The sequence below is a fragment of the Trichocoleus sp. DQ-U1 genome (genome assembly GCF_039961925.1).
Taxonomy (GTDB): domain Bacteria; phylum Cyanobacteriota; class Cyanobacteriia; order Cyanobacteriales; family FACHB-T130; genus FACHB-T130.
In genome coordinates, this window is record NZ_JAMPKB010000035.1 from 1 (window position 1) to 57,671 (window position 57,671).

Here is a 57,671-nt window from a genome sequence, read left to right on the forward strand (position 1 = left end):
TTGATGATGTCTACTTTCTTTATAAATTCTTTTGAGAATCCTTTGAGTTTCTCGGCTTAAATCTCTAATAAATCTCATAAGTCTCTTGTTTTCTTGACTTTTGTTTTAGCTTATTCTACTTTTTATTATGTGTAATTTATTTTACATAAGCACTTAAATTAATTTTATTAGAATTAAAAAAAAGTTGTTGATTATAAAGATTAGCTAGACTGATCTTGAAGAATACGGCGTCTTTGAATAAGCCCAGTCATTTTGGCAGCAAGAGCCTCTATTTGGTAATAAACAGGATGGGGTAAGAAGCAGAGCAAATAGGCAGCTGCTAAGGTCATCAGCGTGCGGCGGGGCTGCTCCAAAAGGATGCGCCAGTGAGCAGCCAAGGCTCGGTGCATTAGCTGCACAGCCATTGAGCCTGCTTTTAAACGGACTGCACTTCTCGCTAAATATCGCAGTTGATATGCTTTAGTGGGGTTTTCCCATTCAGCAATTAATTCTGGAGCGTAGGAGCGTGTTTTTTCAATTACCCTTTCGAGAGCTTCTAATTGCTTCAGCAAACTAGCTGAAAGACCCCCTGCGTTTACCCGATACAGTGTCAGCGCTTCAGGAATGCCCTCAATTTGCCAGTTGGTTTGAAGGAGGATGCGAAGCCAGCATTCTATATCCTCTGCCTGACGAAAGTTATCATCAAAATAAAAATCTTCAACAGTCCCGTAAAGATTATCTTGAAATTTAATCGCTTCAAATACCTCTCGCCGAACTACGGGAGCAGAACCATTTCCGACTGGATTGTCGCGAAGTAAATCGGGTGGTGTAATGTCCTTGAACTTGGGCATCAGATAGGTACCCAAGGAATTTCCCGTTTCATCAACAAAAGCAGAGCGACTAAAACTAATCCCTACCGTTGAGGAATTATCTAAATGTTCGAGATGTTTCTCTAATTTTTCCGGTAGCCAAAGGTCATCGCCATCTAAAAAAGCTAAATAGTCGCCATGAGCATGGCGGATTCCGGTGTTTCTTGCTCCAGCGAGTCCTCTATTTTTCTGGCTAACGATTTTAATTCTAGGGTCTATATACTGCTGGCAAATTTCTACAGTTCTATCGGGAGAGCCGTCATCAACTACAATAATTTCAAAATTTTTGTATGTTTGAGCTAGAACCGATTCAATTGCAGCACCTATATACTTTTCTACTCCGTAGGCTGGAATAATAACCGAAAATTTTTTCATGAAAAGTACCATTTTCTTTAAGTTGCTTGAAAAATTCTTTCGTCAAGCATATCTAATACTTTGCTGTCCCGGTTCATGTCAAATTTTCTAGCAAAGTAATATTTATCTTTAATTAAATTTGGAAAATCTTCAGATGTGAGGATGCGGGGATGACCGTGTCGGCTGTTCTCCCAATCAATATAGCGCATATTGCGGGGATAAAAATTAAACAAACCACTATTTAATAAGATGGTTTGCATAAAAGATTCATCGGGAAGGCGAACTTTCTTGTAGTAGTTCACCAAATCAGGATTGGCAGAGCAAAAATCATGAATGTATTGAATGCATTGTCTAGAAATTGTTTTAAAGTAAGAGCCTCCATAGCATACAAATTTGTCATTAAATGGAGCTGAAGCGGCCCGTTGCCCGATGATGAGTCCATAGGAAGAATCAATCCGCACAAAAGGCTGAACATTATTAATAAGAACTCGAAAAGGTTTGAATAAGGCTCTTTGCCACTTGGCTAATTCTATACCTGACCACCAGTATTGATAGAAGTAGCGATCGCGCCCATCTTTAGCTCCCCAAGTACACTTATCAGAAAGCACATTAAAATAATCAAAAAATCCATCGTACTCGGTTGCAGCCAGAAAATTCTCAAATTTTGAGAGCGATTGAGTCGGATAGTCTTGACCTGTAAGATTAGCTAGCCAATCAAATTGAATATTCTGGGTTAAAATCCAGTCAATAACATCCAAATAAGCTTGGGTTATCGAGAAATCGCCTCTTCCAACTTTCTTAGCTCTTAGTACTTTAACATTCGGTAAACTCTCGAAGAGTTCTACATCTATTTGACTAGCATTAAAGTTATGACTCATCACTATATAAGAGTCATTACTGGACTTTTTAATAACTTTAACCAGCCGATAAATTTGCTCCGGATTGGTATGGGTTTGGATCAGGTAGACAACCCTCATATTCTGCAACCTATTTTGATGGCGAGCGGGTGTTTATAAAAAAGGTTCTATCATTATGCCAATTGACGGGAACGATCTTGAAGAATGCGTCGTTTTTGGGCGGCTCCTGTCATTTTTAAGGCAAAACTTTCTATCTGGCGGTAGAGAGGACGTGGCAGTAGCCACAGCGAATAGGCAGCTCCCAACGTCAAAAGTGTCCGCCGGGGTTCGTCAAGAATCATGCGCCAGTGGGTAGATAAGGCGCGGTGAGCCATGTCTACAGCGGTTGGGGCAGCTTTCAGCCGGACTGCCCACCGGGCTAATTTCCGCAACTCGTAGGCTTTAGCTGGGTTTCCATACTGAGCAATCAAATCTGGAGCATAGGAGCGGGTTTTTTCCAGCACCTTTTCCAAGTCTTCTAACTGCTTGAGCAGATTTGCTGAAGCCCCTCCGGAATTAACTCGGTACAGCGTCAAAGCTTCAGGAATGCCTTCGATTTGCCAATTAGTCTTTAAGGAAATGCGAAGCCAGCATTCGACATCTTCAAAATGTCGCAATCTTTCATCGAAATAACAATCTTTTGCAGTACCCTGAGGAGCATCTTGAAACTTAATAGCTTCAAAAACCTCTCGCCGAATCACCGGAACTGAGCCATTTCCAATCGGGTTACGGCAGAGGATCAAGGGTGGAGCAATATCCTTGAGTTTAGGCATTTGATAGATACCTAATGGCTGCCCCGCTTCGTCAATAAAAGCAGAGCGGCTAAAGCTAAGCCCGACAGTTGGTGAATTTTCTAGATGCTCAATATGTTTTTCCAGCTTTTCTGGCAGCCACAAATCGTCTCCATCTAAAAAAGCCAGATATGCTCCTTGAGACTGGCGAATTCCTGTATTTCGAGCGGCGCAAACCCCGCTATTATGCTGGCGAATAATCTGAATTCGAGGATCTGTGAATTGCTGACAAATTTCTACACTTTGATCGGGAGAACCATCATCAATAATTAGAAGTTCAAAATGTTTATAGGTTTGGTCTAAAACTGATTGCACTGTAGCAGCTATATATTTTTCGACTCCATAAACCGGAATTATGACAGAAATTTTTTTCATTTTGATTTTTAAAAATTGTGAAAAATTAATATTTGCTACAGCCAGCACTTCCTTGTGATTAACTGCCCCCTTACTCTGACTGACTTATAGTAGGAACATCCTTTGTCATGGACGTACTGGGACGCAAATTACCAAATTTACGGGCTATGGCAGAAACTAAACGACGCGGTTTATGAATCAACAAATTATAAAAGGTGAGTGACAGCCGCTTCTGGTAGGACTTTGGTGCAAGACGAAACGAAACATCTTGAGCGTTTGTGTTACAAAGTTCCCTAGGTATTTCAGCGGAGGCAGTTTCTTTAAATGCTTCTGTTAGTTGAGTAGCTAAATTAGGAAAACCTAACTTTTCTGCCATTTCTACGATCAGATGACCGTCATAATTAATGTATTGTTGATGTTTGAAATCTCCACAATAAACAATGCCAAAATCTAAGTATTCCTCTAGCTCATTGGCTAAGCGCACCAAAAGAATATCGCGATCAAGCGGATCGAGCGTATCAATGCGGTGAAAAATATCGGGAATCGTCTTTTTATTCCAGGACAGCGTTGCATATCTAGCAAGATACTCCTCAATCTCTTTGCCAACAACACGTTTTACCTGTTCGCGTTTGGCATTAGAAATGCCTTTTTTCCCGTTTCCAAAGTCACCATGAGTATAGGTAGCATGAAGCAGACCTGTTGCTACTATCTTTGCAGGTACATGAAGAGAAACCAGGATACTAGCAGTGCTGACTAGATGGGCAATAAACGTCTTACCTGAGGCTCGAAAAGCACCTGTGAACAGCTGCATTGTCAGCTGATAAGCATCACGGATGCGGTTAATATCGTTGCTTGAGTAGCCTTCTGCACGTAGCTGGTTGAAGAGTTGAATGTTTGTTTGAGCAAAAGAGTGCATAATTTTGCTTTTGATTGGAATGCTTCATTTTTGTTGCACTTGGCTTAGGCGAAGTCCATTGATTTTGTCTAAGTCAAGTGCATTTAAAAAAATTAACAATCATTGAACGGCTTAGGCAAAACGTCTCTCTGAAGAAGGAAAACCCAAACAACATTTCAATTTCAACAGGAGCGTTCCTGAAAAAGCGGGGAATCGCTTAACACAGAACAAGTTTAGTAATAGCATCCACTTTTCCAAGGTAGGAGTACGACTAAAAAAGTCTGTGGATTGCTTTCGAGTTCCCCACTTGTTTTCTGGATGAAGACTTAGGTTTTGGCTGTGCAAGGGTATTTATCGTCGAAGCGATCGCACCTTCTTTTGGCACCTTCGTTTCGTCGTTCTACACCCTTACACGCCAACCTAACGGGACGATGCCGTCACTGTAGGCTTCTTCTCCGGTATTGCAGGCATCTGAGGTTGTAGCCCTTTCGCTTGCAGGCGAGCCTGACGATTCGTGAGATAACGGTTAAACACCTTATCTAGAGGACGCAACACTTTTGCCACCCCGCCCCCAGCAAGACCTAAAGTCAGGCGGCTACCAATTGGGTTCAGGATTGTCACGTATCGCCGCCATCCCAAGCGCTTGTAGCGATATTTGAAGTACCCGTCCTCGTCCAAATTCCATTTATCGCGCAAGCGATGCAAGCTATTGAGTTCCCAAGCGTCGCTCCAACGCAGCATATAGAAGAGCATATCTGACGGCTTCAGGGGCGGGCCTGGAACATAAGTGACAAGACACGCAGGCTCAAAGTAAACGCTACCACCCGCCTCAACGACTGTCATGCAGAAATCGAGGTGTTCTTTAGTATTGAACATTTGTTCATCGAGCAAGCCGACTTTCTCAAAGATTTCAGTGCGAACCAGTACGCAATGGAATTCTGCTAGTTCGGTTTGTTGACGTTTGAGCTTGGGTCGCACCTCCGCTACTTTCTGACCTTGCTTGTACATTTTCTCGCGGAGACGCCGTCTGGGGTTTTCGCCGACTTTTTCCAGCCAAATGTGGGCTTCTCCACCGGCAAAATGGACAATTTCGTGTACCGGAGTGCCTTGGCAGGTCAGGGGACCCACTACGGTAGCGTTTGTCTCTTCAGCGCACTGAACTAAGCTTTCCAACCAGTCTGGGCTGACGATCACATCGTTATCGATAAAGACGAGATACTTGGTTGTAACCTGACTCAGACCGAGGTTTCTGGCGCGGTTTGGAGTGAGGTAGTGATCGGTGCGAATGATTTGAAATCCTTTTTCACTCGCTTGCTGTTGCAAATAACGCTGAATGTGAGCGGGTGAACCCCCATCTACGTAAACTAACTTGAATGGGACTGATGTATGTTCGTAAATGCTTTCCAGCGACTCGCGGGCGCAGCTGAAACGTTCGCGGGGTGAAACAACAATCGTAACTTGGGGATCTAACATCAGGAACTCCTCGCTAAAGACTAAACAATTTATCGGCTGTTTTGTTTGCTATGCATCAACTCAGCTAGATAGGGAAAAAACTTGTTTGTGTTTAAAGTCTGTACTGTGTAGTTGCCCGGTGTCGCTTGGGCAGGTCTGTTTTACACAGGCAAAGACTGGAGATTGTGGTAAGACCAGTAAGCTCCCTGCTGGGCAAGCAACTCGTCATGCCCTCCCTGTTCGATAATTCGACCTTTCTCCATTACCACAATTTTGTCGGCATTCCGGACAGTAGCCAAACGGTGGGCAATCACAATTACAGTCCGGTTTGTTCGCAAACGTTCCAGTGCTTCTTGCACTAACTGTTCTGACTGCGAATCTAAGGCGCTGGTGGCTTCATCGAGAATCATGATTTCCGGGTCGCGCAGCATTGCCCTAGCAATTGAAATGCGTTGTCGTTGTCCTCCGGAAAGCCTAACGCCCCTATCTCCTACCACTGTGTCGTATTGGTTGGGCAACTGACAGATAAATTCGTGGGCATTGGCAAGGCGGGCTGCCTCAATCACCTTTTCTCTGTCCATTCCCTCTAAACCGTAGGCAATGTTATCCAGAAGTGAGGCATTAAAGATGTAGGTGTCTTGGCTAACGACTCCGATGTGCTGGCGTAGCGAGACAACATCGTAGTTTCGGATATCTTGACCGTCGATCTCGATTACACCGTCGGTCACTTCGTAGAAACGGGTAACGAGAGATGCCACAGTGGATTTCCCGGCTCCAGAAGCGCCAACCAGCGCCACAGTTTTGCCACGAGGAATTTCTAGATCCAAACCGTTGAGGACGTAAGATCTGCCGCTGTAGGCAAATTTTACATTTTGGAAAAGAATGCGATCGCGCAACCCTGTAAATTTCTGGTTTCCATTAGGAAGCGGATATTTCTCTGGTAACGAGAGCGCCTCCGTGACTTTCGTTAACGCTGGCAGAGACTCTTGGACAGAACCCCTCGCTGCATTCACCTTTTTCAGTACCGGAACAATTCTAATCAGAACCAGCATGAATATCAGCAGCTCTGCGGTCGTCAGCAGACCCTTGGAGATAAACAAAGTGTAGCTACCGACTAGAACTACCATCGCCGCCGCCAAAGTCGCTAACTCTGTCAGCGGGTCGATGATGTTTAGCTTCTTAGCTAGCCCGATGTTCGCCTCCATATAATTGCTACTGATCTTATTGAAGCGGTTCAGTTCAAAATCCTCCGCACCATAAGATTTAACGATGCGAACACCGCCTAACGTATCTAAAGCCATCGCGTTCAGAGTGCGTTTAGCAGTGACAACTAAACCCCCCGATGTCTTAATCTTTTTCAAGAAATAACTGAGCCATAAAGCAACGCCTGTAATCAAAAATGTCGTTAGAACCGTCATTTTCCACGACACGATCACCAACGTTCCCAGATAGGCGATTAAAATCAGCAGGTTGGTCAAGCCATAAAAGAAGTTAGTCAACAGCTTGTTTGTTTCCATCACCTCTGTATGTAAGGTGCTGGTTACTTTACCCATCTGCACATTATCAAAAAATTCAATGGGCGAATATAAATAGGTTTGATACAGCCGTTTCCTCAAGCGTTTGATGACGGCTTCCCGATAAATGGAAGTCAAGACTTGGGAAATGTAGTAGAAATACCCTTTTAAAATTAAAGAACCCATGAGGACTAAGGCAAACAAGCTAATGAGCGTTCCTTTACCTTGCTGCGCTAGCCAACTATTCAACCCTTCCGTTAAAGCCATTTGAGGAAGAAGCGTTCCACCTCCTTCATTCAAAATTACTTTTAGGAAAGGAATCATCAATCCGATTCCTACACTATCTAGAATAGAAGACAAAATCATTGTCACTAAACCTAGATAGAGAGTTTTCTTCTGCACCTCCAAAATCAGAGAGGTCAGTTTATCGAATTTTCCAATTCGCTTCATTAAGCCCAATTTTAATTTTGCTTTAGCCTCACGCAACCTTGTTTCTCGTCCGAGTGTCTGACTTCGACTCATAGTGTCTACCGCTACTGAACCTTTGAACAGCCAATCGTTGATTGCTAATTCCAGGCTAAATTTTCTTGCCGGAGCGCTTTTTCCTGATGTTTCACTGTGCTTACGCTTGCTCTTAAATTATTTTGCTCGTAGGAAACACAGTGTTAGCTTTGTTCACTTTCTCTAGTAAATGTTACCAGACTTTTTGCTATAAAAGCATCGAAAAAACACGATTTCCCCTATTTTTAATGTGAAGTTTTAGTGAAGTTGCAATTAATATAAAATCCTTACTTGAAGTTTTTATTTTTTAACTCATTCAATCAGAAAATTATTCGGTTTATATCATGTTTTTTCTAGAAAAATATACTTCTAATGGCAGATTTTAACCTGCCAAATGCAATTTTAACGGTTGAACTCTATCTAATGGTAGATTTCTACTAACCGCTCGTTCAACTTGTTAAAGTCGTAATGCGCTTCTACGTAGGCGCGACCGGAGCGACCCATTTCAGGCCAAACTTCCGGATGTTCAAATAAATAGCCCAACTTTTCAGCCAGAGTATCGGCATCTCGTTCGGGAACCAAAAAACCAGAAATCCCATCTTCAATCAGTTCTGGAATGCCACCGTGTTGCGTTCCTATCACGGGTAAACCCATTGCCATTGCTTCTTTTAATACGTTTACGGGGGCATCTTGATCGCCGTTCTTCGCTGTCACGCAGGGGGCGATAAATATATGGGAGTTGTCAAGAATTTCAATGAGTTCCTGCTGCTGCTTGTGACCCAGCAATTTTACTTTGTCACTAACGTCCAGCTCATCAATGAGTTGCTGCAAACTTTCCTTTAATGGCCCATCCCCAACGATGTTGTACTCGATGTTGGGGTATGCCTTAGCCAACTTGGCAATGGCACGAATTCCATACTCAATCCCTTTTTTTTCGACAAGGCGACCTGTGGTGACAATTCCAATGCGACCATCAGCGGGTAGATGACGTGTGGTAAACACAAACTTGCTACAATCGATGCCCGAACGAAGGACGATGATTTTCTTCTCATCGCAACCTAGCTTAATCAGGCGACGTTTGAAATAATCGCAGTTAGAAAGAAAAAGGTCTCCTGTGGCGAATAAGGGATTATAAACGTCTTCACCGAATTCCTGAATATGCTGGCTAATATCGAAACCGCGAAATGAGGTAATTAATTTTCCGTGGGGCGCACCAATCAGCCGAAATGACATCCCGATGAATCCTAAAGGGCCAAATTGACAATGGATGATGTCGTATTCTTTTTTGCCCAATAATGAGACTGCTGCATATAGTAACCTCAATGAAGCAGCTTCTTTGCCATACTTAAAAACATTAAGCGATCGCAGTAATAGGGCTGGGTCTTTGTAGCTGTTCGCGAATAGCAACCCCAAGCCTTTTAGCCCGCGAATCGCAATATTAGATGGCATTTGGATATAGTAGGTACGATTCAGGAGTTGGTACTTTTCTACTGCTGGATGCACCTTGGAAGTATCTCCGAGTTGGTCAGAATAGATATCAACTTCGTGACCCCGATCGATTAAACCAGCGATTTGGTTTAAGATAAAGGTTTCTGACAAAACCGGAAATCGACCAACAATCATCGCGACTTTCACAACAATTTTACCCCTATAACTTGACTTTTCTATTTACTAAATACCCTATCAGGTAATTAGCAGTTTCTCGTATATTTCAGCTAAATAGTCGTTTAGCTGCCCAATTTCATAGTGCTTTTCCACGTATGCACGACCAGCCGCACCCATTTCGGGCCAGACCTCTGGGTGGGCGATTAGGTAGCCTAATTTTTCTGTCAAAGCATCGACATCTCGTTCTGTAACTAGGAACCCTGAAACCCCATCTTCGACTAGCTCAGGGATACCACTATGGTAAGTGCTGGCAACTGGCAAACCCATTGCCATTGCTTCTTTTAAAACATTAGGAATTCCTTCTTGATTATTATCCTTACTGGTTACGCAGGGAGCCACAAAAATGTGGGAATCGTTGAGAATTTGCACGACTTCGTGCTGTTGTTTCCAACCCAAGAGATTTACTATATTTCCAACATCTAGCTCTTGAATCAGTTGCTGCAAGTCTGGCTTTAAAGAGCCATCACCAATGATATTGTATTCAAGATCGAGGTTCATTTTTGTCAAGTTAGCAATAGCGCGAATACCATATTCAATCCCTTTTTTTTCAATTAGGCGACCTGTTGAAACAATCCGCACTTTACCATCGGGATGCGGATAGCGTGTCTTAAAGGAAAACCGATTACAATCGATTCCTGAGCGGAGTACAATAATTTTTTTTTCATTGCAGCCCAGACTAATCAATTTATTTTTAAAATGGTTACAAATGGGCAGGAAACAGTCTCCTTTTTCAAATAGCTTTTTATAGATATCGTCACCATATTGACTGAGATACATAGTGAGGTCAGAACCTCGAAATGAGATAATTACTTTAGCTCTAGAGGCAGCAATTGTCCTAAAGTACATCCCTAAGAATCCTAAGGGTCCAAACTGGCAATGGATTATATCGTATGGCTTATTTGATAGAAATGGGAGTAACGAGAATGTTGTATACAGCATCCTCAATGAAGCCGCTTCTTTGCCATACTTAAAAACATTAAGCGATCGCGCAAAAGCAACAGGATTTTTATGGAAATTTGCGAATAGCAGCCCAATCGCTTTAATTACGTAAATTAAATGATTCGCTGGTCTTTGCTCCGGAACATAGTAGGTGCGATCAAGAAGTTGATATCTTTCCACATCTGGGTGGATTTTGGCAGTATCGCCCGGTTGCTGGGCGTAAATTTCAATCTCTTGTCCTCGCTCAATCAACCCCACGATCTGATTTAAGATGAACGTCTCTGATACAGTAGGAAATTTACCAACAATAAAAGCGATTCTCATCGTAAATTTCACCTAATATCCGATACTCTGCTGTCATCATCCTGGACGGTTAAGCATCAAGAGCCTTTAGGTCGTTTGAACTGTTTTAGTACAGACAGGTAAAGCTCCTTGGTATTGAATACATAGAACATCAAGATTAAATAGGTCAAAGCCATTACCGCCAAACTGACAATGACTGTAGCCCAAACGGTTAAAGTTGGCGCGATCGCTAACTTAACCCCAAAAGCGATCGCTCCTGCGATTAGAGATGCCAGCAAAGGATGCTTCATTGCTTCTAATAAATTGAGCATGGTGATAGACGTGCCGCGCGTTGCATAGTACATACAAGGCAATGTCTGCAATAGCTTGGCAATTGAATAACTTAAAGCAACACCGCGTGCGCCGTAAGGTAATCCAAAGAAAAAAGAAATCACTAAGAAGCTGGAAGAAAATACTCCCCACTTGAACATCTGAGCTGTCCTTCCTGAAGAAATGTAGAGCCAGCCAGAGGTATTCGTAAGTGGTTGAACGAGTGCAGATATACCAAGAAGCTTGAAGATTGTACCAGCCTCTCCCCATTGGGAGCCAAGTATCAGCTCGACCAATTCTTCGGAGACAATCATCATAAATAGGACGATGGGCGTCGTCAAAAATCCGATCAGCGATAGTCCTTTTAAATAGTGGTTGCGAAATTGCTGTGGCTCAGAATGCAATCGGCTCAGACCGGGAACGGCAACAGCGGTAATGGGGGAATTGATTTGTTGCAAAGGAAGCATCATTAAGCTGTATGCTTTCGCGTACACACCTAGAGCCTCAGCACCCCACACCCGTCCGATTAAAATATTGTCCAGGTTTCGGGCGCAGTAGTTAAGGACGCTAAAACCAGTGAGGTTGCCACCAAAAGCCAGCATAGAACGGACGCCTGAGCGTTGAGCCGGTAAGCCAGGACGCCAACCACACATTACCCAAACTCCTACAGCCGTGACGATTGCCGTAGTCAGTGACATAAATACCAGCGACCAGTATCCAGCCCCATACAAAGCCGAAATAATCGCGATCGCTACCCCCAGCACGATGGAGACGATCTCAATTGCAGCGAGAGCGGTAAAGCGCATCTGTCGCCGAAGCAAGGCTTGGTGCTGGACGCTCAACCCACCAAATATAAATGCACTGGCAGAAACGATCGCAATCCAGGTCAGGCGCGGCTCACCATAAAACCAAGCGATCGCCGGTGCCATAACCGCAGTCAATAGCATCAGCAAGAGGCTCATCCCCACATTCACCCAAAACAGGGTGCTGACTTGCTTGTGGTTGATTTCGGCTCTTTGGATCGTCGCCGTTGACAGACCCATGTCATTGAAGAGAAACACAATACCCGTCACGCTAGTCACCATCCCAATTAGACCGTAGTCTTGAGGTGAGAGTAGACGAGCTAGCACAACCGTCGATCCCATTTGAAGTACAAATTTGCACCCCTGACTCACCATCGTGACTGCACCGCCACGAACCGAGCGACCTTTTAAATCAGCCTTCAGATGGTCAGTCTGAAAGTGCTGAGTTTGGTCAGGCTCAGATAGAATCTTTTTCTCTAATCTTGACAAATTGATACCTCTTATAAAACTCTTTGAAGCGACTAATTTAAAAATTGCTAATTATTTCTGATATTTATAGAAGGATTTAAACCCTTCTTCTAAATTTCCTTGCTTTGGTCGGTTTTCAAACTAAATTCAGGGCGTCTCCTTACCGATATTTGCTAAATTTTTACTCCAGCGTTGATATCTAAAATCACGAAATTTAGTAGATATCTGCCGAAAATAGTTAGCGAATTTAGGGGAAAGCGATCGCATCACCAGCCATTTCAGCAGTAAGCGCTGAGCGCTGCTATTTAGGAGCATTTTTGGATACAAACGAACTGCCGTTTTTAGTTTGTAACCCGCTTGCTTAACTGCATCAGGATCTGCTTTACGAGTTAAATACAGATCGGCGAGGTGCTGATAAACATTTGCTAAACTCTGGTTCTTGAGAGATTGCAACTCTGATGGCGCTGTTTGAAAAGCCTTTTCAAGCGCCATCAGATTATATTTTTCCCTAACCTCTATCTTGGAAGAAATTGAGCCAGGTACTTGACGATAAAAAATTTGATGTTGAGGAACTAGAACGTAAGACCACTTAGCTGCTAACCTGAGCCAGTAATCCCAATCATGAGTAGATTTCAGTTCTGGGTCGAGTTCCCCAACGGACTCAATTGCTTGCTTACGAATCAGTGGAATTGAACCACAAACTAAGAAATTGCTGACTAATAATTGTGGATAAACATTTCCTTCAAAATATACGGGTTGCTGCACATATAAAAGTTTTCCTTTTTCATCTATAAAAGAAGTCCAGCTATAAGCTACTCCTGCTTCTGGGTGCTTTTGTAATTCTGCAAGTTGTAGTTCTAGCTTGTCTGGGGTCCATAAATCATCTGCATCGATAAAGGCAATAAATTCACCTTTAGCGTGAGCTAAACCGCGATTGCGAGCGACTGCGGCTCCGCCATTTTCATAGACAAATACTTTTACCCGTTCATCAACAATTCCTTTAAGCAGTTCTACGCTTTTGTCACTCGATCCGTCATCAACTAAAATTATTTCCAAGTCTGAAAATGTTTGTTGCTGAACAGATTTAACCGTTTCCAAGATTGTTTGTTCAGCATTGTAGACCGGAATTATCACTGATATTACTGGCATTTAGCTTAACCTTTGTAGAAGTCTAATCAAAGAAAATATTATCTTAATTTACCTCAATCATCAGTAAACAGTTTAAAGTTCTGTTTTGACTCTATAACCGTTTTCAGCAATATTGGTTTCAGTGAATAAAAAGCTAGGAAACTTTTCTTTGATGCTAATTCCTAACATAACTAACCCAGGCCAATAAACATAAGCAAGAGCCTCTATATTTTCTCCAAATGTAAACATAAATATTACCAAAATTATACTTAATCCTACTCGTGAAACTCGGCTACTTTGCGACTTGATTACTAAATCTATGAAGCTCCAAGCTAATGGAATGACAAGTGCCGTAAACCCTACGATTCCTTTCGTTACCAGAAGACCAAACCAAGTATTGTGAGAACCGATTGGCTTGAATGTTGCAACAGCAGGTCCTTTAAATTCACCAATTCCATGTCCCCAAATAGGAGCTTCTTTCCAACGTTCTACTGCTAGGCGAGCCAATATATCTCTCACTCTGGAAGAGCCTGCTCTAGCTTGGTAGAACATATCAGAGAAAGCCCTAAATGAATTAATTAGCCAGGAAGAAAACACTCCCATAATAAAACTGGCGATTCCGGCTATGAGCTGTATATAAGGTTTCGTAAAATTTGATAAAGCCCAAGTAGAAAATATGACAAAAGGAAGAGATACAATACCTAAGCGCGAAACCGAACCCACAATCATTGCAACCGCGCCAATCATGCCAATGAATCGCCATTTTTTGTTCGATTCTTGCGCTGCTAGAAAGAAATAGATATTTCCTACCATTCCCAAGGCGGGTGCCCAGGGGGTAAACAATTCAAGACGAACTCCACCTCCTTCCGGATCGAGACCGTAGAGGTTAACACTGTAGTAAGCAAGACCGCTACGTTCTATGATCCGCAAAGGGGAAGTGTAGATATGAGAAGGTAGGTGTAATCTAGACGCTGTATAGCAAACGATCACAGCAATTAAACTTTGCAGACAAAGTATGCAAGCTGCTCTATAAATTATCTGTGGTCGAATTTTTAAACAGCCTGCAAGAGGAAATAACGCTAAGGGAGCATATCTTACAACCCAATTGATTGATGAGTTAAGAATTTTGCCTAATCCTAGATTGAAGTTCATGTGAGCAGCAATTAAAGCCACCTCCATGACTAAGATACAAATAATCCACACCCAGATTGTTGTGGGAATGGTTATTTTCTCCTCAGTGGGCGTATTCTCTGTTTGGTTCCACAGTTTCTTTCCTACACGCCACAAGAAAAACCAAGCTAGTATAGGCACTAAGGTCATTTGTAGCCCAAGAATGTGAATTACATAAATCCAGGTAATGTAATACCAAATCAACTTTTCTTCAAGATTTTGAGGTTTCATTGATATCTGGTTCATGCATCTTGGGTCTAATCAAAACAATATTGTTGCTGCGGTTTATCTCCTGAAATCTGAATCGATTTCCAGTGATTACGGACTGGTATCCAAGTAGGTATGTTTAACTAGCGTAGAAGACCGAGAAATTTTGCGATCGCGCAGCCACAGTAACAGCAGTCCATTGGTACAAAACAAGGAACCTAAGGCTGCACCTAGCAGAACTAATTTCTTATTGGGGGCACTCGCAGAAGTCGGAATTGTAGGCTCTGTAAAGATTTGAAGTTGAGGATAAGAGGAAGATATATTTGACTTGCTCAAATCCAATCTCGCTAAAGTAGAAGAAAAAACTGCTTCGGCAATTTGCACATCCCGCATCAGGTCGGCTAATGAAACCTCTTGCTGTGCTAGTGACTTGAGGCGACTCTCAAGTAGAGCAAGCTGTTGGTTGAGCGATCGCGCTTCTGCTTGGAGTCCTTGTGCCTCTGTCTGCACTGTCACTAACTCTAGGAAAAGAGCATCCCGCGAGGTTCCCGATCCACCACTTTTGCTCAGGTTAAGTTCTTCTAGACTTGCTATCGTAACGGGTCGCTTTAAAAGAGAGCGCCCCTGCCTCAGTAAAGCCGTTTGAGCGGCATTTAGCTTTGCCTGCTGCTGAATTAGAGCAGGATGATCGGGTAAAAACTTTGATTGCAAAGCAACGAAGAGGCTGTTCGCTTCACTATAGTCTTGTAAGTATTGTTGAAATAGGGAGTCGGCTTGAAGAACAAAAGCATCTGCTGCTTGTTTAGCCGATAAATCTAAGCTACTAGATAGTCCTTGCAAACGAGCATTCGCATCTTGCTGTTTAGCTAATACTTCAGCCCGCTGTCGGCGTAGCTGTTCAATATTTTGTGAAAGGTTCGTAAGTTGATCCGTAGAAGTTAAACCCGAACGCGCTTTGTACTCAGATAGGCGTGTTTGCGCTGCTTTTAATTTTTTTTGGGACTCCCCAAGGGTGGATTGTAGCGTTTTATCCTGCTGAGCGGCTTCCTTAATTCTCAGTTCGTTGATTTTTACTTGCAAGGCTTCGTAGAGCGCTAAAGATTTTTTATAAGCTTCTTCGGGAGTCGTTCCTTGAAACTCAAAAGTCATCAGCGTGGTGTTGTCTAATACTTTAGCTCTGGGTTTACCAAAATCTTGCAAGGGCATATTGAGCTTATTAGCAGCAGTCTCCAAGACCGGCTTACTGAGAGCTAGAAATTTATAGTTCTCTCTGGGATCTTGATTCGTACTCATGTAGGGAGAGTCGCTTTTAGAGGAAGCTTGCCCAATCCCTGGCAGGTTGATATTGCTGGCTGAACCGGCTGAGGGTAAACTAAGCGCTAACTCAGTGCTGTAATTGGGTTTGGTAACTTTTATATAATATAAAGCTCCTCCCCAAATAGCTGCATTAGTTAATAGTCCTAAGACTAAGTAACGCATCCAATTTCCTTGAGACCTTGTCGATTTTGGGGAAGATTTAGAAATACTTGCAGAGTCAGTAATAGCCAAATCTTCATGGGGAGAGGTAATCGGGCGTTTCATAGTCAAAGAATTAGGCTTACACTAGGGTTATTGCGATTGTTTGTCTCTTTGAATAGCTAGGCTCAAGGACTGAATGGCAATCTTGATTCAATAGTTTTGTATAACCTTTGCTTATTAGAGTATACACAGCCTTTACTTCGCTACTTTTTAGGAGTGGTTTATCATTGCTCTCGTGAAGAGATTGAGATAAAACGCTTTGATATTTTCAGTTTCAAACAACAGCTAGGATGCAATTTCAAGAGCTATTTAGAAACTACTAAAAAGCCTTTTGATTGACTGCAATTGCAACATAGAATGTTTTTCTATCCACCCTATAATTTGTTTTTCGCTAGTCATTCGCTTTTCGCATTAGAAACACCCGGAAAAAGCTTAGTTACTCGTATTTAAGAACAGCCTAGATTTCGATGAAATGATTCGGTTCAAGGAATCATTAAACATAATTTTAGTGTCATCTCATCGTAAGGGGCTTTACATAGCGAAACATCAGTCCAGAGGATGATTATGGACTGCATGATTTTTTTTAACCAAAGTGCAAATCTAGCGAACTAAAAACGTGTTGAAAGAGGCACAGGCAGGTTGTTTGAGCAATTGCTCGTGAGATAGCGATCGCTCTGTTACGGTGACAAGTAAAGTGATTAAGCGATCGCTATCTCAGCAATGAAAACTTCATCAAAAATTGCACAAAAATCGTGCAACTTTACCTAAACTTTACAGAAGTTGGATTGATTTTGTGATTCGATGAGCCTCTATATCTTAATCACGATCGCTCACTTCGTTATTGTAAATTTATACCGCAAAGGGCGACGATATTAACAAATTTTTGTTCCCATGCCGCTCTTATTGAATTATCGATTCGCTAGGATAAACAAAAGCGATCGCTCTGTTGGGGCGATCGCTTTCCCCGCAAATACTACACTACAAACGTTAACTATTCGGACGTTGGATAATCGTTTCTGCAACGCGCCGCTTGGCTTTGGGGTCAATGCCAATGAAGCGCACGTACTCCCCATTATGCTCGCTCAAGCTAGCTTCCAAAGCAGCGATCGCTTCCGATGCATTTGTTGTCTGAATGGGATCGCCGCTTTGCCAAGATTGGCTGCGGAACCGACGTGCATTTGCGTGTTCTATACCAATGCGATAGCCTTGGGCAAGTAGATCCCGGATCTGTTGCTGCACCTGTGGACTAATTCGGGCACTATTTACCTGAGTGTTGCTGCTGTGACCGTTACCTCGGTCGGACTCATGGGGGTGCGATGGCTCGTTCGCCAGTTCATTACGGACAACGGTCTTCCGATTTTCCGGGGGTATGGATGACATCTGAGTCACATCCCTAACTTCTGGAGTCACGGAGCGTCGGCTTGTATTGTACTCCTCTACCAAGCGTGAATTCTGAACTCGCTGCTGTTCTTGAACCATCAGGTTGCCAAACTCGATTAAGCGAGAAAGAGTGAAATCAGGCTTTTTGAACACTGGTGGTCCTTCAGCACTGTTTACTACCCTAGTAGAAACCCGGTTAATCCCAATGTCGTGGATGAAAGAGCGGATTTGTTCATCGTAAATGCGCGATCGCACTGCACCAAAGAAATCAATCGCTTGATCGGGAAAACGATCGACTAACTGTTCAATCTGACTGCGAGATAATCCATCTGGCTCAAAAATGCCTCCGACGATGCCAATCTTGTCATCTCTATCGGGTTCCCAGTGGAATTTTTCCATCCGACCATCCCGAATCAACGGCGCATACAGGGTGGCGAAGTCATTGCCTGTGACAATAATCGGCACTCTGGGTAGTGGCGTGGAATCATAACTGCCAGGAAGTTGCACATCTGTAGGTTTATCAGCAATATTCATCAGCGTGCCATTCACCAGCTGAGTATTCACCGTATATTGGGTGCCTTGATCGAAGCGCCCTGCCCCAGCATCCAAATCATTGATCATTAGCACGCACATCTTGCCGCGCACCTTGATCAAGTCTGCTGCTTCCCGATAGCGCAGGCGGATCAAACGCCCGGGATCTCCTGCATCTGGACTTTCCAGTTCCCCTGCCGACATATGGACAGCTTCAATGCCCATCCGCTCAAATACTAATTCACACTGAAAAGATTTTCCCTCTCCCTTCCGTCCGTGAACTCCGAGAATCAGAGGAACTCGTACTCCAGGGAGGTCAAGAAAATTTTTGGTGATATGAACCGCCAGCTTGTCTAAAAAGCGGGGAGAAATGTAGTAGGTCATAGTCTGTTAAAGTGAATGCTCCGATTGCTAGGCATCAAACAAACAAATTGGAGAGGTAGATTGCTCTGCCTCTCCAATTTTGCACGAACGAGTTAAAAGTGAGTCGGTTAGGCAGCGCCCACCTGACTAATTAAGGTTTAGTAACCTCTTTGGTTTGGTTTCCCGACGATGAAGCTGAGAACTTGGCACTGCTTGATGTTATCAAAGCCCATGACTCGGACATAGGCGTTGGGGTTCTCAGAACGGCAAGCTTTGATTTCAGTGAGAACTTCTTGGGTTGTCGTAGCATTGAACAGAGGCAGTTTCCACAATGTCCAGTAGTGCTGTTCCGGTGCAGAACTATCGCTGAATTCAACCCCTGCAATATAGCCTTGGTCGAGGATGTATTGGATTTGCTTGTTGATTTGCGCGTCGGTAAGCGCTGGCAAATAGGAAAGAGTCTCGAAACGAATCTCTTTAGGCAGAGTTCTCATAGTTGTGTGGTCTTCCTTGTAGGTATGTCTGCTAAGTGGACGCTTGATGCGGTCTAACGTCCAAAGTTGAAGAGTTCTGTCAGATGACGGTCGAGGTTATCCAGACTCGCCTGGTGATTCAGTTTGTTGTTCCGGCTGGAAGCTGGGGTCAGGTAAAGTAAGTAGCGTAATTCGCTCGAGATGTTGACGCCGATATTCGATATTAGATTTCTCAATACCAGTGCGAGTCATCTCAGGTAAAAAGTCTGCTACTTCCTCTGCAAGATGCTGGCGCACAGTCATAATCCGAAGCGCTAACTCTGGATTTTCTTTGAGTAATTCCTTGACGTAAGCTTCTCCATCTTGGATGACGCCCGTTTTAGAAAAGTTACTCAGCCAAATTGCCAAAGGAGGATTTGTTTCGCTCAACTGAGCCACGATATTTTTCACTGCCTGATAAGTCAGGTAGCTAATCAGTGTCTTAGCCGTGTCTTTGGCAATTTGCTTGAGATCCATATTTGACCCCAGACCTAAAGAGTTCTGAATTTTGAGTGTTGAGTTTGTTTAAGTTTAACTCAGCACTCAACAATCATGACTCTGTCATTAGATTACAGAGTATCCATTGCCTCGAACTCGAACTTGATTTCCTTCCAAAGTTCGCAAGCAACCGCCAACTCAGGACTCCACTTACAAGCTTCGCGGATCACGTCGCCGCCTTCGCGCATCAGGTTGCGACCTTCGTTACGAGCTTGGACACAAGCTTCCAAAGCAACACGGTTGGCGGTTGCACCAGGTGCGTTACCCCAGGGGTGCCCAAGGGTTCCACCACCGAACTGCAAGCAGGAGTCGTCACCAAAGATTTCCACCAGAGCAGGCATGTGCCAAATGTGGATACCACCAGAAGCCACGGGCATCACACCAGGCATAGAAGCCCAGTCTTGGGTGAAGAAAATACCGCGAGAGCGATCTTCTTCAATGTGGTCTTCACGCATTAGGTCAACAAAGCCCATCGTGATGCCTTTTTCGCCTTCCAGTTTACCAACGACGGTACCGGAGTGCAGGTGGTCTCCACCAGACATCCGCAGACACTTGGCGAGAACGCGGAAGTGAATACCGTGGTTCTTTTGACGGTCAATCACAGCGTGCATAGCGCGGTGAATGTGCAGCAGGATACCGTTGCGGCGGCACCACTTAGCGAGGGTGGTGTTAGCAGTGAAGCCACCCGTCAGGTAGTCGTGCATGATGATCGGTGTGCCGATTTCCTTAGCGAATTCAGCCCGTTCCATCATTTCTTCGCAGGTGGGAGCAGTCACGTTTAGGTAGTGACCTTTGATTTCACCTGTTTCAGCTTGAGCTTTTTCGATGGCTTCTTGAACGAACAGGAAGCGATCGCGCCAGCGCATGAAAGGCTGGGAGTTAATGTTTTCGTCGTCTTTGGTGAAGTCCAAACCACCGCGCAGGACTTCATAGACGGCACGACCGTAGTTCTTAGCTGATAAACCGAGCTTCGGCTTAATCGTACAACCCAGCAAAGGACGACCGTACTTGTTCAGTTTGTCGCGCTCAACGGTAATCCCGTGAGGAGGGCCTTGGAAGGTTTTGAGGTACGCAACAGGAATTCTTAAGTCTTCCAAGCGCAGCGCACGTAAGGCTTTGAAACCAAACACGTTGCCCACCAGAGAGGTCAACAAGTTGGTAACAGAACCTTCTTCAAACAAATCCAGGGGATAAGCAATATAGCAAAAATATTGGTTGTCTTCGCCTGGTACTGGCTCGATGTTGTAGCAACGACCCTTGTAACGATCCAGGTCTGTCAGCAGGTCTGTCCATACTGTTGTCCAGGTACCTGTGGAAGATTCAGCAGCAACAGCAGCACCAGCTTCTTCTGGAGGAACACCAGGCTGAGGCGTAACCCGGAAAGCCGCCAAGACATCAGTATCTTTGGGGGTATAGTCTGGGGTGTAATAGGTGAGTTTGTAATCTTGAACCCCGGCCTTATACCCAGTCTTTGTCTGAGTTTTTGTTTGAGAGTAAGACATGTCTTCCTTCCTGAGGGAATCCTGAATGTTGTTACGGGTTTAAGCGATCCCATAACTTTTTTCTTTATTAATTTTTAACTATACCAGCAAGGTAATAAGTTGATATTCTAATCTTCTTTTTGTAAACATAAGCTTTACTTATTACCTATAAATCTATAGGTTTTGTTACAAATAAAGACTTGACTTTTGGAAACAATTAGTAAACGAATAAAAATCACTGAAAATAGCGATCGCGCACCGAATATTATAGGGTCGTTGTTTTTTTTTGGGAATGCTAAAAAAAGTTTCTCTCCTAGCCGCATCCTTTATGCTGGCAGCGTGTAGTGCGATCGCTGTATCCAACCATCTGCCGCTGAGTACATTAACCGATGTGACCGCCTCTCGCCGCGATCCCGCTTCCATCGGGACTCAAGCAGCTCCATCCGTGACAGCGCTACCAGAACCTCAGTGCCAAGGAGAAATTCCCAAATCGCTCGAAGCAAGCTTGGGTGAGTATCGCTTGGCGCAAGAATCGGACTTTGTCGCTTCCATTCGTGCCTATGAGCAGGAAAATCCCGGACAGCGAGAGACTTGTAGCATTTTCACCGCTGACTTCAACGAAGACAAGCAGAAAGATTACGCTCTATTGTTAGTCAACCCTAAAAATAATAATTTTCGATTTTTGATCGCCATTACCCAGAGCAGCGGACAGTTCGCTCCAGCCGTGGTTAAGGATTTCAGCCATCTTCCAGACTCCTCAGAAGGCACTATTTACACAGCGATTAGCTTCAAACCACCCGGAGAACTAGGACCAGCCGCCCGCGAATATTCTCCTTTGAAATCTGGAACATCCGAACAGCAAATTTTTAAAGCAAAACCAGCAATTGAACTCTGGAAAGCACTACCAACTGATTCAGCCGGTGTCCCTCAATATTTAGAAATTGGCAGCCTTGCATACTGTTCAAATGCTTTCTACTTTGTCAATGGCAAACTAAAAACATTTGGCGTTTGTGATTAATTTGTTGAGTACATATACTCAAGTTATGCAATCTGCGATCGCGACTTCGTTGTAATTTTTCAATCTGTCGCTAACACAGGCTTAAATGTAGTAGGAACTTATATTTCAGCTAAATGAAGAGAGGCACGTTAGCAAAGCCTCTTCTAAGGAGATTAGCGATGGCATTCTTGAGTGAGCGTATCGGTTTGTTTATTAGTGCTACGCTGCTTTCTTTAAGCCTACCAGTATGGGGAATCATCCAATCAGATTCACCGACCCGTGGTAGTGGCGTACTAGCTCAACAATCTACGGAGGTAGACCGGGGAGATGACCTACTCACCTATCCACCCTCATCGCCGCCGCCTGGAGGTCGTCCCTTGCCCCCCGAACGCCGAAGGCAAGAAGCCACCCCCCTACCCGCAGATTTTCGCGTCACTGCATTGCAACCGGGTTATACCGGCAGTCTCTGGGTTGGTTCCTGGCAGAGTTTAGCGCGGATAAATCCGAGGACAGGCAATGTTTTGGCTCGGATTGCTCTACCGAACTATACCATCGGCGCGTTAGCGCAAGACCGAGTGGGACGAGTTTGGGTGGGAACTTACGAAGGACTGCTGCGTGTAGATCCCCGCAGCAATGAAGTGACGGCGCAAAATTTCACCTTACCGTCTAACCGGGTGTTGTCGCTATTGACTGACCAGCGGGGTTATCTGTGGGTAGGAAGCGATCGCGGTCTTGCCATGATCAGTCCCGACCAGGGATTGTTAATGACAACGGTGCAAAAGCTTCCCGGAGTGTCAGCGAATGCCCTCACCCTCGACCGCGAAGGTCAGTTATGGGTTGGAACCTTAGAAGGATTAGTGCGAATTAATACCGCCAATGCCTTTGTGATGAAGCGGCTGAGGGATATTCCCGGCACCACAGTGCAAGCTCTCACCCTAGATCCACAGGGACGGATTTGGGCAGGAACACCCAGCAGTTTGCTAGTCATTGACCCGAAAACCGGGGATGTGCTGCGGTCGGTGACGCCACTCAGGGGGCGCAACGTTACCGCTGTGCGCTTTGCCCAAGATCGGAGCGTTTGGGTGGGGACAGATAATGGTTTATTGAGATTGAATCCGGATACGGGTGCGGTTCTGGATCGAGTTGGCGACCTCCCCTCCAGTCGGATACTCTCTTTATCAACGGATGTCGCCGATAAGTTGTGGGTGGGAACCAGTGAAGGACTCGCTTGGATTAGCTTGACGACAGGGCGCGTGACCCCGCACTTAGCCTTCGTTCGGGGAGAAGAGTAAACAATTTGTCAAGGTCTAGATTAACGGAATAAGTCAGCCGGAAGTTGAAGTCTGTTACAGGTTGTTTGAGTCATTAACAGATTGACGCTTCCATGCTGAAAAAATTTGCCAAAACTGTTGTAAGTGCAGCGATCGCTGCTACTTCTTTCTCTGCGATCGCTCAAGCTGCTAGTCCAGCAGACATCCGGATCAATACCATCCGATTAGAAAATACCCTCGATGCCAGTGCTAACGTACGACTGGGTTACTTTGAAGTCCCCGATCGAAACACAACTGTTTCTGCTTTCGGGGGTGAGATGCGCCGCTACGATGTCCACATGGCGCGGATGATTGCCTTGAGTCATCGATTCTACTGTCAGCAACCCTACTCTGCTGGAATTGAAAAGGTAGTCGTTTGGGACTACCGAGCCAACAATGGCAGAATCGATATGGGTACGTTCAATATGCCTTGTACTCTGGTAGAGCAGGTAGTGAACACCTATGGTCTTGGTGGAACAGTGCCGATGGAAGTCGAACTGACTGACGGTTCTGTAGGAGTTTTTAACGTACAGACCCTAGATATTGAAGACGGGTGGGAAACTGAGGATTTTCTAAGATTTGTGCAAACGATGAAACCGGAGCGCTGAAATAGTTGTTAATTTTTACAAGTAGGGTGGGCGGTGCCTATCCCTACCAATGATTAACAACCTTCTCACAATCGCATCTAAAAAATGGTAGTCACCACCCAGCAATTAATCCAGTGGAAACAACAGGGGCGTCCCATTGTCGTGTTGACAGCTTGGGATTATGCGATCGCGCAACTTATAGACGCCGCTGGAGTGGATGTGATTCTGGTGGGGGATTCCCTAGGGATGGTGGCACTCGGTTATCAGACAACCCTGCCGGTGACGCTAGATGAAATCCTACACCATGCATCCTCCGTGCGTCGCGGTGTCAAACAGGCGTTAGTCGTGTGCGATTTACCATTCTTGAGTTATCAAGAAAGTCCTCAGCAAGCGATTCACTCAGCTGGGAGAGTATTAAAAGAAACTGGCGCTCAGGCGGTGAAAATGGAGGGAGGATATCCGGCAATGGTGGAAACGATTGCCAGAGTCGTGCAAGCAGGCATTCCGGTGATGGGTCATGTGGGTCTGACTCCTCAATCGGTACATCAGTTAGGCTACCGACAGCAGGGGAAAACACCAGAAACGGCAGAGAAAATTTTACAAGAAGCGATCGCGCTGGAACAAGCAGGTGCTTTTGCGATGCTTTTGGAGCATATCCCATCCGATTTGGGATTGCAGATTACCCAAAAATTATCGATTCCGACGATAGGAATTGGGGCTGGGGTGCATTGCGATGGACAGGTACTCGTTACCGCCGATTTGCTGGGACTCTCCGAACGCCAGCCGCCCTTTGCCAAATCTTACGCCAATTTGCGAGAAACAATTACCCAAGCAGTGCAGAATTACGGTAGCGAAGTGCGATCGCGACAGTTTCCTGATTCCCCACAACCCTAAACAGCATTGCTAGATTCTTAATTTAGACGCCAAGGTACCCAAAGGGAATCCTTATTCTGTGTACCTTGGCGTGATTAACCTCTGTGATGTTTGCGTTGAAAAACCGGCTTGTGTGGCTAGGATACTGGATCTAAAGGTTCGCAAAAATTTTTTACACCCTGCTGAGCCACGTACATCAAAACGGGCGTTACTAGAGGGCTTGGACAAAGTTTTGTTGCTGCCAAATGTCCCATCATCCGGGCAAACTTTCCATTAACCAGCTCGTCGCGAAATTCTTCTTGGCAGATAACAGCGCGGCATTTTTTACTTATAATAGGCAACCATTCAGCGTTCGCTATCTCTGGTTGCTGTCCAACCCGAATTGCCAGCACCATCGCCGCATCTTCTAAATCTCCTTCACAATCCTCGATTACATCCAAAGCTGCTAGAGCGTCTGGATAATCTGCCAATTCGGAGCGAAAATTTTCAATTTCTGCTGATGTAACGATAGTCATGAGATTGTTGTTAAAAGTAGCCAATCTGGAATTCAGATAGGCAATTACAACTATTGTGCCAAAGCATTGCCATTGTGCGAAAAAAAAGGGCGGGCAGTGCCCACCCCCACTTGTTTGTAGAAACACCGATTTATCCCATCTTCTGGTCATCGGTGAAGCTTTTATCGCTTACACACCCACCAGTTCCAAGGCTTCGGAACCAGCAAGCTGTCGGGCGATCGCAAGACGTGTTTCCAGCTTGGCAACGCTAAACTGGTTGCGGAGATACTCCAGGTGAGCCACCGCATTGGCTTTTTCAGCACTTAAGCGCATCATCGTATTCAGTGCCTGCTGATACTCCAAATTCACCATCAGTAATTCAAAGCGACGCGCCTTGCGTTGATTGTCATTTTTCAAATCTTGCTCAAATGCTACCGTTTTGTCAGCATTGCCTTCCATGCGGTTAATCACCAAATGAGCGGCGGCAAGCTGAGCATCCACTTCATTCACCGTATGGGCAGCTTGAGCGATCGCAGCGGGATATTGACTCAGTTTCATTTGCATCTTCTTCTTGAAGAATACTTGTTGTAGAAAAATCTGTACTAGTCCACCGAAAGCGGACTTCCGTAGCGTCGGTAGGCGAACGGCACTGCCTTGTCCTAGTGTCGTCCGGACATGAGAAGCTGTAAAAAATTTGTACTAGCCTTCATGAAAGGCGGCTGCGTTCTTGTAGCCCCACCCTCGCCGGATTTCGACTTTAAACCGGAGGGCGGGTTTACAACAACGATTGCTGAAATGCCAAATTAGTTGGTATTCCGCCTCTACGCGACTAATTCCTTGAGCTGCTTCGGCGTCACTGGCACATCCAGATGAACGCGCTCTGGTTGCAGATTTGGTGCTTTTTCCAAAACTTGGACTTCGATATGGACAGCTACCAGGTAAGAACCGGCATCCGCTCCCACCGCTTCGGCAATCAAACTCGCCAAGTCTGGGCGTTCAGCAGTGATAGGGTTTCTGAGAGTGCAACGATCCCAGTCATGCTGAGCAGTCGGATTCAGGCTGAGAATGTAGTGCTTGGTCATGGCTTGAATACTTGACTCCATGTGGGGTTCAGGCGGTTTCTCGACTGGATTTGCCTACCCTTCTATTATAGTACATCAGTACTAAATTTGCGAGTGAGATTCGTGTTCATCCATCTGAGATTTTGCAGGCAGAGAACGGTTAAACCAAATCTCCTGTTGGGGTAGCGGGATTGGAACACCCGCCTCATCAAAGGCAATTTTCAGGCGGCGGCGGAACTCCCGCGCCACATCCCATTGTTTCAAGGGCTGGGTTTTAATCCATACCCGAATCGTGACGCCCCGTTCTCCAAAATTATCGACTCCTAGGACTTGGGGTTTTTCCAAAATTTGCTCTTGCCATGTCACGTCACGGCTCATTTCTTGGGCAATGGTGTCAATTAGCTTCAGCGCCTGATCGACATCGGCATGGTAGGCAACAGGGATATTTAAGTCTGCCCGCGACCAGTTGCTGGAAAGATTAGCGACAATTTTGATTTCACTGTTGGGAATCGTAATCAATCGACCCTCAGCATCGCGTACCTGAGTAATCCGCAGATTGATGTTTTCTACCAAACCGCCTACGTCGCCTACAGCAATCACATCGCCAACCGCATACTGGTCTTCCACAATGATTAAAAACCCATTAATCGCGTCCTTAATCAGGTTTTGGGAGGCAAGAGACACCGCAACGCCAACCAAGCCAGCACCGGCAAGTAAGGGGGCAATCTCCACGCCTAATGTCGTCAGGGCGACCAAGCTACCCACTCCTAACAAGACTAGGGTGGTAATACTTTTGGTGACACCGGAAATTGTCGAAACTCGCAGTTGCAAACGGCGGGAGGCTTCGGGCGTGAGTAAATAGCTGTTGGCTAAAGCGCCAGCGAAGCGGTCGATCAAGACGTAGCTCAAACGTATGACAACATAAGTCCCTAGTCCCACGATCCCCAGTCGCAAAGGGATTTGGAGAACGTTGAGCATCAAAACCTGTAGGATGCGGGTGTAGGGAAATAAACCAAGCCCGATGAGGGTTCCCCCGCCCCAAATACTGGCTTGCGCCATTTGATACAAGCGGCGCTGAACTTCTTGTAAATTCCCTTGTTGTTGTTGAGCCAGCTGGGTTGTGACCGGATGACCTGTAGGTGTAGTGGTGGTGCCGGTTAACCGTTGTCGCGATCGCTTGGAAGTACTGTGAATCGCGCAGCTACTCACAATCATTGCTACCAAAAACCCGCCCGCGATCGCACCTCGACGAGTTAAAAACTGCGGTTGTCGCTCCCGTTTCGCCCGTTTCAGTCCTTCTTGCAAGGATTCTTTGAGCTTTTCTGCCCGTGTATCTAAGTCTCCCCCTTGTAAGTCGGCATCGGGTCGTGTCACTGTCAGCAGGGGTTGGTCATTGACATAGATGACTGGCAAATTATTTTGCTTTTTGCTCTCAATTTGGAGTTCTGAGGAATCCTCCTGCAAATATTGGCGACTAATTGTTTCCAATCTCTGCTGAATATCTTGGATACGTGCGGGTAATTCCGACTGGGGTGCGGCGACTTGAAACAGACAGCGACCATCCAAGCGGATGCAACCAGACATGATTCGGCTTTGTGCATCGCTACTGGGTAGGCTAAGTGTGGGTAGTTCCAAATTCTGCGGAAGTGGAATTTGAGCTTGGATTGGAGATGCTACCCAACCAGTCAACAGAATTGTTCCAGCGATCGCCCAAGAAGATTGAGAAGGCATTTCAAACCTCCGAAATGCATTGAACACAGGTATTTGGGTAAACTTAAGTACATTTGCTTACTTAAATAATCCCCACCCAGCCTAACAACCCCTTTGTCAGGTAACTTCACACCAAAGCGAGAAGTTAAGCAGCAACTTGGCAGAGTAAGGGTTCTAGCTCGATTTTGAATTTCTCCCAGCCTCAAACCTTTGTGTGGCTGGTGGGGTGGGGCTAAAAAATCAGGCTACCTTTTTAGCGGTCTAGTCGAGTAACCTAGTAAAAACCTGCAACTTAAATATTTGTTGAGCAAGCAATTTCATGACTGCAACTGTTACTCAGCCCAAGCACGAAGTCAAAGACCTCTCCCTCGCACCTCTAGGTAAGCAACGGATTGAATGGGCAGGTAGAGAGATGCCCGTGTTGAGACAAATACGCGATCGCTTTGCCCAAGAAAAACCCCTCGCTGGGATTCGGTTAGTCGCCTGCTGCCACGTCACAACTGAAACCGCGCACTTGGCGATCGCTCTCAAAGCCGCTGGTGCTGATGCCCTCCTCATTGCCAGCAACCCCCTCTCCACTCAAGATGACGTGGCTGCTAGCCTGGTTGCCGATCATGGCATCCCCGTATTTGCCATCAAAGGCGAAGACGCTGATACCTACAGTCGCCACGTGCGAATCGCCTTGGATCACAAACCCAACATCATCATTGACGATGGTAGTGATGTGGTCGCTACTCTGATTCAGGAACGTCAACACCAGATTGCAGATTTGATTGGCACCACCGAAGAAACCACAACGGGCATTGTCCGTCTTCGTGCCATGTTCAAAGATGGTGTTCTCACTTTCCCCGCCATCAATGTTAACGACGCTGACACCAAGCACTTCTTCGATAACCGCTACGGTACCGGGCAATCTACTCTGGATGGGATTATTCGCGCCACCAACGTTCTGCTCGCTGGCAAAACGATTGTTGTCGCCGGTTATGGCTGGTGCGGCAAAGGCACGGCACTCCGGGCGCGGGGAATGGGTGCCAATGTGATTGTCACCGAAATTGACCCCACCAAAGCGATTGAAGCGGTGATGGATGGCTTCCGAGTGCTGCCAATGGCAGAAGCCGCCCCCGTAGGCGATTTGTTTATTACTGTCACTGGCAACAAGCACGTCATTCGCGCCGAGCATTTCGATGTGATGAAAGACGGGGCAATGGTTTGCAACTCCGGTCACTTTGATATTGAAATTGACCTCAAGTCATTGGGTGCCAAAGCGACTGAAGTCAAAGAAGCGCGGAACTTCACCCAAGAATACCGCCTCCAGAATGGTAAATCGGTTATTGTGCTGGGCGAAGGGCGTTTAATTAACTTGGCGGCTGCGGAAGGACATCCCAGCGCAGTGATGGATATGAGCTTTGCCAACCAAGCTTTAGCTTGCGAACACCTCGTTAAGAACAAAGGCAACCTGGAACCTGGATTGCACTCCATTCCAGTCGAGGTTGACAAAGAAATTGCACGGCTGAAGTTGCAAGCAATGGGTGTTCAAATTGATAGCTTGACACCCGACCAAATTGAGTACATCAATTCTTGGACTTCTGGAACCTAAATCGGTAAGGGTGGGCAATGCCCACCCTTCGTCATCATGTAGTAACAACTCAGGATTGCCACTTATCCGGATTGTTTGTTTGTGTTACCGAAAATTTTGCGAAAGCTTCAGTTGTGGAAACTGACCCAGAGAAACGGTAGGTTTACTCAACAGCTTTTCAACCTCACGACATCCTTAATGTAGTCAAGCTGAGCTTGCTAAAAACTGAACCCTGTCTTTAGTAAAAAATGGCAATTAAAAGAATGATTGCTACTTCAAATTGCCAATAAAACTTTCACCGCAAAAATTGGATATTGCAAATTTACGATGAAGATTTAGATAAATCAATTTTCAGATTCTCGAAAACCTGATAAAGTTAAGCAAACTTAGCTTGTTCACTAAACTTAACAGTTTAATTGTGACGTTAAGACAATGCGATCGCGAGAAGTATTGAAATTTTCAATTAAAATAACTGTCCCCTAATACCCAACACTGACTTATGCAGGAATGGATCACGAACACCATGAATTCCCTCGGTCACTTGGGAATTGGTCTACTGATGTTTTTGGAAAATCTTTTTCCCCCCATCCCTTCCGAACTGATTATGCCCTTGGCAGGGTATGTCTCAACGCAACCAAATAGCAAGATCCACTTTTTTGGAGCGATTGCAGCGGGAGTAATCGGCACGATGCTGGGTGCATTGCCGTGGTACTACGTGGGCAAACTCGTAGGCGAAGAAAACTTAAAGCGATTAGCGAATAAGTATGGCAGGTGGATCGGGTTATCCAGCAAGGATATTGACAAGGCAGATAATTGGTTTGATAAGCACGGCGGTAAAGCAGTGTTTTTCTGCCGTTTGGTTCCTGGAGTTCGCACTTTAATTTCGCTTCCAGCAGGCATCAGCGGGATGCCTTTATTGCCTTTTTTAATCTACTCAACCCTTGGCACTACATTATGGGTGGGTTTGCTGACTTATGCCGGATACGCACTAGGCGAAAACTATGAGCTTGTAGATGAGCATCTTGGGCCTGTTTCTAAAATTGTGTTTGTGATTCTTATTGTCGCTTTTGTTGTCTGGTTAGTTAGGAAAAGGCAAAAAAACAAAGGCAACAAGCAAGCGTGAAGAGGAAAAGCTTGGTTATCTACAAAGAATCATTGATTCCCAGAATGGCTAAGTCATTTTATAGGTGTAGCCATCCTCAATGATTTGTGAATCTCTGTAGAGACGCGATATATCGCGTCTCTACAAGCAAATATCCGTTTATAAATTAAATAGGATTTCTATAAAAAAATATTCAAGAACTAGGGTACTTTCCGAAAAAATTTAATTGGTTCGAGCCAAATTTACTCAATAGCTACCCTTAACCCTACTTGCTCAGGGGGTTTTGTTACACGCGGAATTTTTTTTATAAAAATGTTAAAAACTCCCCAATACCAATTCACTTTTTCGATGCTGAATATCTGAATTTCTTAAAGCAATCAACAAAGGGGTGCCAGACCGAACTCTTGCAGAAATAGAGCGAAAGGGTATAAGCAAGAAAGGAGTTATATTGGAGCGTTTTTCACAAAATTTTCGCACTTTTCGCACTTTTGCTCCAAAATTGCCGTATTAGCGCTGTGCAATCGCGAACGTTTTTAGCTTATAACTGGATCTGGCATTTTTAAAACTTTATATTAAAACTTTAGAAACAGGGAAGCGATCGCAATTGAGTGGAGCGATCGCTGACAACAATTATTGAAAAAACTTCAATCAGTCTCAAGCTGTGTTAGAACCGGAGAGATCGGTAAACAGAGCGCATACGCTACGCGACCCCTGCGGAGTTTTCCCTTGAGCGAAGCCTAGCGCGTTGCGGTAGAAAATACCCTACGCGAAAACAAGGAGAAAAGAGAATGATGTCGGGACAACATCAGCGAATTATTGGCTACTTTATTGAAGAGGCAATTGACCACCTCAATACACTTGAGCAAGGTCTCCTGGATCTACAAGGCACTATCGAAGACCCAGAAAAGATTAATCAGGTTTTTCGAGCTGCTCATTGTATCAAAGGTGGTGCAGCAATGCTGGGATTCCTCAGCATTCAGAAAACCGCTTACCGCCTAGAAAGATGTTTCCAGGTCTTCAATGCTTGTCCCGTTAGGATCGATCAAAAGCTAGAGTCACTCTTACAACGGGTTTTGGATACCCTAAAAGCTCTGATGCAGGAGCTTTCTTGGTCTTGTGGGTTGAATGATGAGCTGACTCACAAGATGATGTCGAAAGTTGAGCCAGTTTTTGAAGAACTTAATAATCATCTCAATCACTTGTTTATTGAAGGAACGAAAGAATATATCCAGACAATTGAGCAAGGATTGCTGTCCGGAACAAGCACGATTAAAGACGCAGAAGAAATCAACCAGCTTTTTTGTGCTGCTCATTCAATTAAAAGCGGAGCAGCGATGTTGGGACTCACAAGTATTCAAGAAACTGCTCACCATTTAGAAAAGGGATTCCAGGTTATAAAAGAGTATCCAATTCAGGTTGATCAAAAGCTAGATTCATTCTTGTTGCGGCTTTTGAAGACGCTACAGGCACTTTGGCAGCAGTTACAAAGAGCGCTTGGTCTAACTGAAGAAATAACAGGCAAAATTATGTCGGAGGTTGAGCCAGTTTTTCAAGAACTCGACAATCACTTGAGATTGCTGGTTATTCAAGCAGGATTTGTTCGCACCAATCTGACTCTCGTAGCCACGGCGGGAACGCAACGGATTGATATATGTGGCTATTTTACGGTTGAAGCTAAGTGTACTCTTAAAGTCATTCGTCAAGCTGTCAGTAAAGTCGGAGGCAGAATCACGGGTTGCCAATGCATACCGGGTGCTATCAACGACCACTTTTTCGGCGAACCGGAGGGAATCAACGACCAACTCTCGATAGGCGTGTGGCTACCAACCTTTTCCTGTCAGCAAGAGCTTCGAGACACGATTCCGTCTGAGGGTGGAGTCATTGAAACCGTTGATATAGAAGCGCTCCAGACCTGTCGAAGATGCCGTTTTTACTACGGACAGTGCGAAATTGTCTGTGCGGTTCATCCTTCTGGCCCCAAAGAAGAACCTTGTCGGGATTGGGAACAAGGGGATGATTGGATAGGGGAATTATGGGCTTAGGTCGCTGTTATCTTAATACTTAGGCATCAAGAAGCAAATGAGCGATCGCTTTTCTCTGATTTCATCCCAGAACAGATAGCGATCGCATCATCATCAATTCTAAAACGCCTCTGGATCAATCACCGGCAACTAGCTACTTAAATCAATACTCATTTTGCGTTAATCCCTGCGACTTCCGAGAGCCGAAGACCCCCTATATTTTGGCAGTAAAAAGTTGCGTGATTTTCAGGACTACGACCAATTAGCTCGATAATTTGTCCTGCTGAGTTTTGCCAAAACCATTGGCATAGAGAATCACCATTAAGAGGCTCTCTAGACAATGGATGAAACCCTTTTTTCTCCCAAACTAAACCAGCACTCTGCACATCGTCTACGCGAATCGCAATATGGTGGACGCCAGTGTTTCCCCGCTCATGTAGGAATCGGTCAAGTTGATCGTCTGGTGCGTGGGGCGCAGCTAGAACCACCAACCCCCCCGATGGCATCAATATTGTCAACAAGTGCAACCATAAATCATTGGTAATTACATAAGTTTCAGGACAAAATTCGATAGGAAAGAGTCCTGGTCCTTCAACAATCTGACCGCCCAATTGACACAAAGCTTCAGCGTAATTTTTGAGACGTGTAAAATCAGGAAAAGTCAGGACAAAGTGATCCACTTGCACTCGTTCACCATACACATTGGTGACAAATGACCAGCGTTTGAAAAACTCAGGAGTGGTCAATTCTGCCTTGAACTCCAATAAGCCATCTTTTTGGGAAAAAGGTGAGTCTAGGTCGGAATTCAAAGTTTTATCGTTTCCTTTAGGTAGCTCTAATTTCGTCATTTATCTACCCTCATTTTTCTTTAAATCCAATCGGTAGATGCTGGTTTGTAAATCCAGCCTTTGTTAGAAGCTTCCTCACTCCACACTTTTAAAAACACTTACTCCAGCAGCTCCGGTTGTTGACGCACAATCATGTCGTAGAGTGGTTGAAAACTAAACCATCCCATGTGGTGCGACCCCACTTGGCGATACGTCAAACGAGCCATATCCGAGTCAATCAGGACAGGCTTCCCAGCCGCCTCTGCCATTAGCTGTGCCTGACAGGAGCGATCCATTGTGATAAACCACCAGGCAGCTTCATCGACTGAGTGACCTACTGTGAGCAGCCCGTGGTTGCGGAGGATGAGAGCTTTTTTGCCGCCTAAAGTGTCAGCAATCCGCTTGCCCTCCTCTAGTTTGAGAACGACGCCCGTGTAGTCATCAAACAGCCCGTGGTCTTCGTAGAAGCTACAGGCATCTTGCGTGAGAGGATCAAGGAGGCGACCCAGACTTGACCAGCTTTTGCCGTAGGTTGAATGGGAATGTGCGGCTGCTACAACGTCGGGACGGGCGGCGTGGATGCGGGAGTGGATGGCAAAGGCTGCTTGATTGACAGGCTTATTCCCCTCAACGACCTCACCTTGCTCATTGACGAGAAGCAGGTCGCTGACGCGGATGAGACTGAAGTGCATCCCGAAGGGATTGACCCAAAAGCGATCGCGGTGTTCGGGATCGCGGGCGGTGATGTGTCCGGCGATGCCTTCACTAAAGCCGAAGCGAGCAAACAGGCGAAATGCAGCGGCTAGGCGTTGTTTGCGATGGAGGCGTTCATCTTCGATAGAAGCAAAGGTTGGCGGCTGGGGAATATTGATAGGAATGTTTAATGTCTGCATAGATTTAGCCTGTATAAATCGGTTGTTGCAAAGATGTTTAATTCGTGAGTGTATTGTATTTTGCCAGGAATTCACTAGAAGATCGTTAGCGATCGCTACCGATGAGCGGCGATTGAGCGCAGGAGTTTTTCAGGCGGATACAAGGCTTTCTCTAAAGCTGTTGCCCGAATTTTGAGTTCTAGAATTTATTTTTCCTTGGTGAGGAAGCCATTGCAATCTGAGCAATCGCTATAAAGTATTTATTTCTTTAGCTTTATTCCTAGCTAAACTGAAACTAATTGGAGAGAGGTTCTTGAATGCAGGAAGAATTTTATTGGTAATTCTTCTTTTATTTTAAACGTCTTTCTTTTAAAGTGCCATTATGGACTAATTCATAAATTTATATTTCGTCATAAGAAATAGAGCAAAAAAATTAATCTTTCTTAATTATTCATAAAGTAGCGATCGCTCATCTAACTCCTTTAATTGTTCGGCTCAAGAGAGCGATCGCGCTTCAGCCAACTAACTTTATTATTCATAGGATGGGTGGAGCAGAAGCAAAACCCATCAAACCTTTGCCAAGATTGGAGTCACTGATACTGCCGGCATTTGTGCTACGAAATGGTTACGCAAATGTGACAATGACTTCAGCCATTGGTATATTGATATTTCGTTCTCTACCAAAAGGTGTAACACGATAGAGGATGTATTTGTAATACTTTCACGAACAGCATCCAGAACTCAACGCAGCTTCCAAAATTACACAGTTAATTCAAGCATCCTAACTTAGTTCTGGAAGTAGCCTCAGCAGCAAGTTACAAACAGGAGAGGAGACGCTTGCGATTCTTTCCCGAAAAAGCTTTAATTATTCTCTGCTCATATAAAATAGTGAGGTTGTCGAAGAAACGAACGGCTACTTAGAGCAGCATCCCCCTATTTATAGGAATGGCTGTCGCCAGAGAAGCAAGACGCTAGCTCAAAATGCCAGCTTAGCAATATCACTCTGTTTGCTCAATGTTATGTACAACCAGAACCCAGCTTTTATCTCTTATGTTGCCAAACAAAACAATTTTCTAGAATTCCAAGCAATACTCTTATGCCAAGAAACTCATAACAGAACTTCGCTGAATTAAACTAAACTTCAAGTTATTTTCACCGCCAAGTATATTGTCATGAAAACCGAAACCAAATCTGCACAAACTCCCAAACTGATTACACTCAACTGCTCTGGTGGCATTTCATTGGGTGCTTATATGGCAGGAGTTTTTTATGAATTGACGAAAGAATCCGTCAAGGCTGAACCGAAAGTGATTATTGATATTATTACTGGATCTTCAGCAGGAGCAATGTCTGGTGTCATCGCCGCCTACTGCTTACTTCAAGGAAAGGTAGATCCACCTTTTAAATCCGATCAACGGCTCAAATTTTCGGAAGAAGAGCATAAAAGCCCTTTGTATCAAGCCTGGATTGAACAAGCCGATATTCAAAAAATCGATAGCTTTTCGGTAATGCTGTCTAGTTTTAAAGATGGATTTCAAGCGACGATAGAAAGTTTTGCTGATAGCTTTGAAGCAACCCTAGAGAAATATAAAAAGAGTTCTAATCCACTTAGAAAAGGTTTTTATAAGCTTTTTCATCATTCTAAAGCCTCTAAATCTACTCCCGAAGCAAAACGCGAAAAAACTAATTTGAGCGTTCTTTCTGGTGAAGCAATTGAGAAAATAGCCGAACTTGTGATAAAGCCTCCCCAGATCACAGAAAATACGAAACCTCTGGCGCTTTTAATGACCCTTACTAACTTGCAAGGGCTTCTTGAACAAATTAATCTTACCGACGCCCAAGGACATTTAGAACAAGAAATTGAAACGATTACCAGTTCAGAAACTCGTCAATTTCTGTTTCATTCAGGGATTCCTCAAGAAACAATGAATAAGATGTGGGGCAAGGCAGTAATGGGAGGTCGCGCTTCCGGCGCTTTCCCAGTTGCTTTTCCACCCATTTGGGATCATTCTGATATTAGTAGTATCAATCTTAAAGACCTCAGTGATGACTACTTTAAAACCCCCAAAAAACAGGAACTGAAGGAAGAAGGCCTAGGCGCTGTACGTGAAAGCAAGGCAGATGATACACATTTAGTATTTCTGTATACGGATGGAGGCATCCTAGATGGTCTACCTATTTTAAAAGGAATTGAACTAGAAAATGATTTGCGCTCCAATCAAATACATAAAAAGGAGCATTCAACTCAGTTTCAGCAGGAATTTACGGCACAACAGCCATCAATTAATACAGAACGATTGCACGTTTATATCCGTCCAGTTCCCGTAGAAAATTTGAATAGTGCAAAACGGCTAACTCAAGGGGAATTTTCGACATTAGAAGTTGGATTGAGTGGTTTAACTCTTCCCAAATCAGAACATGACTCGCTCCGCTTAAGAGAAATTCAAAAACGAAATCAATTAGCCTTAGCAAAGGAAAAATTAATAGAAGCAATTGAAGATAAAAATTTTGGAGATATCAGCCAGATTGAGAAAATTATCGAAGAAGCAATCCCTTATCGGCACATAAAGCTGCGTCCAATTACTCCAGCAATTATCGGCGAAATTGCTAATTCTAGAAGTAATGGAATAAGCAGGCTGCAACCCATCTACGATAATCTACCCAAAAATATTAAAGCTTCTCTGCAAGAAGGAAGCGCCGCAGAACTACTCGCATCAGATTTCCTGGGTGCATTTGGTGGTTTTTTTGACAAACGTTATCGAGATCATGATTTTCTATTGGGGCGAATTTGTGGAATTACTTGGTTATACCAATACTGCAATGTAGAAATTACAGAAGCAGAAGTAGATACGATAGTAAGACAAATCAATAAATATCTGCTAGCACAAGATCCGCAACCTGCGGATTTGAAACTTAGTCAAAAAATTAGGATTGCTAGAATAGTTTTACGCGCTTTGAGAATTGTATTAACTGAATCAAAAATTATTGGATTGATTTGGTTATTCGTTTTTGGAATCCTGAAAGTATTAGCGATTTCAGGGTTAGCAATTCTTGAAATTTTGGCAACTGTATTGATTGTGGTTTCTGACTTGATGGAAAAGGCACAAAACAGGATGTTTGGCAACGAAAAAGTATAAAAAAATGTGTCTGAATGCTGACATTGTTGGTGCTGACATCGAGCGATCGCAACTTCGTCTACCTCGTCGATACACACAAGCTGAAATGAAACCCTCCCCGCTAGCAGACAGAAAGCGGGATTGCCCTTATTTTCCTTGCGGACGGGGGAAGCGATCGCTTCCTATCCCTAAAATACACCCAAGAATAATCGCTCAGAAACAACCGAAAACTGGTAGCGTCAGACAAAGGAGAAGATTATTACAGGACGTTAAGGTTTGAAAACGCGCTCTAGTTACTGGCATCTACTGCCATACATCCGCCCTCAGTGGAAAACCATCGCGCAAGCTTTCGCTTGCACGTTAGGGGTTACAGTATTCTGGCCCGTCCAGGCGGCACTTGCAGGCAAAATCGCCAATTTCATTGGACAAGGCGATATGGCAGCACTTGCCCAGTTAGCAGGAGTGTTGGCAGTCGTTTTTCTCGTCCAGAAAATCCTGATGTATGGACAGGATTCGCTGATGGCGAAAGCCGCCCTTTTCGTTGCCTTTAACTTACGCAAGCAAGTTTATACTCACCTACATCGTCTCAACTTTGGCTACTTTGAAACTGCACAAACCGGCGATTTAACTTACCGTCTCACCGAAGATATTGACCGAGTTGGGGAAGTCGTGAATAAAGTTTTCCATGACTTTATTCCCTGCGTGTTGCAGCTAATCGTCGTACTGGGCTACATGATTTATCTCAACTGGCAGCTGACGCTGGCAACGTTTATCGTCGCACCGCTGATGGGCGTTTTAATTGGCTGGTTTGGCGAACAGATGCTGAAGTTTTCTCGCCGCAGCCAAAATCGCGTCTCTAATTTATCGGCGTTGCTGACAGAGGTGTTTAGCGGAATTCGTCTAGTACAAGCTTTCGCCGCCCAAGATTATGAAATTGCCCGTTTTGCCCAGGAAGCTGAAGAAAACCGGAAAGCGAAGTATGCAACTGAACGGCTAAAGGCGATTCAGAATCCTGTGGTTGGATTTTTGTACGCGATGAGCGTTTTACTGCTGTTTTTCCTCGGTGGCTGGCAAATTTCGATTAATAATCTGACTGGGGCAGAATTTGTTAGCTATATCGCAGCAGTGGCGTTACTGATTGACCCGATTGCCCATCTCACTAGCAATTACAACGAATTTAAACAGGGTCAGGCATCGGTCGATCGGATTTTTGAACTGATGGCGATTCAGCCAACCGTAGTGGAGAAGCCGGGTGCCGTTGACCTTCCGGCAGTCACGGGTAAGGTGGAATACTGTAACGTTACCTTTGCCTATCCTGCACTAAATTCCCCAAGTCCTACCTTCTCAGAGGATGACTTAGATAGGGTGCAACCTCTTTCTAAGTTGGGGCAAGGAGGAACTCCGGTGCTGCAAAATTTGAATTTGCTGGCACACTCCGGAGAAATGATTGCCTTAGTGGGTGCGTCGGGTGCGGGTAAAACGACTTTGGTGAATCTTCTTCCCCGCTTTTATGACACCCAAGCGGGTGAAATTTTGATTGACGGGATTAATATTCAGGATGTGACGCTGCGAAGTCTGCGGCGGCAAATTGGGATTGTACCGCAGGAAACGATTCTATTTTCTGGGACGATTGCTCAAAATATTGCTTTTGGACAAGCGCAGTTTGACCTCAAGGACGTGCAGGTGGCGGCAGAGATTGCCAACGCCCACCAGTTCATTACCCAATTTACCCAGGGTTATCATACCTGGGTGGGGGAGAGAGGGGTAAATTTATCGGGGGGGCAGAAGCAGAGAATTGCGATCGCGCGTGCTGTTTTGCTAAATCCTCGAATCCTCATCCTGGATGAAGCAACCTCTGCCCTGGATTCGGAATCAGAAGCCTTGGTGCAGGAAGCCTTAGAACGGATCATGAAAGACCGGACTGTTTTTATCATCGCCCACCGCCTTGCCACGGTGCGCCGCGCTGACCGAATTCTGGTTGTGGAACAGGGGCAGATTATGGAATCGGGAACCCATGAAGAATTGCTGCAAAAGGGCGATCGCTATGCCCGATTTTACGCACAACAGTTCAGTCAGGTCTAGGCTGATGATGAATGAGCGATTATCCATGCCCACTCCCATCTACAATTCCTCTAAATAACGCAGTAAGTCTGCCATTTCTTGGGTACTGGGCTGAAACTGGGGCATGGGCGGTGTATCCCCACTGATGACTTGGTGAATGATTCTTACGCGAGACTTGCGCTTAGAGATGGCTTCCAGACTTGGCCCCACTCGACCGTGTGCTTCCAATCCATGACATCCCGCACAGTTCATTTGAAAAATCGCGTGTCCCTTCACGGGGTCGCCCGTTAGGGTCAAAACTGTCTTCACATAGGGATCGGAGACGCGAAACAGGTTAACCCCAACAAGTGCTAAGAGGATGACCAGGAAAGCAGCCAATGCCATCAAGCTGAGGCGCTGCATCAGGATTTCAGGTTTAGGTAGCTGGTTATCCAAAGGTTTTTGAAAGTGAGATGTAAGGGCAGTTTTTGATCGGGGCGCAAGCGATCGCTATGCAATGAACGAGTATAGCGATATGTGTGGTTGTGTATCGATAAAGATTTCGATTCATATACATAGCTTAAATTTTCTAGAGAGTCGAGGCAAGCGTAGTTTTCTCCAGCCTGCTACTGGAATCGGAGATGCCTTGAAATTGTGTCGCTACAGGCTCACCCGTTCTTCCTCTCTAGCTTGTAGGATGAGAAACAGGCAAGAAACGTTAACAAAGGAGTACTGACGTGGTAGAACCCCTGCTTTCTGGTATCGTGCTTGGTTTGATTTTAGTCACCCTCGCGGGACTATTCTTCGCTGCCTATATGCAGAAAAAGCGCGACAACAAACTAGGAGTATAAAAGTGCTGTAGGGGCGCGGTTCTCCCGCCCTCCTGAGTCAGCTGAGTGAGGTGGGCACGGCCCACCTTTTTAAATGGTTGTAAACTTTCAGATGCTTGCTGGGCAATAGAAGGTAAGGGCAGTGTTGCCGTAAACCTTTTGGCGACAGATTTCCAGTGCGGGAACGGGTTCCACCGTCCAGTTGTTAGGACTGTGTTCCACTGCGAATTCACCGCCTTCAGCCAGTAGTTGATGCTGTGCGATCGCTTCCAGCACCGGCTGATATAATTCACTCGCATAGGGCGGGTCAAAGTATATCCGGTCGAACTGCTGACCGCCAAGGGTTTTCAATCGTTGAACGACATCCCCCCGCAATACCTGAAATTTTTGGTCTTCTTGAGCGACTTGCTGCCAGTTTTCCTGGATAATGGCGCAGGCGCGACTCCACTGTTCAATTCCGACGACGTAGCTGGCACCCCGACACAATGCCTCAGCGCCCATCGAACCACTACCAGCACACAAATCCAGCCAGCGACAACCGCTGATACTGCCCTGCCAAATGTTAAATACTGCTTCCCGCACTCGCCCTAGTGTGGGTCGGGTTTCTTGACCTGGCAAGGTTTTGAGTAAGCGATTGCCGTAGATTCTGAGGCTCATAATTAGGTTAGACGTGCCGCTACGCTAACGCAACTTTACTATGCGGCAACTTCGGTTCGTACCTGGGCGACAAAGTTGGATAATATTTGCAGTCCGCTGGTAGAAGATTTTTCCGGGTGGAACTGCACAGCCATCAAGTTATCACGCGCGATCGCAGCCGTCACCGTTTGACTTCCGTGGGTGATAGTGGCGGCGCGGATTTGAGGATCGACGGGATCGACGTAGTAAGAATGGACAAAATAAACCCAAGGCTGAGACGGTAACTGCCGCCAGATTGGGGCATCCGGTTGGGCGATTTCTAGTTGATTCCAACCCATGTGGGGAATCGTCAAGTTAGGTTCAGGTCGAAATCGTCGCACCACACCGGGGATAATGCCTAAACCGGGTTCTTTGCCTTCTTCGCTGGAATCGAATAGAATTTGCAATCCCAGACAGATCCCTAAGAAAGGTTTGCCGGATGCGATCGCTTCTTTGATGGGTTCTACTAGGTGGCGCGATCGCAAGTGTTGCACTGCCGGATCGAAAGATCCCACACCAGGCAGGACTACAGCATCCGCCCGTGCAATGTCTGCCGGTGAATCCGTAATTTTAGGGGTTGCACCCGCTTTTTCCAATCCTTTACAGGCAGAGTGCAGATTTCCCATGTCGTAGTCGATGACTGCAATGACTGACATTAATATGCGCCTTTGCTGACTTTTGTTGTTTGTGTTAGGTGTCTAGTTCCCTTCTTTTAACTTTACATTCTTTTGTTAAAAATTTCAAAAATATCTCTTTTCACCGTTCGGCAATTCATACTGAATGAATATTTCTTTACCTTCAGGCAGTTGTAATTCCGATATTTTGAAAGTTTTTGAGTTTTTGTCATCTTCCTCAAAGTATCCCCGATTAATTTGAATGGGATTATATACTTCTACATCCCTTGTCCCAAATCTATCTTCGGAAGAATCTAAAACTATCTTTATTTTATCATTTTCAACGATTATGTATTCTGTGACAGGATCTCCTTCTTGGGTGATACAGATTTTTTTTGCCCCAAGGTTACCTTTTTTTAACCTGAATACCCAGCTCAGCAAAGACTTGGTTGAATTGTTTTCATCAAAATTAGTTAATTCTTCTCTAGATGGGCACTCGATTGCTTTCAGCAATTTGTCTTTCTTTAGCCGCTCAAGTAAAGCCTTTTCTTCTTTTGTAATCTTTTCTTGATTCAGATTGACAGTCTGCGTCTGGGCAGCCTTTTCTAAATTACAGCCTGATGCCAGAAGCACCACTCCTAAAACAAGAAGTAATCGTCGCACTTTCTACCTCAACCTCATTTCAACATTTGTTACATTTGCGTCTATTAGAGGAAAGACGCATCTCTCTAAACATTTGTTGCTGTCAGGCAGGTAAGTGGTTAGATTAAGCTAATCTACGCATCACACAAAGCTACTTATGAATCGAAAAATTCTGCTAACGTCTTTTACTACCTGGCTTCCCCATCAAAACTCTAATGCTTCCGACGATCTATTACTGGAAGTTGGCAACCTAGACTCTTTATCGCTATCATTGAGTTTTTTAAGACAGCTACCCGTTGATGTTGCTCAAGCAAGCGATCGCGTTTTTGCCAAAATTAACGAATTACAGCCGGATGCCATTATCTGCTGCGGTATGGCAGAGTCTCGCACTCAATTGAGCGTAGAATCCTGTGCGGCTTGTGGAACCACACTGCTAAAAACATCGGTAAATCTAGAAAAACTATTAACAGGCTTAGTCGCAACTGAAATCAGCCATGATGCCGGTAAATTTGTCTGCGAAGGGCTGTATTACTCAGTATTAGACTACTTGCAAGAACGCAAAATTAACAGCCGCTGTATCTTCGTTCACGTCCCAATCCTAACTCCGGAAAACTCTTCGGGAATCATGGCAGATTTTTTATGTATTCTGAAGAACCTGGCACTTTCTTAAAGTCCTTGATGTCTTAGCACCCATCCGGAAAATCTTTGGTTAGCATCCTCAGCGAACGTCCAAAGACGACTCAGTAAAGTTGTGGCTTCACGGACGAAGTCCGCCTACACTGAACTAACAGTGAATTTAGCTTGCGGAGGCAGGCTTTGTTTGTGTCGTCCCATTTAGTCTGAGGGCACACTTCTTAAAAAGTCTAGTCAAACGATTTTTCCGGATAAGGTCGTTATCGTTTTTAAATATTAATCTTCCCATGTTGCCATTCTTGCCCCTTTTACCGCTTGCTCAAACACCACCGCCGCCACCCAAACCAGCCCCTCAAGAGATTGTGCGACCCCAGCCAGTTATGCCTTTACCCGGACAACTGGATAAAGTGCCGATGTTTAACAGTAACAGCCCAGAATGGGTGAAAAGTGAAGGGATTTTACTTTCTACTTTTCCCCCAAATGGTAAAAAGGTGCCAGCGGCTCATCTTAATTTCCCTTTCCAGGGAAGATTTGATTTATTTGCCCACCACTTTAGCCACACTCCCAAAGATTTGCAGACGCTTTATCTGGGCGTAATCTTGCATAATCCGGCTACAAAACCCGTCAAAGTGGAAGTATTGCAAGCGGCAAGTCAGCTAATGCAGAATGCGCCCTATATCAAACTGCCGACTTATGTCGAAAATCCCAACGGAGACGTATATTCCGGTCATGGCGATCGCGCAGTCAACGATGTCATGCGAGGCAAGCGACAAGCTGATTTTCCCGCCCAGATGGTGATACCGCCGGGACAAAGCCGTTTGTTGATGAATCATCCGATTCCGGTGCGGAATCTAGAAAAGCCCATTAATGGTCGGTCTACGCTAATGAGGTTGCAGAGTAATGGCAAGGTTTATGCAGCCAGTTTAGCCATGTATGCCAAGAAAAATGCAGATGGCAGCGAACGGAAACCAACCCAAGCAGAATGGCAGACTTTACTCGATACAGGCACTTTAGCCGGACCCAGAGATAAAGCCCCCTCTCCTCCAGGGCAAACCAGCGGGCAATTTATTTACAGTCGCGTGGCAGGAGTCTCTGAAGGTTCTGCCTGGAAAGGGCAACTGGTGGATAAACCCAATGCCCAAAATCTCACCATCCCCCAACCCGGTAACGCTATCTCCTATCCCATCAGTTCCCTCAAGTTAGGCACCCTCGGTACAAGTCAAGTGCAAACTGCAAAGATGCTGGTGCGCTATCCGGATACCGCTTACGAAGCACATGGGAACTACGGAGTTGAATACAACCTCAGCGTGCCCTTAATCAACTCCACGAAACAACCCCAAACTGTCACCCTGACGCTAGAAACGCCTTTGAAGGAAGACAAGCTAGCAAAAGGAGGATTGCGTTTCCAGCAACCCCCGCATTTTCCAATTTTTCGCGGTACCGTACGGTTGCGCTACAAGGATGACCAAGGGAAACCCCTGACGCGCTACGTGCATTTGTGGCACCAAACGGGTCAGGTAATAGAACCACTGCTAACGCTAAAAATGCCACCGGCAAGTCGCCGCCAGGTGCAAGTCGATTTGATATACCCACCAGATGCGACGCCGCCGCAAGTCCTGACTGTACGAACTTTAGAAAATACCTCAGCGAATGTAAGTGACAAGTCATTAGTGGAATTGATGCGTGTCCTGTATGGAATTCGGTTTGTACTTTAGTTAAAAAATTTCCTGATGTATTGGCTGCGGGGTTTGCCTCGCTTCCCCATTTCCAAGCGTAGGGACACGGCAATGCCGTGCCCTTACTTTAGACAGACGAGAAAACTAGGTAAAAATTGTTAAGTTATGTAACATCCTCTAATTTAGGCACTTTTGACAAATGCCTAAATTAGTGCTTACTGTCTCAAAAAATTGAAGGTCAATTCAGTGAAAAGCAAATTCATCGAAAAGCAAGTTAATTTTGATAACTGTTGTATTTCCTACTATGAAGGAGGAATTGCCTCAAATTTAGATCCGATACTTTTTATACACGGATGGGGAGTATTAGTTGAACCTTATCAAGAAAGCTTAGATATTTTATCTGAGCGTTATCAGGTAATCGCGCCGGTTTTACCAGGTTTAGGGAACTCAACCGCACCTGAAACAATTCAAAATTCTAATGACTATGCAAAGATTATCGGTAATTTTGTAAAAAAGTTAAATTTAAAGAAAGTTCATGTAGTTGGACATTCACTAGGAGGCGCAATTGCCATAGCATTGGCAGCTTTGATGCCGTCGATTGTCCGCAGCCTCATCGTCGTAGACAGTACAGGGATTCCTCTGGGTTCTATACCGGAAGTTGCATTGAAAAGGGCAATTGAAATGCCTGCACAATCTTGGCAAATGAAGCTTCAGCCTGTTAGTGCTATTTTTAAAAACTTGTTTTATAACAGCTTATTTAACCTGGAAAACACAATAAAGATGGGATTTATCGCGTTACAAGAAGATATCAGACCAATTTTACCAAACGTTGAATCCCCCTGTTTAATTTTGTGGGGAGAGAACGATGTTCTAACTCCGGTAAAATTTGCCCAAGAGTTATCACAAGGAATCAAAGGTTCTAAATTAAAAGTAGTAGCGGAAGGATACCACGAATGGAACCTGTTTTTTCCAGATAAATTTACAACGATTACTTTTGAATTTCTTGCAGAAATTGAGGAAATGTTATTGACAAGGGCATAATTTTCTCTGGGCTTTCGTATACCCTTCGGGAAGGCTTACGCCTACGGGCGACGATTTCTGGTTCCAATCGCTGATTTAGCGACTGCGAAAGCCCCTCCTTCCTGCGTGAATTGCCTCAGTTAGAAGAATAGGGGTGCGATCGCATCCTACAGCGGAGAAAATGGTGAGTGCTAACCGTGAGACTCCGAAATCGCTTCATGTTGACTTTTTTGCCGCTTTTTCTTCTCGCGCAAACAAATCCAATCCCGACACCTGCACCCCCGCCACCACTTGAGGTCGTGCAACCGCAGGAAGTCCGCCCTTTACCGGGCAAACTGGATGACGTGCCAGTTTTTAATAGCAACAGCCCGGAATTAGTCCAGACAGAGGGAATTTTACTTTCAACCTTTCCCCCCAGCAAAAAAAGCACCTCGGCGGCTCATTTAAATTTTCCCTTCCAAGGGCGTTTTGATGTGTTTGCCCATCATATTGCTAAGCCACCGACGCCGGAAGACTTACGGACTCTCTACTTGGGAATCATCGTCCATAATCCCGGTAAGCAACCCGTCACGGTGGATATCTTGCAAGCCGCCAGTTATCTCAGTCAACCAGATGCGCCATTTATGCCAATGGCGTCCTACATTGAGAATCCCTTGGGTACAGTGTATGCTGGCCCTGGCGATCGCGTCAGTAATGATATTTTGCGAGAACAGCGTCAAGCTGATTTTCCCCCTCAGTTGACAATTCCGCCGGGGGAAAGCCGGATGTTGATGAATCATCCGATTCCTGTAAAGACGCTAACGCCGCCACTGAATGGTCGCTCAACATTAATGCGGTTGCGGAGCAATGCCAAAGTCTATATGGCGAGTTTAGCGATGTATGCGCGTCAAAATCCCAATAAGAGCGAACGTACACCGACGCTGGAAGAATGGCAGAGACTGCTGAATTCTGGTAATTTAGCACAGCCGCGCGATCGCGTTCCGACCCCTCCGGAAGCAAATAAGGGGCAATTGATCTACGGTCGTGTTGCGGGTGTCGCACAAGGTTCTCAGTGGAAAGCCAGACTGGTAGAAAGACCGGGTGCAGTGAACCTGAGCATTCCCCAACCAGGAAAAGCGTTTTCCTATAGCCTCAGCACCGTTCCTCGCGGCACTCTCGGCACCGAACGAGTGCAAAGTGCCCCCATGTTGGTGCGCTACCCAGATACCGCTTATATGGCTCACGGCAACTATGGAGTGCAATACAGCCTCACCTTGCCGTTGATGAACGATACAAACGACAGACAGACTGTAACCTTGGCAATACAGACACCGATCAAACAGGATCGCTTGCAAGGAGGACTGCGTTTTCTAGAACCACCGCCTCAGCAAGTTTTTTTCCGGGGTACCGTTCAAATCCAATACACTGATGACCAAGGCTTACCGCAAATTCGTTACGTGCATTTAGTTCAACGGCGCGGTCAGCAAGGCGAACCTTTGATAACCTTGAAGATGCTACCGGGCGATCGCCGACTGGTAAAAGTCGATTTTATTTATCCCCCAGACGCCACGCCGCCGCAAGTTTTAACGGTTAGAACCTTGGAAAAGACTTCCTGAAACCTTGTAACTTAGCCTTTTATCTGCGGGATAATCCCTGACCGCGATTGACATAGGTCTGGACGTTCCGCAGAGCTTGGCTAGCATAATAATCGCCCGGACGCTGCTTCAATGCCCTTTGGAAATTAATCAGCGCGGTGTGATAATCGCCTTTCTTGGAAGCCTCGTAGCCAACTCTCATGTATTTGTCATAGTTTGTTGCTGCTGGGGCACTTGCTGGCGGGGGATCTTGCCCTTTTAAATAGTCTGTAATATTCCAATAAGCGAGTGTGGCATAACGGTCAGTTGGGCGTTCGGCAAGTGCTGACCGGAAGTAAGACAAAGCGGCAGGATAATCCTTTCTTTGCGTTGCTGCATACCCCAATCTCATGTACTGGTCATAAGCATATTCCGCACCATAAGTCGGGGTTCCATCGGGAGCCTTCGTCGGTGTGGGAACCACAGTCTGTGTGGGTTGAGGAACAGCGACGGTTGTTGTCTGAGCTTGGGTTCGTTGGGCGGGGACAACGAAAGCGATCGCTAGGAAAGCCGGTAATATTTTTATCCAATTTGTTAGTTTCATATTGTTTCTCTTTTTTGTTTTTCCCCTCTTTCCTACAGAGGTATATATTCATAGAATGCCACCTATTTTTTCTAGCTACCTCTGCCACAAGTCAGGGAAAAACTCGAACTAGGGACACTCCTCTCGATAGAAATTTTGCATTTGTTCGCTGCATTTATAAGCAATCCACGCAAACTTTGTTTAAGTCCCGTTCGCTCAAACATAGAGTTAACGGTTAGCGCAAACCACTCTATAGCAATCCATTTAAGTCATGAGATTCTACCAGTTCATATTCCCGCCTTCTTTGTGATGTCGGGAATCTCAGCTTTACAAATTCTTGAAGACGATTATATTTACAATCAACGAGTAATTCTTCGGAATCAAACTAACTTTTTTATAAAGACTTGATGAAGATTAAGTAAAGATACGTAAAAAAAGAGTCATTTTAAAAAAGCAGTATTTATAATGTTGGTGAAATTGCTGAAAAAGTAAAAAATAAATAGCTGCAAGCAAAAATAAGTTAACGCTTGACTAAAAGTTAAGCGTTATTCTTGCAGCCAAAAAAATTTTAAGTTTTGCAAAATTAGATAATCCTGAGCGAGAATCCTATGAATGTGGTGAGAAGCATCGGTCGGTTGCTGGTAGTTTTTCCTTTGGTAGGAGCGATTAATACCCAAGCAGCACACGGGCAATCCATTATTCCAGCAACTGATGGCACTGGCACCAATGTTGTCCTTGAGGGCGATCGCTTCGACATTAGCGGCGGACAGCAATCTGGAGCGAATCTTTTCCACAGCTTTGAGAAATTCGGACTGAACTCAAGCCAGATTGCCAACTTTCTCTCCCAACCAGGAATTGAAAACATCCTGGGGCGCGTTGTTGGTGGAGACGCCTCCATTATTAATGGACTGATTCAGGTAACAGGCGGGAATTCTAACCTCTTCTTGATGAATCCCGCAGGCATTATCTTCGGCGCAGGAGCCAGCCTCAACGTGCCTGCTTCCTTTACAGCGACAACAGCAACCGGAATTGGGATCGGCTCAAATTGGTTCAATGCAGCAGGTTCTAACAACTACGCCGCACTGACAGGAAACCCCAACGCTTTTGCTTTCGCCACCAGTCAGCCAGGAGCGATTATCAACGCTGGCAACCTCAGCTTACAGCCGGGACAAAACTTCTTAACTTTGTTGGGCGGTACCGTTATCAATACCGGGCAGCTCTCGGCACCAGGGGGTAACATTACCGTAGCTGCCATCCCTGGCGAAAGTGTCGTCCGCATCACTCAGCAAGGACTGCTGCTAGGTTTGGATATTCAACCCTTGGCAACGGCAGACACTCAACCTGAAAACTGGACATTGCCGATTCCCACATTACCCCAACTGCTGACTGGTGGAAGTGGGGGCAATGCTACCGGAGTGGCAGTTAAAAACGGACAGGTAGTATTAACTGGCTCAGGCATCCAGATAAATGGTGAAACGGGCACTACTATTGTCTCTGGTACTCTCGATGCGGCAAATAAAGCACCCGGTGCAGCTGGAGGCACTGTGGAAGTGCTGGGTAACAAAGTTGCCTTAGTTGAACAAGCTCAAATTGATGTCTCTGGAGATGGAAAGGGAGGCACTGCCTTAATTGGCGGCGACTATCAGGGTAAGGGTGAAGTACCGAACGCCACGCAGACGTATGTAGGTAAGGACGCAACGATTAAAGCTGACACCATTAACAATGGCAATGGTGGGAGAGCAATCGTTTGGGCAGATGAGAAAACCAGTTTTTCTGGGAGTATCAGCGCCCGTGGTGGCAAGAATTTCGGTAACGGTGGATTTGTCGAGGTGTCAGGGAAGAACAGCCTTACTTTTGAGGGCACGGTTGATCTGAGTGCCGTTCAAGGTAGTTTTGGCACTTTAGAAATAGATCCAAAAAACATCAAGATTGTCAATGGTACTGGAGACAATGACGGTGAATTAAATGACGGAAAAATCTTCAAGGATGATGGAAATCCTGACGCCACATTTACGATTTCTGTAGAAAAACTGGAATCTATCTCTAAGACCGTAGCGAATATTCTTTTAGAGGCGACGAATGATATTACTATCGAAGACCTAAGTGATAACAGTCTGGATCTCGCTACTAGTTCAGACTCGACAGTCACCTTCAAGGCGAATGCTGATGGTATCGATGGTGGTTCCTTTTTTATGAATTCAGGAGATACTATTCAGACTCAAGGAGGAAATTTAAAGATTGAAGCCGTAAACATTACAACCGGAGCAATTAATACTTCATCTTTAAAAGAAAATGGTGGTTCTGTAACTTTTCTTGCGTCAGGAAACATTAAAGTTGCCGGAAACATCAATACATACGGCGATTCTGTAAGTTTGTCTGCTATAGGAAACATCACATCAGAAGACATTTCTACTGGTAATGGCGAAGAGTTTGTTCCTAGCGGATATGGTGACAGTGCTGTAGTTTTGTCTTCAACGGCAGGCAATATTGTGGTCGGTAGCATTGATGCGGGGGCTGGTGGTATTGACATTACAGCTTTTGGTATTTTCCAAGCTAAGAATTCTTTTAATCCTTCTCCATCGGGTTTAGAGATAAAAATCAAACCTGAAAACGATCCAGAATTACTGGGGTTTCTTCAAAGCAAAAATATTGAATTTGATTCAAAAAAAGGAATTACAGTAGTTACAAAAGATATTTCATCTAGTTTGCATGCTAGACCGAGTAGCAACAAAACTAATGAAGAAATTAATGCCCCGATTAGTATTCGTTATGGAGGTGCAACCACAACAATTGTATCAAAACAGTTTGATATTTATACTCCCGGAAGTTCAACACCTAGTGGCAAAGGTAGCATTTTAATCCAAGGTGGAAACGGAATTTTTATTGTTGGGTCTGAAATCAAGAAAGGCGACGAAGCCTTTAAACCAGTTGAACCAGACCTTCCTTATGATAAAACTTTTGATGCTAATTTTGATTTCAAAGAAGACTTTGCATTGCTTAAAAACGAAATTTACACGCCGCTTGATTTTGGTTCAAATAAGTTTCCCAATAATGTTAGCGGTACGGTGGGAGCTATCACCGTAGGAGCTGGAAGTAACAGTTCCTTTTATGGGTCTATTCAAAATATCCCTTTTCCTCCAAGCGTCCAAAACCCCAACCCTACTACAAATCCTAACCCTAACCCTAACCCTAACCCTAACCCTAACCCTAACCCTAACCCTAATCCGAATACGGACACTGGTATTAAACCGAATACGGGGAGTGGCAACAACACAAATATTGGTACTAATATCGTTGCCAACACAAATACTGGCACCAACACTAATACGAATACTAGCAATGGCACCAGCACGAATAGTAACAGCGATACTACTACTGATGGATCTGACAATCTCACAACAGATATACAACTCATTGCGCTGAGAAATGACGCTTCTAACTCGCGCTCATCGGATTCGAGCGATCGCATCCTTGTCTTCGATAACAGCCTCAAAAGCAGCTCAGATGCACCTCATGCGAACCGGGTGACGCGCAATAGCGATGGAACGCTGAAATTGTCAACGGCTGAAGCATCTGCTGTGTGCGCTGCACAACTGCAAGATCCGCGACGGCGAAACCTGCAACTACGAGATCCGCGTTGCTTGCAAGAAAAACCCACCGCATCAGTCGCATCAGCGCAAGATAGCCGTAAAGTGGCAGCAGATCGACTATTACAGCAAGGCTTTGAACAGTATCAGCCGAATCGGGTTGCACCTGCTGTCCAGTCTTGGCAACAGGCATTAAAAATCTACCAGGAACTCAAAGATGTTCCAGGGGAAGTCGCTGCCAGAGGTGTTCTGGGTGCGGCTTCTTTGGTTCAGGAAAACTATAAGGATGCGATCGCGCTCTTAGAGCCATTCTTGACGATGGAAGCAGGGAATGGCAATTCCACTGGGAAAGCGCAAGCACTTTCAAATCTGGGAATTGCTTACAAAGCCGTGGGCAACTATGCAAGCGCGATCGCATCCCATCAGCAAGCATTGACAATTATGCAGGAAACCAAAGACCGTCAGGGAGAGGGTCAGGTTTCAGTCAATTTAGGCAATACTTACGAAGCTTTGGGTGAATATGACAAAGCAATTCAGTCTTATCAACAAAGTTTAACGATTGCGCGAGAAATTAAAGATCCCTCAGCCGAAGGGAGAGCATTAGGAAATTTGGGAGCAATTAACGCTAATTTGGGCAAGTCTAAGGAAGCCGTTCAGTCTTACGAACAGAGTTTAGCGATCGCGCGACAAATTAGTGACAAGGAAGGACAAGGAAGCACCCTAGCCAATCTCGGATCTGCTTATCATGTTCAGGGCGAATTTACTAAGGCTCTCGATTATTATCAGCAGAGTTTAGCGATCGCAAAAGAAATTAGCAATCGCGAGTTACAGCACAAGGCACTCGGAAATTTAGGAATTGCTTATGAGGATTTAGGCGATTATCCCAAAGCGATTGAACATCACCAGAAAAGTTTAGAGATTGCGCGATCGCTGGGGGACAAACGAGGAGAAGGCGCAGCTCTCAATAACCTGGGACATACGCTATTTGCATCTGGCAAACTCCCAGAAGCTGAGAAAAACCTCCGCGATGCCGTTGAGGTTATGGAATCTCTGCGACCAGGATTAAACGATATCCATAATGTCTCAGTTTTTGATACGCAAGTTCTAACTTACAACCTATTGCAACAAATCCTGATTGCCCAGAACAAAGAAGATTCGGCTCTGGAAATTTCCGAACGGGGACGTGCTCGTGCGTTTGTAGAGCTACTGCAACAACGATTATCTCCTGAAGCTTCGGCACGTCAAACTACTTTAAACCCTCCGACAATCGCCCAAATTAAAAAAATTGCCAAAGAACAAAATGCCACGCTAGTTGAATATTCAATTGTCCCAGAAGAAGAATTCAAAGTTCAAGGTAAACTCAGAGGTCAGGCATCAGAACTCTTTATTTGGGTCGTTCAACCTACAGGTAAAGTGGCGTTTCGTCGAGTTGACTTGAAACCGCTACGTCAGCAAAATAATTCCTTTGAAGAATTGCTAGCTAACAGTCGTATTTTATACGGTCCCAATATTCACAAAGGAGAATCCGCTAGAGCGCAACTTCATCAAGTGTTGATTGAGCCAATTGCTGATTTTCTGCCGAAAGACGCAAATTCCCACGTAATATTTATCCCGCAAGGTGGGCTATTTTTGTTGCCTTTCCCGGCGCTCAAAGCTCCGAATGGCAAATACTTAATCGAGCAACACACAATTTTAACCGCTCCAGCAATTGAGGTGCTAGACCTCACTCAGCAACAACAGCAACGTGTGGAAGGGTTGTATAGAACATCGCTAGATAGTAAGAACGTCCTAGTGGTGGGCAATCCGACCATGCCCACGATGCCTACTACTAAAGCTGGACAAACGCCTCAGCCACTAGCACCGTTACCGGGTGCCGAACGGGAAGCGCTGACGATTGCTAAACTCTTGAACACTCAAGCGATCGTTGGTGACAAAGCAACCAAAGTTGAGATTGTGCAACAGATGCCCCAGGCGCGGGTAATTCATCTAGCGACGCACGGCTTACTGGATGATATTCAAGAATTAGGCATTCCTGGCGCGATCGCTCTGGCTCCATCCAAGAACGATAATGGATTCCTCACTGCTGGAGAAATCTTTGACCTGAAGCTAAATGCTGAACTTGTAGTGTTGAGTGCTTGTCACACGGGACGCGGCAAAATTACTGGCGATGGTGTCATCGGTTTGTCGCGATCGCTCATTTCATCGGGAGTACCCAGCGCGATCGTATCCCTGTGGGCGGTTCCTGACGAGCCGACGACCCTTCTCATGACAGAGTTTTACCGAACTGTGCAAAAAAACCCGAATAAAGCCCAGGCATTGCGCTTCGCAATGCTAGCGACGATGAAACAACATCCAGAGCCACTCAACTGGGCAGCTTTTACCCTCATTGGGGAAGCACAGTAATCACTCGCCTTTTTACTTGCGTTAGGGATGCGCGATCGCGGCGCTCTCTTCGCAGGGATTTAGGAGATATCTGCGTAAGCCCTGACAATATTACCGACTGACCGATCGTAAGGGCAAGGCGAAACTTTGCATTACCTTTACGTAACTTGTGCTGTCTTCATCAACTTCATACGAAAAATTACTGAGCTGAGGACTAATCTTTGTAAAGAACCAATTAGTCTACCTCAGCCACAACTATGGGTGTTTCTAGACTTATCAAGTTTTGGCAATCGACCATACTTCTTCCTGAATTGATTTTTTCCTCAGTAATTAAGCGGCAAAAGTCTTGCTGTGAATTTACTGAAGTCCAAAAAAACCTGAAAGCCAGCTCCCGAATTGTGATTCAGCCACAAGGGGTTCTAAATCGCTGTAATGGCGCTTTCTTACAGCAATGGATTGTGAACAACGTCGTACTGGATGCCCCAGCTCTATGCGTGCTTGATATGACCCATATCAATGGGGTGGATAGTTCGGGGCTATTTTCTTTAATAGCAGGACTCAAAGCTGCCCGCAAACAGCAGTGCCATATTGTAATTTGCAACTTGCAATCTCCAGTTAAAACACTTTTTGAAGTGGCTCAGCTTGAGGAAATGTTTGATATTGAGGAAAGTTATGAAGCTGCCCTTGAAAAACTGGCTTGACAACTTCATCAAGAGTGCCAGCAGCCGAACGATTGCAGGCTATAAGGGCACTCTAGCCTGAGCTGCGCGGCTAGAAATTTTATCTAAATTCAGCGTTAGGAAGTCAATGCTTGGCTTTCAGCCCTCCGGAAATCAAGCGACACTGATAGGATCGAGATGGATGAATATCGTCTTATCAATCTCGCCATGACTTTGGGCAATCTACGCGACCTTTATCAACAGGTCATTTTAGAACACTACAAGAAGCCACGGCACAAGGGTCAAACCAATCCCGTGCATCGGTCTCAGAGAGGGCACAATCCTTCTTGTGGCGATACCATTGAGCTGACATTGCAGATGAATGCAGCAGGCGACGTCATAGAAGATGTGAAATTTGAAGGAGAAGGCTGCGCGATCGCAATGGCTTCTGCTGACTTGATGGCGGATGCTTTGCGGGGAAAGAAAGTAGATGTAGCCTTGGAAATGGTAGAACGCTTCCAAAACATGATGAAAGGGGAAGCCGAGTTCCCCAAAGAGCAACGCAAGCTGAACGTGATGCAAGGCGTTTCTCAGTTTCCAGTTCGGATCAAATGTGCTAACCTCACCTGGCATACTTTAAAAGCTGCCTTAGAATCACCCAATGGCAATCAGCCAAATGGGTTCGTCAGTAATGAAAAGGAAGACGCTTAAGTTGCCATGTTAACGACTACTTTTTTTCTAGAACTAGCCAAATGGTCGGCGGTTCTTACCATCGCCAGTGCAGTTGTAACCGTGCTGGGGTTTATTTTCCAATGGGGTATTCGGTTTAGGCTGGTGGGTAGCACTGGATTTATGGGTGTGCTAACAGCCGGTTTATTTTCTTTGAGTTTGGTACCGCTTACCCATACAGCAGTTCCAGGTTCGGTGCGTTATAAGTTGGTTTATGACACCGGCGGGGCGCAAACGGTGGTTTCTGTACCGCCGACGATTTCCAACGCCCAATTAGATGCAACGATGCGTCAAGCTGCCAGCGACTTGTACTCTTATGGTCGTTTAGGTCGGGCAAAAGACAATTTACTGACCATTCGGGTACGTACCGTTATTCATCCCTCCCCTGGCGTTTCTAAACCGCTTTACTTGGGTGAGGTGAAGCGATCGCTAGCCATCCGGGATGATGAACAGCTTAACATCCAAGTCTTCCCAGAAAACCTGGCACAATTGCCAAAGTCTACCGCGTAATTACGGATCTTTCTCTATTTTCCCTACATTGGGTCTTTCAGAGTCAAAGCGAGGCGGAGCCTAGAAACGAGTGCCTAGAAACGAGTGTTAAATAGGCTGCTGCCTCCCTCAATTACTAAAGTAAAGTTATTAGAGAAATTTGTTATAAATTCTTTCATAAGCAGTATTGAGCAATTCCCTTCTTTAAACTAAAATGGTTGATTCTATGCCCAATCAATCCTTACCAGAGTTGTCTACTCAAACCGCTCCTTCGTTATTTTCGCTGATGGTGGCTCCCGGTCGGGTGCTGCGCGGTCAGAGGGCGCTGGAACAAGCGGGAGACGCGATCGCGACTTTTGGGCGGCGTCCCTTGGTTGTCGGGGGCGATCGCACGCTGTCCGTCACGCTACCGCGATTGCAGCTTGCCCTAAAACAGCAAAAGACAGACATTGCCCAGGCATCTTACAGTCCAGATTGCAGTACGCGATCGCTTGAATCTCTGCGGAAAGCTGTCACCGACCATCAAGCCGACGTAATTATTGGCATCGGCGGTGGCAAAGCATTAGACACCGCAAAACTACTGGCTCATCAATGCCAGTTGCCAGTCGTCACAATTCCCACCTCAGGGGCGACCTGCGCTGCTTGGACAGCCCTTTCTAACGTCTATTCCGACGAAGGGGCATTTCTCTATGATGTCAGCCTCGATCGGTGCCCGGATTTGCTAGTGCTGGATTACGAGTTAATCCAGACTGCACCGCAACGCACCTTAATTGCCGGGATTGGCGACGCCTTGGCGAAGTGGTACGAAGCTTCTGTCAGCAGCGGTCACTCCGACCAAACTTTGATGATCGCCGCCGTGCAACAAGCGCGAGTGCTACGGGATATTCTCTTCCAAAAAGCCGCAGCAGCGCTGAAAGAACCGGGCAGTGAAGTTTGGCGAGAAGTCGTAGATGCCTCAGTTTTACTTGCCGGGGTCATTGGTGGTTTAGGTGGTGCCCAGTGCCGTACCGTCGCCGCCCACGCCGTCCATAATGGTTTGACCCATATCCCCGCTGCCCACGGTGCCATACATGGTGAGAAAGTCGCCTATGGCATTCTCGTCCAGTTGCGGTTAGAAGAAATGCTGCAAAGCAACCAACTCGCAGCAAGCGCAAGGCAACAGTTATTGAAGTTTTACGCCGAAATTGGACTGCCTCAAACTTTGGATGATTTGGGTTTGGGAAATATTACACTGGGAGAATTTCGGCAAGCCGCTGAAATTGCCTGTGCCCCTAACTCGGATATCCACCGGCTACCCTTCCGGGTGGTGCCCGAACAGCTGATGGCGGCAATGGTGTCCACAACCGCACCCGTTGAGGTAGGGCGTCCAAATCTAGGGCTGACCTCAGCGGCGAATCATAATGATGTTTGAATTTCAAAAATTGCAGGTTTAAACGCATTGAAGGTTGAAGAATCTCAAAAGTTGAAAGTTTTAATCAACCTGCCAATCTCCAACCTGCAATCCTGCCTGCCAACCTGCTTTCCTTGCCAACTTTCCTGCCTTAACCAATGACGTTAGATTGGATTAGCCCAGCGGAACGCCTGCAATCACTGCCCCCTTATGTATTTGCCCGTCTGGATGAACTCAAAGCCAGGGCACGCGAACAAGGGCTGGATTTAATTGACTTGGGGATGGGGAATCCAGATGGCCCAGCGCCTCAGCCAGTGATAGACGCCGCGATCGCAGCGTTGCAAAATCCGACAAATCACGGCTATCCCCCCTTTGAAGGGACTCTCAGCTTCCGCCGCGCCATCACTAACTGGTACGGGCGTCGCTATAACGTTGACCTCGATCCAGATAGCGAAGCCTTGCCGCTACTTGGTTCTAAAGAAGGGCTGACTCACCTCGCCTTTGCCTATATCAACCCAGGCGATGTGATTCTGGTACCTAGTCCCTCTTATCCGCCCCATTTTCGCGGGCCAGCGATCGCTGGGGGCAAAATTCACCCGCTGATTCTCAAACCCGAAAATGACTGGTTGATCGATCTCGGTGACATTCCCGATGATGTAGCCCAACAAGCAAAGATTCTCTATTTCAACTATCCCAGCAATCCCACTGGCGCAACCGCACCCCGCGAGTTCTTCAAAGATATC

General features: G+C 45.4%; 46 protein-coding genes and 1 pseudogene (1 of these 47 running past the window's edge). 20 read left to right on the top strand and 27 right to left on the bottom strand.

Features of this window, described 5'->3' with window-relative positions; translation table 11 throughout:
* Nucleotides 1-200 precede the first annotated feature (200 nt).
* The 16 genes from NDI34_RS15920 to NDI34_RS15995 all read right to left on the bottom strand — a co-directional run bounded on the left by NDI34_RS15920 (nt 201) and on the right by NDI34_RS15995 (nt 20,901).
* Nucleotides 201-1,223: a glycosyltransferase family 2 protein gene (locus tag NDI34_RS15920; RefSeq protein ID WP_190524542.1), complete on the bottom strand. Its 1,023-nt coding sequence runs from the start codon at nt 1,221-1,223 to the stop codon at nt 201-203.
* 17 nt (nt 1,224-1,240) lie between these two features.
* Nucleotides 1,241-2,179, bottom strand: coding sequence for a beta-1,6-N-acetylglucosaminyltransferase (locus NDI34_RS15925; protein ID WP_190430089.1), 939 nt, complete (start codon nt 2,177-2,179; stop codon nt 1,241-1,243).
* A 53-nt stretch (nt 2,180-2,232) separates the two neighbouring features.
* Entirely contained in the window at nt 2,233-3,264 is a 1,032-nt protein-coding gene (locus tag NDI34_RS15930) for a glycosyltransferase family 2 protein (protein ID WP_190986844.1), read from the bottom strand.
* A gap of 70 nt (nt 3,265-3,334) precedes the next feature.
* On the bottom strand, nt 3,335-4,159 hold the full coding sequence (locus tag NDI34_RS15935; protein WP_190536388.1) for a DUF6817 domain-containing protein: 825 nt from the start codon (nt 4,157-4,159) through the stop codon (nt 3,335-3,337).
* 399 nt (nt 4,160-4,558) lie between these two features.
* Nucleotides 4,559-5,611, bottom strand: a complete 1,053-nt coding sequence (locus NDI34_RS15940) for a glycosyltransferase (RefSeq protein ID WP_190524551.1) — start codon at nt 5,609-5,611, stop codon at nt 4,559-4,561.
* Nucleotides 5,612-5,751: 140 nt separating this feature from the next.
* Nucleotides 5,752-7,626, bottom strand: coding sequence for an ABC transporter ATP-binding protein (locus NDI34_RS15945; RefSeq protein ID WP_190411171.1), 1,875 nt, complete (start codon nt 7,624-7,626; stop codon nt 5,752-5,754).
* Nucleotides 7,627-8,025: 399 nt separating this feature from the next.
* Nucleotides 8,026-9,240, bottom strand: coding sequence for a glycosyltransferase (locus NDI34_RS15950; RefSeq protein ID WP_190411170.1), 1,215 nt, complete (start codon nt 9,238-9,240; stop codon nt 8,026-8,028).
* Nucleotides 9,241-9,288: 48 nt separating this feature from the next.
* Nucleotides 9,289-10,533 carry a glycosyltransferase gene (locus tag NDI34_RS15955; protein WP_348233140.1) on the bottom strand — a complete coding sequence of 415 codons (1,245 nt, stop codon included), beginning with the start codon at nt 10,531-10,533 and terminating at the stop codon, nt 9,289-9,291.
* A gap of 56 nt (nt 10,534-10,589) precedes the next feature.
* On the bottom strand, nt 10,590-12,113 hold the full coding sequence (locus tag NDI34_RS15960; protein WP_348233141.1) for an MOP flippase family protein: 1,524 nt from the start codon (nt 12,111-12,113) through the stop codon (nt 10,590-10,592).
* Between the two features lie 126 nt (nt 12,114-12,239).
* Nucleotides 12,240-13,241, bottom strand: coding sequence for a glycosyltransferase family A protein (locus NDI34_RS15965; RefSeq protein ID WP_348233142.1), 1,002 nt, complete (start codon nt 13,239-13,241; stop codon nt 12,240-12,242).
* A 72-nt stretch (nt 13,242-13,313) separates the two neighbouring features.
* Nucleotides 13,314-14,621, bottom strand: coding sequence for an O-antigen ligase family protein (locus NDI34_RS15970; RefSeq protein WP_348233143.1), 1,308 nt, complete (start codon nt 14,619-14,621; stop codon nt 13,314-13,316).
* Nucleotides 14,622-14,708: 87 nt separating this feature from the next.
* On the bottom strand, nt 14,709-16,178 hold the full coding sequence (locus tag NDI34_RS15975; RefSeq protein WP_199304754.1) for a hypothetical protein: 1,470 nt from the start codon (nt 16,176-16,178) through the stop codon (nt 14,709-14,711).
* A gap of 924 nt (nt 16,179-17,102) precedes the next feature.
* Nucleotides 17,103-18,410, bottom strand: coding sequence for a ribulose bisphosphate carboxylase small subunit (locus tag NDI34_RS15980; RefSeq protein ID WP_348233144.1), 1,308 nt, complete (start codon nt 18,408-18,410; stop codon nt 17,103-17,105).
* Nucleotides 18,411-18,547: 137 nt separating this feature from the next.
* Nucleotides 18,548-18,883, bottom strand: coding sequence for a ribulose bisphosphate carboxylase small subunit (locus tag NDI34_RS15985; protein WP_190411165.1), 336 nt, complete (start codon nt 18,881-18,883; stop codon nt 18,548-18,550).
* Between the two features lie 96 nt (nt 18,884-18,979).
* Nucleotides 18,980-19,378, bottom strand: coding sequence for a chaperonin family protein RbcX (locus tag NDI34_RS15990; protein WP_190411164.1), 399 nt, complete (start codon nt 19,376-19,378; stop codon nt 18,980-18,982).
* Nucleotides 19,379-19,470: 92 nt separating this feature from the next.
* On the bottom strand, nt 19,471-20,901 hold the full coding sequence (locus NDI34_RS15995) for a form I ribulose bisphosphate carboxylase large subunit (RefSeq protein WP_190411163.1): 1,431 nt from the start codon (nt 20,899-20,901) through the stop codon (nt 19,471-19,473).
* A 271-nt stretch (nt 20,902-21,172) separates the two neighbouring features.
* Here NDI34_RS15995 and NDI34_RS16000 point away from each other — a divergent pair, with 271 nt between their 5' ends.
* The 4 genes from NDI34_RS16000 to panB all read left to right on the top strand — a co-directional run bounded on the left by NDI34_RS16000 (nt 21,173) and on the right by panB (nt 24,668).
* On the top strand, nt 21,173-21,898 hold the full coding sequence (locus NDI34_RS16000) for a hypothetical protein (protein ID WP_348233145.1): 726 nt from the start codon (nt 21,173-21,175) through the stop codon (nt 21,896-21,898).
* 158 nt (nt 21,899-22,056) lie between these two features.
* Nucleotides 22,057-23,169, top strand: a complete 1,113-nt coding sequence (locus tag NDI34_RS16005) for a two-component regulator propeller domain-containing protein (RefSeq protein ID WP_348233146.1) — start codon at nt 22,057-22,059, stop codon at nt 23,167-23,169.
* A gap of 92 nt (nt 23,170-23,261) precedes the next feature.
* Nucleotides 23,262-23,795 carry a hypothetical protein gene (locus tag NDI34_RS16010; RefSeq protein ID WP_348233147.1) on the top strand — a complete coding sequence of 178 codons (534 nt, stop codon included), beginning with the start codon at nt 23,262-23,264 and terminating at the stop codon, nt 23,793-23,795.
* A gap of 84 nt (nt 23,796-23,879) precedes the next feature.
* Nucleotides 23,880-24,668 carry a 3-methyl-2-oxobutanoate hydroxymethyltransferase gene (gene panB, locus NDI34_RS16015; protein ID WP_348233148.1) on the top strand — a complete coding sequence of 263 codons (789 nt, stop codon included), beginning with the start codon at nt 23,880-23,882 and terminating at the stop codon, nt 24,666-24,668.
* A gap of 116 nt (nt 24,669-24,784) precedes the next feature.
* On the opposite strand, the gene NDI34_RS16020 is transcribed toward panB, so the two are convergent.
* The 4 genes from NDI34_RS16020 to NDI34_RS16035 all read right to left on the bottom strand — a co-directional run bounded on the left by NDI34_RS16020 (nt 24,785) and on the right by NDI34_RS16035 (nt 27,933).
* Nucleotides 24,785-25,162 carry a hypothetical protein gene (locus NDI34_RS16020; RefSeq protein WP_348233149.1) on the bottom strand — a complete coding sequence of 126 codons (378 nt, stop codon included), beginning with the start codon at nt 25,160-25,162 and terminating at the stop codon, nt 24,785-24,787.
* A gap of 168 nt (nt 25,163-25,330) precedes the next feature.
* Entirely contained in the window at nt 25,331-25,699 is a 369-nt protein-coding gene (locus NDI34_RS16025) for a hypothetical protein (RefSeq protein WP_190411157.1), read from the bottom strand.
* A gap of 263 nt (nt 25,700-25,962) precedes the next feature.
* Nucleotides 25,963-26,223, bottom strand: a complete 261-nt coding sequence (locus NDI34_RS16030) for a hypothetical protein (protein WP_190524572.1) — start codon at nt 26,221-26,223, stop codon at nt 25,963-25,965.
* 81 nt (nt 26,224-26,304) lie between these two features.
* Nucleotides 26,305-27,933 (bottom strand): mechanosensitive ion channel family protein, encoded by a 1,629-nt coding sequence (locus NDI34_RS16035; protein ID WP_348233150.1) that lies wholly within the window; start codon nt 27,931-27,933, stop codon nt 26,305-26,307.
* Between the two features lie 298 nt (nt 27,934-28,231).
* Between NDI34_RS16035 and ahcY the strand changes: the two genes are divergently transcribed.
* From ahcY to NDI34_RS16050, 3 genes and pseudogenes are all read left to right on the top strand, one after another.
* Entirely contained in the window at nt 28,232-29,509 is a 1,278-nt protein-coding gene (ahcY, locus tag NDI34_RS16040) for an adenosylhomocysteinase (RefSeq protein ID WP_190411155.1), read from the top strand.
* Nucleotides 29,510-29,987: 478 nt separating this feature from the next.
* A complete protein-coding gene (locus tag NDI34_RS16045) occupies nt 29,988-30,611 on the top strand; it encodes a DedA family protein (protein ID WP_190411154.1) in 624 nt (207 codons plus the stop codon).
* Between the two features lie 767 nt (nt 30,612-31,378).
* Nucleotides 31,379-32,179, top strand: a pseudogene (locus tag NDI34_RS16050) (Hpt domain-containing protein); the annotation flags it as partial.
* A gap of 602 nt (nt 32,180-32,781) precedes the next feature.
* On the opposite strand, the gene NDI34_RS16055 reads toward NDI34_RS16050, so the two are convergent.
* Together NDI34_RS16055 and NDI34_RS16060 are read right to left on the bottom strand one after the other, a co-directional pair.
* Entirely contained in the window at nt 32,782-33,459 is a 678-nt protein-coding gene (locus tag NDI34_RS16055; RefSeq protein WP_348233151.1) for a VOC family protein, read from the bottom strand.
* A gap of 98 nt (nt 33,460-33,557) precedes the next feature.
* On the bottom strand, nt 33,558-34,331 hold the full coding sequence (locus NDI34_RS16060; protein ID WP_348233152.1) for a class II aldolase/adducin family protein: 774 nt from the start codon (nt 34,329-34,331) through the stop codon (nt 33,558-33,560).
* Between the two features lie 1,151 nt (nt 34,332-35,482).
* On the opposite strand from NDI34_RS16060, the gene NDI34_RS16065 reads away from it, so the two are divergent.
* Nucleotides 35,483-37,447: a patatin-like phospholipase family protein gene (locus tag NDI34_RS16065; RefSeq protein ID WP_348233153.1), complete on the top strand. Its 1,965-nt coding sequence runs from the start codon at nt 35,483-35,485 to the stop codon at nt 37,445-37,447.
* Nucleotides 37,448-37,702: 255 nt separating this feature from the next.
* Entirely contained in the window at nt 37,703-39,508 is a 1,806-nt protein-coding gene (locus NDI34_RS16070; protein WP_190536403.1) for an ABC transporter ATP-binding protein, read from the top strand.
* A gap of 39 nt (nt 39,509-39,547) precedes the next feature.
* Here the strand turns inward: NDI34_RS16070 and NDI34_RS16075 are convergent, their stop codons facing one another.
* Nucleotides 39,548-39,922, bottom strand: a complete 375-nt coding sequence (locus NDI34_RS16075) for a cytochrome c (protein WP_190524588.1) — start codon at nt 39,920-39,922, stop codon at nt 39,548-39,550.
* A 281-nt stretch (nt 39,923-40,203) separates the two neighbouring features.
* Between NDI34_RS16075 and petG the strand changes: the two genes are divergently transcribed.
* Complete coding sequence (gene petG / locus NDI34_RS16080) at nt 40,204-40,317, top strand: cytochrome b6-f complex subunit V (protein ID WP_190411146.1); 114 nt, start codon at nt 40,204-40,206, stop codon at nt 40,315-40,317.
* 87 nt (nt 40,318-40,404) lie between these two features.
* On the opposite strand, the gene rsmD is transcribed toward petG, so the two are convergent.
* The 3 genes from rsmD to NDI34_RS16095 form a co-directional block, all read right to left on the bottom strand.
* Nucleotides 40,405-40,953 carry a 16S rRNA (guanine(966)-N(2))-methyltransferase RsmD gene (rsmD, locus tag NDI34_RS16085; protein WP_190682232.1) on the bottom strand — a complete coding sequence of 183 codons (549 nt, stop codon included), beginning with the start codon at nt 40,951-40,953 and terminating at the stop codon, nt 40,405-40,407.
* Nucleotides 40,954-40,991: 38 nt separating this feature from the next.
* Entirely contained in the window at nt 40,992-41,627 is a 636-nt protein-coding gene (hisH, locus tag NDI34_RS16090; protein ID WP_348233154.1) for an imidazole glycerol phosphate synthase subunit HisH, read from the bottom strand.
* A gap of 84 nt (nt 41,628-41,711) precedes the next feature.
* Nucleotides 41,712-42,248 carry a hypothetical protein gene (locus NDI34_RS16095; protein WP_348233155.1) on the bottom strand — a complete coding sequence of 179 codons (537 nt, stop codon included), beginning with the start codon at nt 42,246-42,248 and terminating at the stop codon, nt 41,712-41,714.
* 136 nt (nt 42,249-42,384) lie between these two features.
* On the opposite strand from NDI34_RS16095, the gene NDI34_RS16100 reads away from it, so the two are divergent.
* The 4 genes from NDI34_RS16100 (at nt 42,385) to NDI34_RS16115 (ending at nt 47,151) form a co-directional block, all read left to right on the top strand.
* On the top strand, nt 42,385-42,897 hold the full coding sequence (locus tag NDI34_RS16100) for a peptidase C15 (RefSeq protein ID WP_348233156.1): 513 nt from the start codon (nt 42,385-42,387) through the stop codon (nt 42,895-42,897).
* A gap of 250 nt (nt 42,898-43,147) precedes the next feature.
* Complete coding sequence (locus NDI34_RS16105; RefSeq protein ID WP_348233157.1) at nt 43,148-44,575, top strand: DUF3370 domain-containing protein; 1,428 nt, start codon at nt 43,148-43,150, stop codon at nt 44,573-44,575.
* A 207-nt stretch (nt 44,576-44,782) separates the two neighbouring features.
* Nucleotides 44,783-45,577, top strand: a complete 795-nt coding sequence (locus NDI34_RS16110) for an alpha/beta hydrolase (protein ID WP_348233158.1) — start codon at nt 44,783-44,785, stop codon at nt 45,575-45,577.
* 197 nt (nt 45,578-45,774) lie between these two features.
* Entirely contained in the window at nt 45,775-47,151 is a 1,377-nt protein-coding gene (locus NDI34_RS16115) for a DUF3370 domain-containing protein (protein WP_348233159.1), read from the top strand.
* 19 nt (nt 47,152-47,170) lie between these two features.
* Here the strand turns inward: NDI34_RS16115 and NDI34_RS16120 are convergent, their stop codons facing one another.
* Nucleotides 47,171-47,713 carry a hypothetical protein gene (locus NDI34_RS16120; protein ID WP_190429082.1) on the bottom strand — a complete coding sequence of 181 codons (543 nt, stop codon included), beginning with the start codon at nt 47,711-47,713 and terminating at the stop codon, nt 47,171-47,173.
* Nucleotides 47,714-48,300: 587 nt separating this feature from the next.
* Here NDI34_RS16120 and NDI34_RS16125 point away from each other — a divergent pair.
* The 6 genes from NDI34_RS16125 to NDI34_RS16150 all read left to right on the top strand — a co-directional run.
* Nucleotides 48,301-53,682 (top strand): CHAT domain-containing protein, encoded by a 5,382-nt coding sequence (locus NDI34_RS16125; RefSeq protein ID WP_348233160.1) that lies wholly within the window; start codon nt 48,301-48,303, stop codon nt 53,680-53,682.
* A gap of 377 nt (nt 53,683-54,059) precedes the next feature.
* A complete protein-coding gene (locus tag NDI34_RS16130) occupies nt 54,060-54,362 on the top strand; it encodes an STAS domain-containing protein (RefSeq protein ID WP_348233161.1) in 303 nt (100 codons plus the stop codon).
* Nucleotides 54,363-54,548: 186 nt separating this feature from the next.
* Nucleotides 54,549-55,031, top strand: coding sequence for a Fe-S cluster assembly sulfur transfer protein SufU (sufU, locus tag NDI34_RS16135; RefSeq protein WP_190426735.1), 483 nt, complete (start codon nt 54,549-54,551; stop codon nt 55,029-55,031).
* A gap of 6 nt (nt 55,032-55,037) precedes the next feature.
* Complete coding sequence (locus NDI34_RS16140) at nt 55,038-55,559, top strand: Ycf51 family protein (protein WP_190426725.1); 522 nt, start codon at nt 55,038-55,040, stop codon at nt 55,557-55,559.
* Nucleotides 55,560-55,764: 205 nt separating this feature from the next.
* Nucleotides 55,765-56,949, top strand: a complete 1,185-nt coding sequence (locus NDI34_RS16145; RefSeq protein WP_348233166.1) for an iron-containing alcohol dehydrogenase family protein — start codon at nt 55,765-55,767, stop codon at nt 56,947-56,949.
* A 137-nt stretch (nt 56,950-57,086) separates the two neighbouring features.
* On the top strand, nt 57,087-57,671 hold the start of the coding sequence (locus NDI34_RS16150; protein ID WP_348233162.1) for an aspartate aminotransferase. The gene runs 633 nt beyond the window's last position; 585 of the gene's 1,218 nt are visible here — the first part of the coding sequence; the start codon lies at nt 57,087-57,089; the stop codon falls past the right edge of the window.

Bases quoted from the DNA above. Each gene is read 5' to 3' on its own strand.
- NDI34_RS15940 (WP_190524551.1), bottom strand. From the start codon at position 5,611: ATGTTAGATCCCCAAGTTACGATTGTTGTTTCACCCCGCGAACGTTTC.
- sufU (WP_190426735.1), top strand. From the start codon at position 54,549: ATGACTTTGGGCAATCTACGCGACCTTTATCAACAGGTCATTTTAGAA.
- NDI34_RS16010 (WP_348233147.1), top strand. From the start codon at position 23,262: ATGCTGAAAAAATTTGCCAAAACTGTTGTAAGTGCAGCGATCGCTGCT.
- NDI34_RS16025 (WP_190411157.1), bottom strand. From the start codon at position 25,699: ATGAAACTGAGTCAATATCCCGCTGCGATCGCTCAAGCTGCCCATACG.
- NDI34_RS15990 (WP_190411164.1), bottom strand. From the start codon at position 19,378: ATGGATCTCAAGCAAATTGCCAAAGACACGGCTAAGACACTGATTAGC.
- NDI34_RS15920 (WP_190524542.1), bottom strand. From the start codon at position 1,223: ATGAAAAAATTTTCGGTTATTATTCCAGCCTACGGAGTAGAAAAGTAT.
- NDI34_RS15925 (WP_190430089.1), bottom strand. From the start codon at position 2,179: ATGAGGGTTGTCTACCTGATCCAAACCCATACCAATCCGGAGCAAATT.
- rsmD (WP_190682232.1), bottom strand. From the start codon at position 40,953: ATGAGCCTCAGAATCTACGGCAATCGCTTACTCAAAACCTTGCCAGGT.
- NDI34_RS15980 (WP_348233144.1), bottom strand. From the start codon at position 18,410: ATGACCTACTACATTTCTCCCCGCTTTTTAGACAAGCTGGCGGTTCAT.
- NDI34_RS16140 (WP_190426725.1), top strand. From the start codon at position 55,038: ATGTTAACGACTACTTTTTTTCTAGAACTAGCCAAATGGTCGGCGGTT.
- NDI34_RS16145 (WP_348233166.1), top strand. From the start codon at position 55,765: ATGCCCAATCAATCCTTACCAGAGTTGTCTACTCAAACCGCTCCTTCG.
- NDI34_RS15975 (WP_199304754.1), bottom strand. From the start codon at position 16,178: ATGAAACGCCCGATTACCTCTCCCCATGAAGATTTGGCTATTACTGAC.
- NDI34_RS15985 (WP_190411165.1), bottom strand. From the start codon at position 18,883: ATGAGAACTCTGCCTAAAGAGATTCGTTTCGAGACTCTTTCCTATTTG.
- NDI34_RS16060 (WP_348233152.1), bottom strand. From the start codon at position 34,331: ATGCAGACATTAAACATTCCTATCAATATTCCCCAGCCGCCAACCTTT.
- NDI34_RS16035 (WP_348233150.1), bottom strand. From the start codon at position 27,933: ATGCCTTCTCAATCTTCTTGGGCGATCGCTGGAACAATTCTGTTGACT.
- NDI34_RS15970 (WP_348233143.1), bottom strand. From the start codon at position 14,621: ATGAAACCTCAAAATCTTGAAGAAAAGTTGATTTGGTATTACATTACC.
- ahcY (WP_190411155.1), top strand. From the start codon at position 28,232: ATGACTGCAACTGTTACTCAGCCCAAGCACGAAGTCAAAGACCTCTCC.
- NDI34_RS15930 (WP_190986844.1), bottom strand. From the start codon at position 3,264: ATGAAAAAAATTTCTGTCATAATTCCGGTTTATGGAGTCGAAAAATAT.
- NDI34_RS16100 (WP_348233156.1), top strand. From the start codon at position 42,385: ATGAATCGAAAAATTCTGCTAACGTCTTTTACTACCTGGCTTCCCCAT.
- NDI34_RS15935 (WP_190536388.1), bottom strand. From the start codon at position 4,159: ATGCACTCTTTTGCTCAAACAAACATTCAACTCTTCAACCAGCTACGT.
- NDI34_RS16020 (WP_348233149.1), bottom strand. From the start codon at position 25,162: ATGACTATCGTTACATCAGCAGAAATTGAAAATTTTCGCTCCGAATTG.
- NDI34_RS16065 (WP_348233153.1), top strand. From the start codon at position 35,483: ATGAAAACCGAAACCAAATCTGCACAAACTCCCAAACTGATTACACTC.
- NDI34_RS16000 (WP_348233145.1), top strand. From the start codon at position 21,173: ATGCTAAAAAAAGTTTCTCTCCTAGCCGCATCCTTTATGCTGGCAGCG.
- NDI34_RS16125 (WP_348233160.1), top strand. From the start codon at position 48,301: ATGAATGTGGTGAGAAGCATCGGTCGGTTGCTGGTAGTTTTTCCTTTG.
- NDI34_RS16055 (WP_348233151.1), bottom strand. From the start codon at position 33,459: ATGACGAAATTAGAGCTACCTAAAGGAAACGATAAAACTTTGAATTCC.
- NDI34_RS16045 (WP_190411154.1), top strand. From the start codon at position 29,988: ATGCAGGAATGGATCACGAACACCATGAATTCCCTCGGTCACTTGGGA.
- NDI34_RS16105 (WP_348233157.1), top strand. From the start codon at position 43,148: ATGTTGCCATTCTTGCCCCTTTTACCGCTTGCTCAAACACCACCGCCG.
- panB (WP_348233148.1), top strand. From the start codon at position 23,880: ATGGTAGTCACCACCCAGCAATTAATCCAGTGGAAACAACAGGGGCGT.
- NDI34_RS16115 (WP_348233159.1), top strand. From the start codon at position 45,775: ATGTTGACTTTTTTGCCGCTTTTTCTTCTCGCGCAAACAAATCCAATC.
- NDI34_RS15965 (WP_348233142.1), bottom strand. From the start codon at position 13,241: ATGCCAGTAATATCAGTGATAATTCCGGTCTACAATGCTGAACAAACA.
- NDI34_RS16005 (WP_348233146.1), top strand. From the start codon at position 22,057: ATGGCATTCTTGAGTGAGCGTATCGGTTTGTTTATTAGTGCTACGCTG.
- hisH (WP_348233154.1), bottom strand. From the start codon at position 41,627: ATGTCAGTCATTGCAGTCATCGACTACGACATGGGAAATCTGCACTCT.
- NDI34_RS15955 (WP_348233140.1), bottom strand. From the start codon at position 10,533: ATGAGAATCGCTTTTATTGTTGGTAAATTTCCTACTGTATCAGAGACG.
- NDI34_RS16030 (WP_190524572.1), bottom strand. From the start codon at position 26,223: ATGACCAAGCACTACATTCTCAGCCTGAATCCGACTGCTCAGCATGAC.
- NDI34_RS15945 (WP_190411171.1), bottom strand. From the start codon at position 7,626: ATGAGTCGAAGTCAGACACTCGGACGAGAAACAAGGTTGCGTGAGGCT.
- NDI34_RS16120 (WP_190429082.1), bottom strand. From the start codon at position 47,713: ATGAAACTAACAAATTGGATAAAAATATTACCGGCTTTCCTAGCGATC.
- NDI34_RS15995 (WP_190411163.1), bottom strand. From the start codon at position 20,901: ATGTCTTACTCTCAAACAAAAACTCAGACAAAGACTGGGTATAAGGCC.